Source organism: Flavonifractor sp. An82, assembly GCF_002159265.1.
GTDB lineage: Bacteria > Bacillota > Clostridia > Oscillospirales > Oscillospiraceae > Flavonifractor.
This window is the reverse complement of the sequence record NZ_NFHG01000016.1, coordinates 1-56,733: the sequence shown is the minus strand read 5'-3', so window position 1 is coordinate 56,733 and position 56,733 is coordinate 1. Positions and strand designations below refer to the sequence as shown.

Below are 56,733 nucleotides of genomic sequence, written 5' to 3'. Positions count from 1 at the left end.
GGCCAAGCTCCGCTGCCCCCACTGCAAAAAGCTGCTCCTTCAGGAGGCCCTGAAGGTGCGGCTGGAGGGCGAAGTGACCTGCCCCAAGTGCGAGCGCACCGTCACCATTTGCTGAACCGCCCCTTTCATCCCCGATCTTAGGAGGTAACCTTATGTCCTTTGTCCACCTGCACGTCCATACTGAGTTTTCCCTGCTGGACGGCGCCTGCCGTATTCCCCTGCTGGTCAAGCGGGTGAAAGAGCTGGGCCAGCCCGCCGTGGCCATCACCGACCACGGCGTCATGTACGGCGTGGTGGACTTCTACAAGGCCTGCAAGGCGGAGGGCATCAAGCCCATCATCGGCTGCGAGGTCTACGTGGCCCCCCGGAGCCGCACCGACCGGGTCCACGAGCTGGACGCCGCCATGTACCACCTGATCCTGCTGTGCCGCAACGAGGAGGGCTACCGCAACCTGTGCTATCTGGACTCCTGCGCCTTCACCGAGGGCTTCTACATCCGCCCCCGGATCGACAAGGAGCTGCTGCGCCAGCACTGCGGCGGGCTCATCGCCCTGTCGGCCTGCCAGTCCGGCGAGGTGCCCCGGCGCATCCTGGCCGGGGACTACGAGGGGGCCAAGGCCATCGCCCTGGAGATGCGGGAGCTGTTCGGGGAGGACGGCTACTACCTGGAGCTCCAGGACCACAACCTGCCCGGCGACCCCGCCATCAACCAGGGACTCATCCGCATCCACCAGGAGACCGGCATTCCCCTGGTGGTGACCAACGACGCCCACTACCTCCGCCGGGAGGACGCCCAGATGCAGGACACCCTCATGTGCATCCAGATGGGCAAGACGGTGGACGACCCCAACCGCCTGAAGATGGAGACCAGCGAGCTGTACGTCAAGTCCACCGAGGAGATGGCCGCCCTCTTCCCCGAGTATCCGGAGGCGGTGGAGAACACCCTGAAAATTGCCGAGCTGTGCAACATGGACTTCCAGTTCGGCACCTATCACCTGCCGGAATTCAAGCTGCCGGAGGGGTATACCAACGGGGACGCCTACTTTGAGAAGCTGTGCCGGGAGGGATACCAGCGCCGCTACCCCGACGACCCGGAGGGCTACCGGGACCGGCTGGCCTACGAGATGGGGGTCATCCGGCAGATGGGGTTTGTGGACTACTTCCTCATCGTTTCCGACTTTATCGGGTATGCTAAGAGCCAGGGCATCCCGGTGGGGCCCGGCCGTGGTTCGGCGGCAGGCTCCATGGTGGCCTACTGCATGAACATTACCGACGTGGACCCCATGAAGTACTCCCTCTACTTCGAGCGCTTCCTCAACCCGGAGCGTGTCACCATGCCCGATATCGACATCGACTTCTGCATCCGCCGGCGGCAGGAGGTCATTGAGTACGTCCAGCGCAAGTACGGCGAGGACCACGTGGCCCAGATCGTCACCTTCGGCACCATGGCCGCCCGGGGGGCCATCCGGGACGTGGGCCGGGCCCTCAATATCCCCTACGCCGATGTGGACGCGGTGGCCAAGCAGGTGCCCAGCGGCCCCGGCGCCCTCCACATCACCCTGGATGAGGCTCTCAAGCTGTCCAAGCCCCTCAAAGACCTCTACGAGGGAGACGACCGGGTGAAGGAGCTCATCGACACCGCCAAGGCCATCGAGGGCATGCCCCGCCACGCCTCCACCCACGCCGCCGGCGTGGTCATCACCCGCCGCCCGGTGATGGACTATGTGCCCCTGGCCAAGAACGACGAGTCGGTGGTCACCCAGTACGTCATGACCACGCTGGAGGAGCTGGGCCTCTTAAAAATGGACTTTTTGGGCCTGCGCAACCTGACCATTCTGGACGACACGGTGAAGCTGGTGGCCCAGAAGAATCCCGGCTTCTCCCTGGCTGACATTCCGGACAACGACCCGGCGGTGTTCCAAATGCTGTCCGACGGCAAGACCTCCGGCGTGTTCCAGATGGAGTCGGCGGGCATGACCGGGGTGTGCGTGGGTCTCAAGCCCCACGACATCGAGGACATCACCGCTATCATCGCCCTCTACCGCCCCGGCCCCATGGATTCCATCCCCCGCTTCATCGCCTGCAAGCACAACCCGGACAAGGTGAAGTACAAGCACCCCGCCCTGGAGCCCATTCTGTCGGTGACCTACGGCTGCATCGTGTATCAGGAGCAGGTCATTGAGATCTTCCGCCGGCTGGCGGGGTACACCATGGGCCAGGCCGACATGGTGCGCCGGGCCATCTCCAAGAAGAAGAAGGCCCAGATCGAAAAGGAGCGCCACACCTTCGTCCACGGCGATCCCGAGCGGAACATCGCCGGGTGTATGGCCAACGGCATCCCCCAGCAGACCGCCGAGGACATTTACGACGAGATCGAGGCCTTCGCCCAGTACGCATTCAACAAGGCCCACGCGGTAAGCTACGCCATCGTGGCCTACCACACCGCCTGGTTCAAGTGCCACTACACCAAGGAGTACATGGCCGCCCTCCTCACCTCGGTGCTGGACTCCAGCGAGAAGGTGGCGGAGTACATTGCCGAGTGCAAGGACTGCGGCATCCCCCTCCTCCCTCCCGACATCAACGAGTCGGGGGCCGACTTCACCGTGTCCGGCGACCACATCCGCTTCGGCCTGGTGGCCGTCAAGGGGGTGGGCCGGGGCTTTATCAATGACGTACTGACAGAACGGAAGAAGGGCGCCTTCACCTCCTTCCCCGACTTCTGCCAGCGGATGTTTGACCACGATCTCAACAAGCGGGTGCTGGAGAGCCTCATCAAATGCGGCGCCTTTGACAGCATGGGTCTCTTCCGATCCCGGCTGCTGGACGCCTACGAGTCCCTGGTGGACTCCATCGCCCAGAACAAACGCAAGAATCTGGAGGGGCAGTTCGACCTCTTCGGCGGCGGTGGGGACGAGCCCCAGTACGCCCCCCCACTCAATCTGAAAAACATCCCCGAGTTCTCCCGCCGGGAGCTGATGACCATGGAGAAGGAGACCACCGGCCTCTACCTGTCCGGCCACCCCATGGACGAGTACCGGGACCTGGTCAAGAAGCGGAAGGCGGCCTCCATCGGCGCCATCCTCTCCGACTTTGCCCAGGAGGGCGGCCCCACCACCTTCCGGGACGAGCAGCGGGTGACCATCGCCGGTGTGGTGTCCGCCTCCCGCACCCGCACCACCCGCAACAATACCCTGATGGCCTACGTCACCCTGGAGGACGACACCGGCTCCATGGAGATGCTGGTATTTGCCCGGGCCCTGGGGGAATGCGGCCCCTATCTGAAAGAGAACGTGCCCCTGCTGGCCGAAGGCCGCATCTCCGTCCGGGATGAGAAGGCCCCCCAGCTTATGTGCGACCGGGTGGTGCCTCTGGACCACCTGCGGGAGGGCGGCGAGGACCAGCCCCAGCCGGCGGCGAAAGCCAAAAAGCTCTACATCCGTATTCCCGGTCTGGAGGACTCCCGATGGAAGAAGATCCGTCTGGTGCTCACCATGTTCCCCGGCACCGAGCAGCTGGTGGTGCGGTGCGCCGACACCGGCAAGCTGCTGTCCACCCCCTGCCTCATCCATCCCGCCCTGGTGGAGGAATTGAAGGAGCTGCTGGGAACAGACAATGTGGTGGTAAAGTAATTGATACGGTTTCGCGGCAAGGAGTAACCCTGTGAACATCAAAAAGCTATCTTCCTTTCTCTTTCAGCGCTCGGTGATCGTGGCCCTGCTGATCCTTTTGCAGGCCATCGTGCTGCTGGTGCCCATGGTGTGGGCCTCCAGCTACTACGTCTATGTGTACTGGGCCTGCGTGGTGCTGTCCCTGCTGGCAGTACTGGTCATCATCCGGCGGCAGACCGACCCGGGATACAAAATTGGCTGGATCATCCCCATCCTCCTCTTCCCCATGTTCGGCTGGCTGGTCTACCTGCTGTGCGGCGGCAACAAGCTGTCCGCCCGGATGCGCCGCAAGATGCAGGGCATGGACCGCACCATGCTGGAGCAGCTGGAGGGGGACTACAAATCCCACAAGCTGGCCGCCATGGGGGCGGATGCGGTGAACCAGGCCCGCTACCTGGAGCGGTACGCCCGCTGCCCGGTATATACCAATACCTGGACCCGGTATTTCCCCCTGGGGGACGACGTCTTTCCCGTCATGCTGGAGGAGCTGAAAAAGGCTCAGCGGTATATTTTCCTGGAGTACTTCATTCTGGCCCCCGGTGTGTTCTGGGACAGCGTCGTTGAAATTTTGAAGGAAAAGCACGCCGCTGGGGTGGACGTGCGGGTGATCTACGACGACGTAGGCTCCCTGGGCACCCTGCCCGCTGACTACGCCGCCAAATTCGAGCGGGAGACCGGCATCCCCTGCTGCGTGTTCAACCGGTTCAAGCCGGTGATCTCCATCCGCATGAACAACCGGGACCACCGGAAGCTGTGCATCATCGACGGCCACACCGCCTTCACCGGCGGCATCAATCTGGCCGACGAGTATATCAACCAAAAATCCCGGTTCGGCCACTGGAAGGACAGCGCCATTCTGGTGAAGGGAGAGGCGGCCTGGAGCATGACGGTGATGTTCCTCACCATGTGGGAGTATATCCGGGAGGTGGCCGTGGACTATGCCGCCCTGCGGCCCACCTCCCTGCCCCCGGAGGCCGCCCTGGGGAATGACTGCTTCGTGCAGCCCTACGCCGACAATCCCCTGGACAATGAGCCGGTGGGCGAGACGGTGTACCTCAACCTGATCTCCAAGGCCAAGCGGTACGTCTATATCATGACCCCCTATCTCATCGTCAGCGACAGCGTCAACACCGCTCTGCGCAACGCCGCCAAATCGGGGGTGGACGTGCGCATCATCACCCCCCACATCCCCGACAAGAAGCTGGTGTTTGAGCTGACCCGCTCCCACTACCAGTCCCTGCTGGAGGCGGGCGTGCAGATCTTCGAGTACACCCCCGGCTTCGTCCACGCCAAAAACGTGGTGTCCGACGACGTGGTGGGGGTGGTTGGCACCATCAACATGGATTACCGCAGCATGTTCCTCCACTTTGAGGATGCGGTGCTCCTCTATCAGGACCTTACCATTCTGGACATCAAGGCCGACTTCTGGTCCACCCAGCTGCAATGTCAGCGGATCACTCTGGAGCAGTGCCTGGAGCGCTCCTGGCTCCGGCGGCTGTTCCGGTCCATCCTCCGGGTGCTGGCCCCTCTGGTGTAAACAAAAAGAGCCCCTGCGGCACCTCGCCGCAGGGGCTGTGTTTATACCTGCTCCACCACGCCTACAAAGAGGGTGACGCCTCCGGCCCGGATGAGAAAGAGGAAGGGCCGGTCCAGGTCCATGATACAGTATTCCAGGCCCTCGGGAGGCGCAGATCCCCCATTTGCCTCCAGCAATGTGACGGCGGCGGCCTCCACCCCGTTCTCATCCACCTTCACCCGGGCGATCTGCTTGGCCTGATCCAGCCACACCGGCTCCAGGTCGGTGAGGGGGGAGAAATCGGAGACCGTCGGGTCGAATACGTCGGTAATGCCCAGGCCTGTCAGGGTGGGTTTCAGGTCCAGGTCGGAGCTGACGTCGAACTTGGGTACCGACCATTGGACCTCCCCAAAGATGCCGTTTTCAAAATCGGTGACCTCGGTCAGAAAATCCGGGTTTGCCAGCAGGTCGGCGGGGGTGATCCCCTCGTCGGGGAGCACGAAGATCATCTCTCCAAAATTGGTACCCAGAGCGGCCGCCTGATAGCCGTCCTGCCGCAGGAAGGTACCGTTCTGGTTCTTATGCATGAACTCCACCCTGGTCTCTGTGCCGTCGGCGGCGGTAAACAGGTCCTCCCCGGTGCTGCCGGGGTTAAATTCATCGATCCAGCCCGCCTTATAATAGAGGGTGGAGGCCAGCACCGCCAGGGTCAGCTCATCGGTCTCCAGCACCTTACCCTCGGAGCCGATGAGCCCCTTTGTCTGCTCCGACACCCAATCGCTGATAGCCTTGTCCGCCTCGTCGGTGCCCATCGGCACCTGGAAGGATCCGGTGTAGTAGTGCCCCGCCAGCGCATCCAGGGTATCCTGATGAAAGCTTACATCCTCATCCAGCCAGATGGAGGTACCCAGCAAAGACGCGGCGGTGCCGTCATCCCGGTAGATGGTGCGCCACAGGGTATCCGCCCAACTCCGCAGCTGCTCCACGTCGGAGGCCCCCAGAGCGTCCAGTACCTGCTGCCTGGTCTGGCCCTCGGTAGTCTCCGCCAGCATAGCCAGGGCAAACCACAGGGACACGGGGGAATAGATCCGGTTGCCCTCCCCCGCCAGAGCCAGGATGGTACTCCTGCCGGTGTAATCCGCCAGGGCGGCAGTCAGTTCCGGGGTATCGTACAGTCTGTCCGTCTCGTTCTGGTAGTTCCACCAAGCATCCCGATAGGCGCTGTAGTCCTGGCTGAACTGCTCCCATGCCGCCTCGCTGTTCCCTGTGGGCTCGGTGGGACACTGGGGCAGGTCGGGGTACTCCGGCAGAGCAATGGCATAGGCGGCCAGCGTGCCGCCGGTCAGACCCGGGATACCGGTCACCAGCAGAACCGCCGCCACCACTGCCGCCACCCCGGCAGGCACCAGGGCTTTCAGGGGCTTTCTCTTCCGCCTGGGAGGCTTCCCCTGTACCGCCCGCTCCGCCGCCGACGGGGTGGGATGGAGGGTGTCATTGGCCTTTCGGTAGCGATCCATCATGGTCCGTCCACTCCTTTCAGTTCCGCCGCCAGCTTCTCCCGCCCCCGGGACAGCCAGCTCTTCACCGTACCCGCTCTGGCCCCGGTGAGGGCGGCGATCTCCTCCACCGAGTAACCCTCATAGTAGTGCAGGTGGAGGGCGGTGCGGTATTTTTTCGGCAGGGCCAGCACCGCCTGGTAGACCGTCCGGTCCTCAGGCTCCATGGCCCGGGTCACTGCCTCTTCCAGGGGCAGATGGGTCCGCCAGCGGGCGGACAGCAGGGTATTGGTGCAGTTGAGGGTGCAGCGGATGAGCCAGGCCTTCCGGTGCTCGTCGCTGTCCAGCTCCCCCTCATGGCGGAAGAAACGGGCGAACACCTCCTGAAACACGTCCTCACTGTCCTGGATGTGGCGGGTGCGGGCCAGAGCAAGCCGCCACACCATATCCCCCCAGCGCTCCACCTGGGCCCGGGCGTTCCTCTCGTCTGTCATGGGGCTTCACCTCTCTTTTTCAGGCATCCGGATCACGTCGATTTCTCACTGACACTATAATACCACAGCATGGCGCAAATGGTTGCGCCGCCCGGCCGTTTTTCTTACCAACATCTTAAAGATTGATAAATTTTCATGGGGCCCCTTTACAGCGGCCGCTTTTTCCGCTACAATGAATATTAGATTTTAACCGGGAGGTGTGACAGGTATGGAGCCGGATTATACCCGTAAATTCAGCATCCGCTATGAAAAGGACCCTGAGATCAAAGAGGTGCTGACCTCCGTATACAGCTCCCTTCAGGAGAAAGGATACAACCCCATCAATCAGATCGTGGGGTACATCCTCTCGGAGGACCCGACCTATATCACCAACTACAACAACGCCCGCGCCCTGATCCGCAAGCTGGATCGGGACGAGCTGCTGCAGGAGTTGGTCAAGCAGTACCTCAGGGACTGATGTTCACAGATGGACTGGATACGCCCGCGCCATGACGGCGCGGGTGTATTTTTTCAGTTCTTGTTGCTCCTGCAACAGAAAGGGCAGCTCTTCTCTGATATGCTTGTCACACACAACACAAGGAGGCGTTTACAATGAAGCGCAGAATCATAAAGATCGACGAGGCCCTGTGCAACGGCTGCGGCCTGTGCGCCGCTGCCTGCCACGAGGGGGCCATTGAGATGGTGGACGGCAAGGCCAGGCTGACCCGGGAGGACTACTGCGACGGTCTGGGAGACTGTCTCCCCGCCTGCCCCACCGGCGCCATTACCTTTGAGGAGCGGGAGGCGCCCGCCTACGACCACGCCGCCGTTATGGCCGCCAAGGCTGCTAAGGCAACGCCCCTGGCCTGCGGCTGTCCCGGCAGCATGAGCCGGACCATCTGCCGGGAGGAGGCTCCCTCCCCTGCTGCCGGTGCCGTGCCCAGCCAGCTGCGCCAGTGGCCGGTGCAGATCAAGCTGGCCCCGGTAAATGCCCCCTACTTTGACGGCTGCCACCTGCTCATTGCCGCCGACTGCACCGCCTACGCCTACGGCAACTTCCATCAGGACTTCATCCGGGGCCGTGTGACCCTCATCGGCTGCCCCAAGCTGGACGAGGGAGACTATACCGAGAAGCTCACCGCCATTCTGGCGGGCAACGACGTGAAGAGCGTCACCGTGGTCCGCATGACGGTACCCTGCTGCGGAGGCATCCAGCGGGCGGTTCAGACCGCTGTAGCTGCCAGCGGAAAGGACATTCCTCTCCATGTGGTGGTGATTTCCCCCGACGGTACCCTGCAATAACATACCAGACAGCAAAATCCCCTGTGGATACCCTGAAAAACAGGTTTCCACAGGGGATTTTTATACTGATACGCTTACCCCACCAGATAGGGGGCAACCCACTGGAAGCAGCCCACCAGGATACAGGCCAGCACCAGCATCAGCAGCGCCCACTTCAGCACGGCGGCCAGCACCTTGCTGTCCTGACCCACCAGGCCCACTGCCGCCACGGCGGTGGCGATGCACTGGGGCGAAAGGATCTTACCGATACCCGCGCCCACCGAATTGGCCGCCGCCAGCCAGTAGGGCGAGGCCCCAATGGCCACCGCCGCCTCCGACTGAAGCCGGCCCAGCAGTACTTCGGTATTGGTACCGCTGCCGGTGACAAAGGCGCCGATGGCAGCAATGATGGGAGAGACAAAGGGATAGAACACACCGGTGATGGAGACAAACAGGCCGGCCATATCAGAGATCATGCCGGAGTAGGTCATGATCTTGGCCACCGCCAGCACCGCCATGATGGTGATGATGGTGCGGCTCATCTGCTTCAGGGTATCCAGGAAGGTCTGCCACATGAGCTTGGCACTGGCCTTCTGGACAATCCCTCCGATGATGGCCGCCACAAAGATCATTACACCGGGGGTATTCACCCAGCTGAAGGAGGTCAAACCCGCCGCCGCCGAGGTACTGATCTGGAAGGAAGAGGAGAACTGGGCCAAAAAGCTGTTGACCGGCGGCACCAGCTTGGAGGTCACCAGCAGCAGGATGAAAATCAGCAGGAAAGGCAGGAAGGCAACCAACGGAGACATGGCGCTCCCCTTTGCCTCCTGGGCAGTCTGGCCTCCTGTCATCTGATACTCCTGGGGAATGGCCTTGCCCTTGCGGGTCTGGGCCATCAACAAAGTACAGACCAGGGAAACCACGCTACCCACTACCACAGTCAGCTCAGGCCCCAGGAAGTAGGACACCAGCAGCTCAGGCAGAAGGAAGGACAGCCCAGCCACCAGCGTAATGCCCACCACGCCCTTCAGAGCCTTGATTCCGCCGCCTCCGGCGATGACCATTAGGAAGGGCATAAGGATCATAAAGGGCGCCATCTCCACCACGGTGGTGAAGGCCAGCGGAATGGCATCCAGGCCGGTGACGCTGACCAGCGTAGTGGTAGGGATACCAACAGAGCCGAAGGCTGTGGGGAAGGCGTTTGCCAACATACACACCAGACAGGACAGAACCGGGTCCATACCCATACCGGCCAGCATACCGGCAGGAATCGCCACTGCGGTACCAAAGCCGGCCATACCCTCCAGAAAGCCGCCGAAGCACCAGCCGATGAGCAGGATGATGACCCGCTTATCCCCCGACACATTGGACAGCATTCGCTTGATGACGTCCATAGCGCCGGTACGAAGAGAAAGATTATAGGTGAAGATCGCGGCGATAATGACCAGGATGATGGGCCACAATGCCGCCGCAAAGCCCTCCAGCGCCGAGGTCACACAGTCCACCGGCGGCATCTTCCACAGGGTAAGGGCCAGTACAGCGGCAATCACCAGGGCGATCAGGCAGGCCCGGTGGCCCGGCATTTTGAGCACCGCCAGGGCGATCACCAGCCAGACAATGGGCAGCAATGTGAGGACAGACATCAGTAACGGCATAGAAAACGGGACCTCCTTCATCTCTTCCCGTCCTCCAATGAGGGCGGCAGTTACTTTTCTTTCTATTGGTTCTACCACTATGGGGTAAAAAAAGAAGCCTTTGGCGCTCCAATCCCTCCTTTTTCCATCTGGCCCGCTGGAACAAAATGGACCCCGCGATAAACTGTGTGGTTTTAGTATAGGCTCAACTGTATAAAATGTCCACTCCTTTTCGTTCATTTATGCTAAAATTATCACTTTGCATAAATTCAGATGTCATTTTTGGGGATATGTGAGAAAATGAAAACCAGGGATTGCATTTTTCTAAAAATGTGGTAAAGTGTTGTCAGCAACAAAGTGGTCGAACCAATTTAACCACCATGATCTGATACGCTAAGGAGGTAACTGCAATGGCACTTACGATCCCCTTCGGAACAGCCGGCATGACCCTTCACGCCGATCTGTCCGGGGCAGAGGTCCTCACCTCCCACATTGGGGAGCTGACCGCCTCTGACACCGAAGACGGTCTGGTTCTGACCGCCATGGCCTCCCCCATTCAATCCAAACCCCTGTATGTGTTGGCCGCCGGAAAGCAGACCTGTACCATTATCATCAGCGACCATACTCGTCCCGTTCCCAGCAAGCATATCCTGCCCCACATGCTGGCGGAGCTGCGCCGGGGCAATCCCAACATCCAGATCACCCTGCTGGTGGCCACCGGTTTCCACCGACCCACCACAAAGGAAGAGCTGGTGGGCAAGCTGGGCGAGGACATTGTGGAGCATGAGAAGATTGTGATCCATGACAGCCGGGACCCCGCCTCCAATGTGAAAATCGGCGTGCTCCCTTCCGGCGCCGACTGTGTGATTGACCGGCTGGCGGTGGAAACCGACCTGCTGGTGGCCGAGGGCTTCATTGAGCCCCACTTCTTCGCCGGCTTCTCCGGCGGCCGCAAGAGTGTGCTCCCCGGCGTGTGCGATCAGGTCACCGTACTGGGCAATCACTGCTCCAAGTTCATCGCCTCCCCCTACGCCCGCACCGGCGTACTGGATGGCAATCCCCTTCACACCGATATGCTGGCCGCCGCCAAGATGGCCAAGCTGGCTTATATCGTAAATGTCATTATCGATGAGGACAAAAAGGTAGTGGCCGCCTTTGCCGGCGACCCGGAGACCGCCCACCGCAAAGGCTGCGACTTCCTGCTGGGCTACTGTCAGGTCAAGCCGGAGCGCCGGGGCGATATCGTCATCTCCAGCAACGGCGGCTACCCCCTGGATCAGAATATCTACCAGAGCGTCAAGGGCCTCACTGCGGCGGAGGCCGCCGCAGCCGAGGGCGGGGTGCTCATCATGGTCAGCTCCTGCATGGACGGGGCCGGCGGGGACAGTTTCTATCATGCCCTGCGGGACGCCTCCTCCCCCCAGGCCCTGACCAAGGAGATTCTGGCCACGCCTCAGGACCACACCAAGCCCGACCAGTGGGAGTTCCAGATCCTGGCCCGGGTGCTGTGTAAGCACCGCGTGATCTACGTCACCGTGCCCGAGCAGCGCCAGACCATTGAGGACATGAAGATGGAGTGGGCCCCCGATGTGGACACCGCTCTGGAGCGGGCCCGTCAGGCCAAGGGACCGGATGCCCATCTGGTGGTCATTCCCAACGGTATTTCGGTGATGGTGCGGGAGTAAGTTTTTTCTCGCATATTAGTCTTTCATTTTGAAGTAACAGCAATATGGAGGAGGTTTTACTTATGGCAACGTACAATTCCGTCACGCCTGAAATCATTGCCCAGCTGGAGCAAGTCGTCCCCGGCCGTGTGGTGGTCGGTCAGGATGTGAACCCCGACTATGCCCGGGACGAGATGCCCATCTACGGCGTCAAAATGCCCGAGGTAGCCATCGATGTGCTCACCACCGAAGAGGTGGCCGGTATTGTCAAGATCTGCTATGATAACAACATCCCCGTTACCACCCGGGGCGCCGGTACCGGTCTGGTGGGCGGCTGCACCCCCGTGTGCGGCGGCGTGGTGCTGTGTACCATGCGGATGAATAAGATCCTCAATTATGACCTGGAGAACTTCGCCGTCACCGTTCAGCCCGGTGTCCTCCTCCAGCAGCTGGCCGACGACGCCCTTACCCACGGCTGCCTCTATCCCCCCGATCCCGGCGAGAAGATGGCTACCTTGGGCGGCAACGTGGCCACCAACGCCGGTGGTATGCGGGCCGTAAAGTACGGCGCCACCCGTGACTATGTCCGGGCCATGACCGTGGTCCTCCCCACCGGCGAGATCACCCACTTCGGCAGCACCGTCTCCAAGACCAGCTCCGGCTACAGCCTGACCAACCTGATGGTTGGCTCCGAGGGTACCCTGGGTATCATCACCGAGATGACCCTGAAGCTCATCCCCGCCCCCAAGGCCACCGTCAGCCTTATCGTGCCCTTTGAGGACCTGGACGCCTGTATCTCCACCGTACCCAAGGTGTTCATGCACCACTTCAAGCCCCAGGCTGTGGAGTTCTTTGAGAAGGAGATTCTGGTCTCCTCCGAGGAATATCTGGGCAAGCAGGTCTTCCCCCGCCAGATCGAGGGCGTGGAGGCCGGTGCTTATCTGCTGCTCACCTTCGACGGCGAGTCCATGGACGAGCTGGACCCCATCGTGGAGAGCGCCGCCGAGATGCTGGTGGAAGAGGGCGCGCTGGACGTGCTCATTGCCGACACCCCGCCCAAGCTGAAGGATGCCTGGGCTGCCCGTTCCTCCTTCCTGGAGGGCATTGAGGAGCAGACCAAGCTGCTGGACGAATGTGACGTGGTGGTGCCCGTTAACAAGATTGCCCCCTATGTGGCCTTTGTCAATGAGATCAAGGGCAAGTATGACTTTGAGGTCAAGTATTTCGGTCACGCCGGCGACGGTAACCTGCACATCTATGAGTGTTCCAACACCATGGATGAGGGCGAGTTCCGCAAGCAGGTGGATGAATTCCTCAGCGCCATTTATCAGAAGGCCATGGAGCTGGGCGGCCAGATCTCCGGTGAGCACGGCATCGGCTACGGCAAGGTCAAGTACCTGGCTGAGGCGGTGGGACCGGTGAATATGGCCCTGATGCAGGGCATCAAGAAGGTCTTTGACCCCAAGATGATCCTCAACCCCGGCAAGGTCTGCTGCACCCTGTAAGCGCTGAGAAAGGAGCTTTGCTATGAATATTCTGGTATGCATCAAGCAGGTCCCGGACACGACGGAGATCAAGATCGACCCCGTCACCAACACCCTGGTCCGGGACGGCGTCCCCAGCATCATCAATCCCTTTGACGGCTACGCCCTGGAGGCCGCCGCCCGCATCAAGGACCAGGACCCCGACACCCGTATCGTGGTGCTGTCCATGGGTCCCAAGCAGGCGGAGGCCGCTCTGCGGGAGGCTCTGGCCATCGCCGCCGACAAGGCCTATCTGGTCACCGACCGGATGTTTGGCGGGTCGGATACCCTGGCCACCAGCTACATCCTGTACAACGCCATCTCCAAGGTGGAAGAGCTGGAAGGGCTCAAGTTTGACGCTATCTTCTGCGGCAAGCAGGCCATTGACGGCGATACCGCTCAGGTTGGCCCCGAGCTGGCCGAGCTGCTCAACTATCCCCAGGTTACCTATGCCCTGGAGGCCACCAATGCCGACGGTACCCTGCACATCCTGAAGGAGGGCGAGGATGGCAACTACCTCATTGGTGTCAAGACTCCCTGCCTCATCACCTTCACCAAGCCCTCCTTTGACCCCCGCTTCCCCACCATCAAGCGGAAAATGGCCGCCCGCAAGGCTGTCATTGAGAACCTGACCTCCGCCGAGCTGCCCAACATCGACCCCGCCCGGGCCGGTCTGAAGGGCTCCCCCACCAAGGTCAAGAAGACCTTTGTGCCTCCCCGCAAGGAGGCCGGTGTGGTCATCAAGGAAGAGACCGGCGAAGAGTCCGCTCAGAAGCTGTTCACGCTGCTGAGCGAGGCCCATGTGATTTAAGGGAGGCGTTACAATATGGAAGCGAAAACCAAGGACCTTTGGGTATTTGTTGAGACCAAAGAGGACGGCTCCGCCAAGAACGTGGGCATTGAGCTGCTGAATCCCGGCCGGGAGCTGGCCGACAAGCAGGGCGGCAAGCTGGTGGCTGTGGTCATCGGCTGCGGTGTGAAGGCCGCGGTGGAAGAGGCCGCCTGCCACGGTGCGGACCAGGTCCTCTATGTGGATGGCGAGGAGTTCCGTCAGTACTCCACCGACGCCTATGTGGCCGCCCTGGATCATCTGGTGGAGACCTATGGCCCCACCACCATGCTCATCGGCGCCACCCCCAACGGTCGGGACATGGGTCCCCGGCTGTCCAGCCGCCTGCAAACCGGCCTGACCGCCGACTGCACCGGCCTTGCCATTGACGAGGAGACCGGCTGTGTGGCCTGGACCCGTCCCGCCTTCGGCGGCAACCTGATGGCCACCATCCTGTGCACCGATCACCGGCCCCAGCTGGGCACCGTCCGTCCCGGCGTGTTCAAAAAGCCCGCCGCCGGTGAGGCCAAGGCCGAGATCACCAAGGTGGACTTCTCCTTCCCCGCTGAGGGCATCCGCACCGAGATCCTGGAGGTCATCAAGGAGACCGCCGGCGAGCTGGTGGATCTGGAGGGCGCCGACATCATCGTGGCCGGCGGCCGTGGCGTAGGCAGCGCCGAGGGCTTTGCCCCCGTCCGTGAGCTGGCCGAGGCCCTGGGCGCCACCGTGGGCGCTTCCCGTGCCGCCGTGGACGCGGGCTGGATCTCTCACTCCCATCAGGTGGGCCAGACCGGCAAGACCGTAGGCCCCAAGCTGTACATTGCCTGCGGCATCTCCGGCGCCATCCAGCACCTGGCCGGTATGAGCGCCTCCGATGTGATCGTGGCCATCAACAAGGACGCCGACGCCCCCATCTTCGGCGTGGCCGACTATGGCATCGTAGGCAACCTCTTTGAGGTCCTGCCCGCCCTCACCGCCGAGATCAAGAAGCGCAAGGGCTGATCCAGATTTTCCAAATCACCTATGCGGACCTGGGGCCCAGCGTTCGGGCGGCACCTTCTCTTCCCTTCTCCCCCATCCCCTTCCCGCCGGAATCATCCGGGCCGGGCCCGCGCCATTCATAAGGAGTGCTGCGTTATGGATTTTAAGTTTAACGAAGAAGAGCAGGAAATCATTGATATGCTCCATGACTTTGCCGTCAAGGAGGTGGCTCCCCTGGCCGCCGAGATCGACGAGCAGGAGCGTTTCCCCGAGGAGACCTGGCACAAGCTGGCCGACATGGGCATGATGGGCATCGCCTATCCTGAGGAGTACGGCGGCGCTGGCCTGAGCTATCTGACCTATATCGCCTGCTGTGAGGAGCTGGCCAAGCACTGCGCCACCACCTCCGTCATGGTGTCTGCCCACTCCTCCCTGTGCTGCTGGCCCATTGAGCACTTCGGCACTGAGGAGCAGAAGCAGAAGTATCTGCCCGCTCTGTGCTCCGGCGAGAAGCTGGGCGCTTTCGGTCTGACTGAGCCCGGCGCCGGTACCGACGCCGCCATGCAGAAGACCACTGCCGAGGACAAGGGCGATCACTGGCTCATCAACGGCTCCAAAATCTTCATCACCAACGCCGGCTATGCCTCCGTGTTTGTGATTTTCGCTATGACCGACAAGTCCCTGGGCACCAAGGGCATCTCCGCCTTTATCGTGGACCGGGACACCCCGGGCTTCAGCGTAGGCGCCCACGAGAAGAAGATGGGCATCCGGGGCTCTTCCACCTGCGAGCTGATCTTTGACAACTGCAAGGTGCCCAAGGAGAACCTGCTGGGTGAGATTGGCAAGGGCTTCAAGATCGCCATGATGACCCTGGACGGCGGCCGCATCGGCATCGGCGCCCAGGCGCTAGGCATCGCTCAGGGTTGTATCGACCAGACCGTCAAGTACACCCAGGAGCGCATCCAGTTCGGTAAGCGGATCAGCCAGTTCCAGAATACCCAGTTCCAGCTGGCCGATATGCAGACCAAGGTGGACGCCGCCCGGCTGCTCATCTACCGCGCCGCCCAGGCCAAGCAGGACGGCGAGCCTTACAGCCATCTGGCTGCCATGGGTAAGCTCTTTGCCTCTGAGACTGCCAGCGATGTAACCCGCCGCTGCGTACAGCTGGTAGGCGGCTACGGCTATACCCGTGAGTATCCCTTTGAGCGCATGATGCGCGACGCCAAGATCACCGAGATCTACGAGGGCACCAGCGAGGTCCAGCGTATGGTCATCTCCGGCTGGATGGGCGTCAAATAATTTCCTTTTGTGAATAAACCGCTTGCCCGGTTTATTCTCGCGGACCTGCTCCGCGTATCGTCTTCCTCCATATGAACGCAGAGACACCGACAAGGCTGATCCACCTTGCCGGTGTCTCTGTCTTTCCCCCTCCCCTGCTCCCACGGGTTTTGGTTGTATCCTTTCCATTTTTGTGATATAATAAGTTAGTTATAGAAAACGACCATTTGGAGGCTCCATGAACGAAAGATCGGAACGCACCTATAAAAAAGTGGTAAATTATATCCAGAGCGAAATCTGGAAAGGCAATCTCAAACGGGGCGAACGTCTGCCGCCGGAGCGGGACCTGGCCGAACTGCTGGGTGTCAGCCGCAATTCCGTCCGGGAGGCCCTGCGCACCATGAGTCTGATGGGCTTTATCTCCAGCGTCCACGGGGCGGGCAACTTCCTCACCTGCGACCTGGAGCAGAACCTGAGCGCCAGCTTCCGCATGATGCTGCTGCTGGGCGAGACCAACTATCTGCAGGTCAGCCAGCTGCGCCGCGGCCTGGAAAGCGAGACCGCCCGTCTGGCTGCCAACCGGGTCCTCCCCGGCCAGGCCGCCCGCCTGATGGAACTGGCCGTCAAGATGCGGGAGGAGCCTGACGCAGCCAAAGCCTCCCTTTATGACCAGGAATTTCACAACCTGCTGTGCGAGGCCTCCGGCAATAAGCTGATCCGCTCGGTGTTTGGCGCGATCCGGGCCACTGTCAACGATTTCATCGGCACGGTCTATGTCCGTATCATGGACGACAAAGAACAGGCTGTTCTGCTCCACGACGCCCACATCCAGCTGGCCACCGCTTTGACAAATCACGATGAAATGGGCGCCATCCGGGCTACTTTTACCCATTTTGAAATCGTCAACGCCTCCATTCAAAAATATGAACTGGCAGGCCGCAAGATTCTGTAGCTCTGTCACAACCAGATATTCCATAAAAATGAGGCCCTGCCGCAACATCGCGACAGGGCCTCATTTTTATGGATGTAAGTTACTTCCCGCTACATGCGGTGCAACCGGCACAGCCGGGATGGGACTCTGCCCACAGCTTGTCGGCGGTGGGCTTCCAGTTGTCGGCGTAGGGATGGGTCTTTGCGGTCAGGTGCTCCACCGTCTCAGGAGACTGGGGATCGGTGGAGTGAGCGCCGGTCTTGTTGACGATCTCCTCAATGCGCTCGGGGTTCTCCAGCATGGGGCAGGGCCGCAGCATGTTATCGTTGAAGGGCTGGTTGTCATGGTAGGCCATGAACAGCGGGGACTGCAGACACTCCAGCAGAGTCTTCTCATGGATGTTGGAGTCGGAGTAGTGGATAAACACGCAGGGGTCCACGTCGCCGTTGGCGTTGATGTGCAGATAGCGGCGGCCGCCGGCAATGCAGCCGCCCACATACTCGCCGTCGTTCTGGAAGTCCATGGCGAAGATGCCCTTGGTCTGGCGCATGGCACGGATGCGGTGGTAGATCTCCTCCCGCTGCTCGGGGGTGGGCATCAGCTCGGGGGCGGCGTCGTTGCCCACGGGCATATAGTGGAAGAACCACACAAAGTAGGCGCCCAGATCGATGATCTTGTCGTAGAACTCCTCGCTGGTGATGTCCTTGTAGTTGACGCTGGTGTAGCAGGTGGAGATACCGAAGGGCAGGTGGTGGCTCTTCAGCAGGGCCATGGCATTGGTGACCTTCTCATACACACCCTGGCCCCGGCGGCTGTCGTTGGCCTCCTCAAAGCCCTCCAGGCTGATGGCGGGGATGAAGTTCTTCACCCGCAGCAGATCCTGGCAGAACTCCTCGTCAATAAGGGTGGCGTTGGTGAAGGACAGGAAGGCCACGTCGTTGTGCTTCTCACACAGGGCGATCAGGTCCTTCTTGCGCACCAGGGGCTCGCCGCCGGTGTAGATGTACATATAGATGCCCAGTTCCTTGCCCTGGGTGATGATGGAGTCGATATCGTCAAAGGTCAGATTCAGCTTGTTGCCGTACTCCGCCGCCCAGCAGCCGGTGCAGTGCAGGTTGCAGGCAGAGGTGGGGTCCAGCAGAATGGCCCAGGGGATGTTGCAGCCGTACTTCTCCCGCATCTTCTCCTGCTTGGGCCAGCCCACCAGGTTGGCGTTGACGAAGAAGTTGTTGAACACGGTCTTCAGCACGTCGGGATCGGTCTGAGTCCACACCTTCTCAATGAGCTGATGCCAGCAGGAATCCTTGTCGTTGATGACGTTGTCAAAGGCTTCCCGCTGCTTGGACAGGGTGTCGCCGGCAAATTTATTGACCAGATCCATGACCTTGCTCATGTTGTTCATGGGATCCTTGTCCAGATAATCAAAGACCTTACCCAGGCCGTAACGTGTCAGACTGTCAGGAATTTTCATCTTTCTGTTCCCCTTTCACGGCATAACTATACCTAACATTGTGGTTATGATACCGTTTTTGCCGAAAAATGAAAATAGACAAAAGGCCCATCCTGTCCAAACTCTATACAAAAACGGCAGTTTGCTTAAATTTGTGTCAAAATCTTCCTCACGTTTTATATAGTTTTTCTCATGTCGTGATATGATATAACACATTATATCAGTCGGTGGGCGGCAGCCGCTGGTCCTCCCTCTCCCCCTCCGGATGGACGGCGGAGGCCAGGGAGATGGCCCCCCGGCCGTATTTGTCCCGGATGGAGTCCATAGCCTTCTCCAGCTTTTCCAGCTTGTCGCGGCGGGGGATGGCGTCGGCGGCGAACAGGTCCACCTGCTCCCCCGCGTCCCCCTCCTCCACCAGGTTCTGGGCGGTGATGGTGAGGGCCCGCACCGGCTGCCGCTCGTTCCAGCAGGACCGCAGCAGCTCCATGGCGCTGTCGGTCAGATCCCTGGACACATAGGTGGGGGCGGCCAGCCGCTTCTGGCGGCAGATATCCTTGAAGGCCGGGTCCCGGACAGTGATCTGCACGGTAGTACATTTCAGTCCGTGCTTGCGCAGCCGGGCCGCCACCTCGTCGGCCAGCTCGGACAGGGCGGTACGCAGCTCCTCCCACCCCATCAGATTCCGGGGAAAGGTGAGGCCGTTGCCCACCGACTTGGGCCCCGGCATATCCCGGGCGGCGATCACCGGGGCATGCTCCCGGCCGGTGGCGTAGTCGTGGAGGGTATAGCCCCCCTTCCCCAGGATCTCCCCCAGGCTGTCCCGGTCAAAGGCGGCCAGGTCCCCGATGGTACGCACCCCGTAGCCCCCCAGAATCCGGGCCGCCGCCCGGCCCACAAAGAGCAGGTCGGTCACCGGCAGGGGCCACAGCAGCTGCTGAAAATTCTCCCGGGTGATAACGGTGGTGGCGTCCGGCTTTTTGTAGTCGCTGCCCATCTTGGCAAATACCTTATTAAAGGACACCCCCACCGACACGGTGAGGCCCAGCTCCTGCCGGATCACCCGGCGGATCTCATCGGCCAGGGCTTTCCCATCTCCCCCAAAGAGGTGAAGGGTCCCCGTCACGTCCAGCCAGCTCTCGTCAATGGAGAAGGGCTCCACCAGGTCGGTGTACCGCTCGTAGATGGCGTTGACCTTTTTGGAGTACTCCCGGTACTTCCAGTGGTGGGCGGGCAGCAGCACCAGATCGGGGCACTTCCGCCTGGCCTGCCAGATGGTCTCGGCGGTCTGGACCTTATACTGCTTGGCGGGCTCGTTTTTGGCCAGGATGATGCCGTGGCGGCTCTCCGGGTCGCCGCACACCGCCACCGGCTTGTCCTTCAGCTCCGGATGGTCCAGCAGCTCCACCGAGGCGTAAAAGCTGTTCAGATCACAGTGGAAAATCACCCGGTCCACTCCGGCCCCTCCCCTCTCGGCAATCATATGATCTTTGATTCTATTATATGCTTTCTTTTTGCAGAAGTCAAACATCTGTTCTAATTTATTTTTGCGGCATGGTGTGACAAAACCACCTCCGGCGTGGTACTGTAGGGTGAAAGGGGGTTGGAGGCATGGAGCGGACCATACCGGCGGAGGACCGGGAGGCAAATCGGATCTACAACACTTATCATGTCCTGGTGCGGACGGTGGTGAGCCGCATCCTGGACCGGGCGGGCACCCCGGAGGACGTGGAGGAGTGTACCCAGGATGTGCTGTGGGAGTTCCTCCAGGGCCCGGACAAGTGGGACCCGGCCAGGGGCAGTGAAAAGACCTATCTGTGCATGCTGGCCCGCAGCCGGGCCAAGAACCGCCGGAAGCAGCTGCTGGCCGGGGCGGCGGAACCGCTGGAGGAACATACCCTGGCCTTCACCGTGCCCGACGGCACCGAGCGTACGGCGGTGCGGGACGGGCTGCGCAGGGCCCTGGAGGGGCTGACGGCGGAGGAGCGGAAGCTCTTCACCCTGCGGTTCGTGTATGAGTGGGACGGCGGAGAAATCGGCCGGGCCCTGGGACTGCGCCAGAGTGCCGTCACCACCCGGGTGAATCGGCTGCGGAAGAAGCTGAAAAAGCTGCTGGCCATTCAGGGCATCGTGATGGACGGAAAGGAGTGACCCAAATGCGGTATGAATTGGACCAACTGCTGGAGGCGGAGGATCTGGCCCGCCTCACCGACGAGGCCATGGCCTCCCCTGCCGAAAAAAGGCACACCTTCAACCCCAGGCGGCTGGGAGCCCTGGCGGCCTGTCTGGCTCTCATCCTGTGCCTGGCCAACTACCAGGCTCTGGCGGCGGGGGTCAAACGGATCGTGGATTACTTCTCCGGGGTGGGCGCGGTGGATCAGGGCACCCCGGTGCTGGTGCTGGAGGAGCCCCTCACCTGGACCGACGGCACCTGGACCTACCATCTGGACGCCTATCAGTCCGGCGGGCATCTCTTTGTGGAGATGGAATACCTGTCCACCCGCCTGGAGCCGGGGGCGGATGTGAACACCGGCGTACCCGACTACAGCTTTGAGATGGAGCTGCTGCCCCCCGCAGACGGGGATGGTCCCTGGCTGTCCCAGGAAGAGGCGGTGGACAAGTCTGCGGCCAGCTACGAGGATCTCAACGACTGGGGCAGTCCGGAAGGGGCGGCCCTGCGGGAGGCAGGGTACCGCACCTACGGCTCCCACTCCTCCCTGTTTCAGGTGGGGGACTTTGCGGGAGAGAACTACCGGCTCCGGATCACCTTTATCGACGACTCGGTAATCGAAGGGTACCAGACTTTTACCTACGAAAAGGAGCTGAACCTGATCCAGGCAGAGGCCAAGGCGGCAGTAACAGACAGCCGTACCTTCCCGGAGGGTACGGTGACTGTACTGGTCAGCGAGGACGGCTCCGGCGTCACCAATTTCGTGGAGTGGTCGGAGTTATCAGAGTATGACCCGCTTGGCCACTCTCTGGAACTTCAGTTCATCGGCGCCTCCGGCAAGCGCTATCCGGCCTACTTCCACAACACCTACCTGGTGGGGTTTGAGCATGTGGAGTACTATCCCCGGGTGGAGGTAAATGAGCCCATCACCGCGGTGGAGATCAGTAAAATTTTCTTCTCGACAAGATCCAGTGATCAGGAGCGTTGCTACGAAAATCTGAACTGGGTCATCCAGCTGCCCCAGGAATAACAAATACCCGCCTCCGGTCAAGCCGGAGGCGGGACTTTTTTGCATTTGAAGCAGAAAATTGGTACACTGGCGTCAGGATTGAGTCCGTCCCGTCGTACTGTAGAGTGAAAGGGGGGAAACGCATGGACATGACACTGGACCGGGACAGCGCCGCCCAGCGGATCTGGGAGCTGTACGGCAAACTGCTCCACACCGTGGCCGCTTCCCTGCTGCCCGGCCATCCGGAGGACGCGGAGGAGTGCGTACAGGATGCGGTGTGGGCCTATGTGGACGCCCCGGAGAAGTGGGACCCGGCCAAGGGCAGCGAAAGGACCTACCTGTGCGTGCTGGTGCGCAGCCGGGCCCTGGACCGCCGGCGGAGGCTGGCGGCCCGGCGGGAGGAGCCCCTGGAGGACCATGCAGGAGCCCTCCGGGCGGAGGACCACACCGAGGAGGCCGCCCTGCGGGACGGCCTGCGCCGGGCTCTGGCGGAGCTGAGTCAAGCGGAACGGCAGCTGTTCACCCTGCGCTTTCTCTATCAGTGGCCCTCGGCGGAGATCGGGCACACCCTGGGCCTGTCGGCCAACGGAGTGGACGCCCGGGTGGTCCGCCTGCGCAGGAAGCTGAAAAATTTGCTGGCCCGGCAGGGGCTGGGCTGGAGCGGAAAGGAGGACGGACCATGAAATGCTATAACTGGGACCAACTGCTGGATACGGAGGACATGCTGGCCCTGACGGAGGAGGCCCTCGCCCGCAAACCGGCCCGCCCCCTCTCCTGGCGGCGGCTGGGGGCCCTGGCGGCCTGTCTGGCCCTCATTCTGTGCCTGACCAACTACCGGGTTCTGGCTACAGGGGTGCAGACCCTCATCCGCTATTTCTCCGGGGTGGGAGCGGCGGAATCGGGGGATGATCTCCGCATCCAGGAAGGCGAGCTGGAATTTGAGCTCAGCGGCCGCACCTATCTCATCTCCGGGGCCTATGCCCGGGACGGCTTTCTCTTCGTCCCCCTGGAGGTGGTCTCCAGGTCGGAGGAGCGGCGCAGCGGCGGCGCTTATCAAACCCTGTACGTCAAGATCGAGGCCAGCCAGGACGGGCAAAACCTGGCGGGCAGCAATCCCTTCCTGGATCTGCAGGACAACGGCTCCTACTCTACGGGGCAGTACACCGCGCTGGAGCGCAAGCGCATCTCCTTCTCTCCCCTGGGGGAGGAGCAATATCTGGGCCGGCGCTACCTGCCGGAAGGCTATCAGACCTATGCCCAGGCCGTCTTTACCTACGAGGCGGCAAATCCGGCTGAAAGCTATACCCTTCGGGTGGAGGACTATCTGACCGATCAGGCCACGGAAGTGACGCTGACCCTGGCTCCGCCGGAGGAGATCGCGGCAGTCTGTGAGCAGCGCACCATGGGCGAGGTCCAGGTCACCGCTCTGGTCTCGGCGGACGGCCGCCGCCTGTCCCTCTACGGCGCCATGAGCAACCAAGAGGAGTGGTGGAAGTCCCTGGTGGAGCTGCAGGCGGAACCCATCTATGGGGTCCAGTTTATGGAGGAAGACGGGACCTGTTACCAGGGGGTTCCCCGCCGTCCCGGCGGCACAAATGGGGCGGGATACCCTCAGGAGATCCTGCTCACCCAGGACACCGGCCCCATCACCGCCGTGCGCATTGCGTCTGTTTGCTACGCATACGATGACATGGACGAAGGTTTGGTGCACCGGTGTGTGGACCTGGATTGGGTCATTCCCCTGCCCTAGCCCAACTGCTTAAAAAACCCGCCCCGGATCACCGGGGCGGGTTGCCTTTCATTTGATTGTTCAGGCCAGCTGTTTCCACAGGCAGTACACTACATCGGACCTGGGACAGCTGTCCTTGGCTGTAAAGTCCAGACCGTTGGTGAGGCCATTTTCCGCCGCCCAGCTCACTGCCGCCGCCGACCAGTCGCCGCCGGAGGTGGCTTCGCCCGCGGCACGCTGCAGCATGGTCAGGATCTGATCGTAGGACAGCGCAGCACTCAGTCCGAACTGACCATTGCCCACGCCGCCGGTGATCCCCTGCTCCGCTGCCCACAGAACGGCAGAATAGTAGTAGGCGCCGGAGTCTGTCACATCGGCAAAGGGCGACACCGCCGAGGCAGGCTGAGGCGATCCCGCGGCCCGCCACAGGAAGGTCACCGCTTCGGCGCGGGTCACGGTATGATCGGGGGAAAAGGTGGTGGCGGAGGTCCCGCCGGTGACTCCCTTCTCCTTGGCCCAGGACACGGCATCGGCGTAGTAATCGGTTTCGTACACATCGGAGAACCCGGCCACCGTGGGTACCGAGGGGGTGGGGGCCGCCCCGGAAACGGCGATGCCGTCCCTCACTTTGACGGGAGTCCTTTGCTCCTGCCAAGCCTGCACCTGCGTCAGGGCCAGCTGGCCCTCCTCATTGTAGCCCCACCCCCACAGGGTGTTGTCGTCCCGCACCGCCATATAATGGCCGTGCCCGTTGGTGCTGTAGCTCACCCCCGCCACATGGTCCAAGACCTTGACCGGTGTCGTCTGGCCCACAGGGAATCCCCACATCCACAGGGTGCCGTCCTCTGTCAGGTAGGACAGGTTTCCAAAGGAAGCAATGTTCCGCATGGTGGTCTTTACCGGAACATTGGTCCCCTCACGCAGAATGTCATTGAACGGGCTGTCATACTCCTGCCCGCAGCACCAGATGGTCCCGTCCAGCCTTTGGATGACCATAAAATCATCCATGCACCACACATCGGCCACACGATCCATGATCTTGACAGGCAGGGTCTGCTGCTTGGAGGGGGGCAGGGGGTAAGGCTGTTTTATCTCCTGATTGTAGATCCCGCCGTTTCCTAATTGCCCGGAATCATTTTTACCCCAGGTCCACAGAGAGCCGTCGGTTTTGATGGCTGCCATATGGGTGCTGCCGCATCGGATGAGGGCCACGTCCTCCATGATCTTGACAGGAACGGTCTGGCATGCTGCCGACCCCCGGTTGTCATTCCAGGTAAATCCGTTTCCCAGCACACCTCCGGAGATATTTCCCCAGGTCCACAGAGAGCCATCGGTCTTCAATGCGGCGGTATAGCTGAGCCCGCAGTCCACCATGGCCACATCCTCCATGATTTTGACAGGGACGGTCTGATAATTGGCGGGCGCCTTGCCGGCATTGCCGGCTCCGTCGTTGCCCAGCTGACCGAACCGGTTGTTCCCCCAGACCCAGAGGGAGCCGTCGCTCCGGATGGCCGCTACGTGTTCATACCCGCAGACCACAGATACCACATTGTCCATGACGCGCACCGGGGTGGCCGTATTGGCGATCTCACTGCCTGTGCCCAGCATACCGTATTCATTGCTCCCCCAGGTCCACAAGACGCCTTCGGTATCAATGGCAGCTGTAAATCGCCAGCTGCAGGAAACGGTGGAATATTCTCCGGCAGTCAGGGTATCATTGGCTGCCGCCGGCGGAGTCAATGCCATGCAAAGCATCAACGCCAGTGCGAAGGACAGAAACTTTTTCATGGGGCTCCCTCCTGACAAATTTATACTGTTTCTATTTTAGCACGGCATTTCCAAACACACAATGATATCCTGCGGAAGGTTGAATGGCTGGCGGCCACAAAAAAATGACCGCCTTCCGGCGGTCATTTTTTCATCTCTTACTTTTTTCCGTGGATCAGGGGGGACAGAGGTTTGTAGATCAGGAAGCAGAGTACCGCATCCAGCAAGCCCTTCAACAGAGTGAAGGGGGCGTTGAAGACCATAAGGCACTCCAGCAGGCCGTCCACGGAGGGACGGATGGCCTGATACATGCTGATGATGGTGTCGATGGGCATAAAGTTGGCATACACAGGGTAAGTGATGTAGTAGTTCAGGGGGATGGACAGCAGAGCCATGATCACCGCGCCCACCAGAGCGCCCAGGATGGCGGTCTTGCGGGACTTATGGAGCTGGTAGATCAGGCCCGCCGGGAACACGAAGCAGGCGCCCAGCAGGAAGTTGCCCAGCTCACCGGCGCCGCCGGTGGTGGTAATGAGCAGGTGGAGCAGGTTCTTCACCAGGCAGACCACCACGCCGTACACCGGGCCCAGGCCGAAGGCGGCCAACAGGGCGGGCAGCTCCGACACGTCCATCTTCACAAAGCTGGGGATGATGGGCAGGGAGAACTCCAGGAACATGAGCACAAAGGCCACCGCAGAAAACATGGCGGTCACCGTAATGGGCCGGGCCCCCACTCTCCGCCGGGCGGAAACAGAACTGGTCATAAAAAACACTCCTCTTGATTAAGATAACATCTGAAAGAGCTTGTCTTCCAGGTGTTAAAATCAAAGGAGCGTGCGCAATTTCAACACATCTTCTTCCATCCAGACTTCGCGCCGTGCGCGTCACTGTCGGTCCCGGAGTTCCACCGGGTCGGCCATAGCTGGCTCGCGGACTTTACCGCCGATCGGGATTTTCACCCTGCCCTGAAGACAGTCATTCAGTTGTCTGACCCTATTATACACCTTCTGTTGCGATTTGCAACCGCTTTTTTAAGAAACAAATGTTCTATCTTTTATTGACTTGTTCCTGCGAATCGCATACAATATGTAAAAGAGCAAACAAGGAGGCGCACCATGGGACGGGACGTCAGCTGCTGCTTCACCGGGCACCGGCCGGAGAAGCTGCCCTGGGGGGAGGACGAGCAGGACCCCCGCTGCCTGGAGATCAAGGACAAGCTGGCAGCAGCGGTGGAGGCGGCCTATGAGGCCGGGTGCCGCCATTTTTTATGCGGCATGGCACGGGGGGCGGACTTCTACTTCTGCGAGGCGGTGCTGGAGCTGCGGGAGCGCCGGCCCGGAGTCACCCTGGAGGCGGTCATCCCCTGTGAGGAACAGGCCGCCCGATGGAGCGAGAAGGACCGGGACCGGTACTATGGCCTGGTGGCCGCCTGCGACGGAGAGACTATGGTGCAGCGCCATTATGACAAGGGCTGCATGCTCCGGCGCAACCGCTACCTGGTGGACCACGCCGACCGGCTCATCGCCATCTATGACGGTATGCTGGGGGGCACCATGTACACCATCAGCTACGCCATGAAGCAGGGGCTGAAGCTGGACATCATCTACCTGTAACGAAAAATCGGACGGAAAGGGGTCTCCCCTCTCCGTCCGCTTATGTTTTACAGTTCTTCCCCCGCCCGGTAGGCCAGGACTACGTACTCCCAGTGCTCCTCCGCCTCAGGCCGGGGAGCGCCATGCTCCTCCAGATAGCGCTCCACCAGCTCCATCAGCTCCTTTCGCTGGGCGGTGTCCAGGTGGAGTGCGCCGAACCGGAGGATGCCGTAGTCGGGCAGCTCCTGCTCGTCATAGCGGTACACATTTTCCAGCATGGTCCGGAAGGTGCTGTCCACCAGGTTGGCGGCCAGGGCCTCCCGCTCCCCCTGGAAGGCGTCCTTCCGTCCCAGGCAGAGCCGCAGCTTTACATCCCGCATCTGGTAATAGGTGGTCTTGATGCCGTCGGGCCGGGTCCCCTCCTGGGCGGATACCAGTCCCATCTTTACCAGCTTGTTTAAATGGGAATGGGCCGCGCTGGGAGACAGCTGCATCAGCTCCGCCACCCGGTTGGCCGACAGCGGCCTGGCCACCAGCCGCAGCAGATGGATCATCTCCTGCCGTACCGGATTGAGCATGACCCGGAACTGCTTCTTTTCTGTGAGGTCGATCGTATAATCCACCAACGTGGTCCCCCTTTACCGTCAAGCCGCCCATATTTGCTCCCTATATGGCCCGGCCTTTGTTATCATTCCAACAATTATGATAACACTTACCATCTGGTAATGGCAAGAGGTTTTCCCTCATCAGGTACATTTTTCCCGGTTTATGCCGGTTTCCCATTGTCGGCCTCACTGACCACCAGGGTGTCCCCCTGGCGGAGCACCGTGCCCCCCTTTGGCACGGCGGTGGTACCGTCCGCCCGGCGTACCAGCACGATGAGCACCTCCGCCGGCAGGTCCAGCTCACGGATGGTGCGGCCGATCCAGTCCCGGTGGTCCTCCACCGGCAGCTCCCGCAGGCTGACGCCGCCGTCGTCCTGGTAGACCGGGGTGCTCACCACCAGCAGGTCCCCCGCCCGGATCACCGTGCCGCCGTTGGGGATGAGGCTCTCCTCCCCCCGGCGGATGGTGACTACCAGGGCGTCGGCGGGCAGGTGGCACTCCCCTACCGGCTTTCCCTCCCAGGGGTGGCCGGGGCCAATACGGAACCGGGTCAGGTGGAGCTGGCGCTGGTCCTGGTAATCGTTGAAGGTGCGGCTGACGCTGTCCTCCGTGTCCACCATGTCCAGCCGTCGGGCCACCACGGGCAGCAGGGAGCCCTGTACCGCCACCGACAGCAGGGAGATACAGAACACGATATGGAACAGATCATGTCCGATCTCCGCCCCGCCTGCCAGGGCCATGATGGCGAACACGATGGAGGCCGCGCCCCGCAGCCCGGCCCAGGATACCAGCAGGCACTGCCGCATGGAGCACCGGAAGGGCCTGAGCAGCAGGAAGACCGCCGCCGGCCGGGCCACGAAGGTCAGGAAAAGGGCGATGGCCACCGCCGGCAGCAGCACCCCGGGCAGCTGCCGCGGGAAGGCCAGCAGGCCCAGCAGGAAGAAGATCAGGATCTGGGCCAGTCCGGTGAGCCCATCAAAGAAGTGGACCAGGGCGGCCTTGTGGGGGATTTTTGCGTTGCCCAGCAGGATGCCCGCCAGATAAGCCCCCAGGTAGCCGTTGCCCCCCACCGCCGCAGGCAGGGCATAGGCCAGCAGGGCGGCGGAGAACACAAAAATGGAGTCCAGGCCGTCGGACAGAGTGAGCCGCCGCAGCACCAGAATGGACAGCCAGGCCACCGCCAGCCCAAGAGCCGCGCCGAAGACCGCCTGGGCAAAGATCATCCAGGCCAGATTGCTGCTGCCCCCTACCCCCATCAGAGAGAGGGCGATCATGGTCAGCATGTAGGACACCGGGTCGTTGCTTCCGCTCTCCAATTCCAGCAGCGAGGCGGTATGGTCCCGCAGGCTCAGCTTCTTGGAGCGCAGGATGGAGAACACCGACGCCGCGTCGGTGGAGCTGATGACCGCACCGGTGAGAAAGCTGGCCAGGGGCGTGAAGCCCAGCACAAAGCGGCAGAACAGGGCGGTGAGCAGCGCGGTTACCACCACGCCCAGAGTGGAGAGCACTACCGCCCGGGCCGCCGCCGGTCTGGCCGCCTCCCACCGGGTACCGAAGCCGCCGTAGAACATGATGAAGATAAGGGCCACCGAGCAGATCTGCTCCGCCGCCCTGAAGTCGTCAAAGGGGATGCGCAGCAGCCCGTCGGAGCCGAAGAGCATGCCCAGGGCCATGAAAAGCAGCAGGGCGGGCACCCCTGCCCGCCGGGAAAAGCGGCTGGCCAGGATGCAGGCCACCAGCACCGCTCCGCATAACAGCAGCATATTTACCATCTATTACCTCCTCTGGTTGAGAAAAAGGTTCCGGTCCTGTCCGGGCCGGAGCTTTATCCTTTCCTGTGGTCGAACCGGGGGTCCAGGGCGTCCCGCAGGCCGTCCCCGATGCCCGCCAGACAGAGCACCGTCAGGATGATACACAGTCCCGGCGGCACCCACACCCAGGGCCGGGCGGTGAGCACCGTCAGATTGCTGGCATACTGGATCATATTGCCCCAGGAGGCCTGGGGAGTGCGGATGCCGAAGCCCAGAAAGCTGAGACTGGACTCGGACAAAATGGCCCGCCCCGCCCGCAAGGGGATGGAGCACCATACCGGGGATACCACGTTAGGCAGCACGTTCCGCCGCAGGATGGTGCCCGTCCGGGCCCCCAGGGCACGGGCTGCCAGCACATACTCCCGCTCCCGGGCCGCCAAGGTGTTGCCGTACACCAGTCGGGCGATGCCGGTCCAGCCCAGCAGGCCCAGCACCAGCACGATGTTGGTAGCCGACGGACCCGCCACCGTCACCAGGCAGAGCACCAGCACGATGGAGGGGAAGGTCTGGAAAATATCGGCCAGCCGCATGATCCAGAACTCCCAGGCCCCCCGGCGGTAGCCCGCCAGCAGGCCCAGAGGCACCCCCACCAGACCGCTGATGGCGGCGGAGGTCAGGCCGATAAACAAAGACACCCTTCCCCCGCTGAGCAGCCGGGCCAGCAGATCCCGGCCCACGTCGTCGGTGCCCAGGGGGTGCTCCGCTGACGGAGGGGCCCAGAAGCCGGCCTCCAAATCGCTGACGTTGGGCTCCAGGCCCAGCAGAGGGGGCAGCAGCAGCACCGCCAGCACCTCCAGACAGAGGACGATCAGGCAGGCCATGGCCCGCCGGTCCGCCCGGAACCGTGTCCAGGGGCTCCGGTTCAGTCGCGTTTCTTCCATGGCCTACTCCTTTCCGTAACGCACCCTGGGGTCCGCCAGTCCGTAGACCAGGTCCAGGAGCAGGTTGGTCAGGAGTACCGCCAGGGCGATCACCACAGTGACTCCCATCACCACGGTGTAGTCCCGGCCCGAGATGCCGGAAAAGAGCAGGCTGCCCATGCCGGGCCAGCCAAAGATCTGCTCCACCACCACGGAGCCGCCCAGGATGTGGGGGATGTGGCTGAGGATGGTGGTGAGCACCGGGATGAGGGCACCCCGGAAAGCGTGGCGCACCATGACGGCCCCGTCGGTGAGTCCCTTGGCCCGGGCGGTGCGGATATAGTCCTCCCCCAGGGCCTCCAGACAGGCGGCCCGGGTCTGCTTCACCAGCTCCCCCACGCTGCTCAGGCACACCACCCCGGCGGGGAGGATCAGGTGGCGGAGCAGATCGGCCAGACCGGAAAACCGCCCGGCGGCATACATACCGTTGGCAGGCAGCCAGCCCAGAGTAATGGAAAAGAGAAAGATGCCCGCCAGACAGAGAAAAAAGCCGGGCACGCCGAAGCTGATGAGGCTGAGGGCGGAGGCAACCCGGTCCCAGCCCGACCGGGGCTTCCAGGCCGCCAGCACCCCCAGGGGCAGAGCGATGGCCACCGCCAGCACCACGCCGGTGCCGGTGAGCAGCAGGGAGGGTCCCACCCGCTGGGCGATGAGGCCGGCCACCGGCTTGCCGTTGGCGTAGGAGACCCCCAGGTCCCCCCGGAGCAGGTCTCCCAGCCAGGTCAGATAGCGCTGGGGCAGGGGCAGGTCCAGTCCCAGGGAGGCCGCCAGGGCCGCCCGGTCGGCGTCGGTGGCGCCGCTCCCCTCCCCCATCAGGTCCAGGATGGAGCCCTGGGCCAGGTTGAGCATACAAAATACCAGAATGGTGATCCCGAAGAACACCGGAATGGCCGTCAGCAGACGGCGGCGGAGATATCGTCCCATACTGTTCGCTTCCTCCTGCACTTCCGGCCCCGGATGGGGCACGGGCCGCTATGGGCGGCGGCCCTACGGAGGTTTTTTCTGTTGGTTTGGTCAGGGGCCGGTCAGGCTTCCTTCATCCGCCACGCCCAGATGTTCTCGTTGGAGAAGCTGGAAGAGGGGTAGTCGATGTTGTCCACCGTGGGGGACTGCACATGGAGGGTGCGTCCGAACCACAGGGGGATGAAGGGCCGCTGATCGGCCAGCAGCTCCTGGAGCTTATCCAGCAGCACCTGGCGGGTCTCCCAGCCGGAGGCGGCGCCGATCTGCTCGATATAATAGGTATAGGGCTCCAGGTCGGCGATGTGGAAGATGTTGTTGCCCTGGCTCAGGCGGCTCTCAGTGAACCACAGGGGCAGGGCGCCGGGGGTGTGGCTGGCGATGGCCATGTCGTACTTTCCGTCGGCCATGCCGGAAAAGAGGGCGGCGGAGTCCACCGTCTCGATGGTCACATTCATGTCCACCTCAGCCAGCTCCTGCTGCATGAGGGAGGCCAGACCGGCCCGGTTGGAGGTACAGGCCAGGGTGTAGGTCCGCCCGTCATAGCCCCCCTGCTCCAGCAGGGTGCGGGCCTGATCCACGTCCCGCTCCCAGGTGAGAGAGCAGGTGTACTCGGTACCGGGGGTCACATCGGTGGCGGTAGGCTCACCCAGGCCCTGGGTGGACTGGAGGCACAGAGCCTCCTTGTCCAGGGCCAGGTCGATGGCCCGGCGGACCTCTGCACTGGGGATGGTCTCGCAGTTGAGCATCAGCTCATAGAAGGTGTTGGGCACCTCACCCTCCACCACCTCCAGGCCGGAGGAGCGGGCAGTCTCGGCGTCCTCCACCGACACGTTGCCGCCGAAGGCATAGTAGTCCAGGTCCCCCGAGATGACAGAGGGCAGCAGGTTGGACTTATCCATCACCGTAATGACAAGCCGGTCAAAGTCGGGACAGCCCAGCTGATAGTCCTGGTTGATCTCCAGCACCAGCTGACTGCCGGGGATCTCCTCCACAAACTTGCAGGGACCGGAGCCCACAGGGGCGTCCCACAGGTCCAGCTCCATGATCTGGACGGGGTCCACCCCCTCCATCAGGTGGGTGGGCAGCACATAGAACTCCCGGTTCTTGTCCAGCAGGAAATCCTCGGGGGTGGTGGGACTCTTGAAGGTGAGCTTCAGGGTGTGGTCGTCCACCGCCTCCGCCCCCAGTGTCTCCCCATCCAGGGCCGCGCCGTTGTCATCGGTGCCGGCCAGCACGGAGAATACCGACCGGCCCAGGGCGGGGCAGTTGGGATCGGTCATCAGGGCGATGGTGTCCGCCCAGTGCTGAGCGGTCACCGGGGTGCCGTCATGGAAGGCGGCCTTCTCATCCAGGTGGAAGAGCACCGCCATGCCGTCGTCGGCGCTCTCCCAGCTGACAGCCCCTCTGGGGTCCAGCGTGCCGTCGGCATGGACATAGGCCAGCCGGTCATAGATCTTGTCGCAGATGATGCGGGTGTAGTTGCTGCCCGAAGGGCTGTTGTAGGGCATCAGGGAATCCCAGGCATTGGACAGGCCGTAGCGCACCGTCACCTGCTCTGCGGTAGGCTCTTCCCCGCCGCAGGCGGTCAGGCCAAGGGCCAGGGCCGCGGCCAGCAGCAATGCGATCAGTCGTTTCATGTCGTTCCTCCGTCCTTCTCTTCCTTTTTATTCCACAGTCACCGATTTTGCAAGGTTCCTCGGCTTATCAATGTCACACCCCCGCTGCAGCGCCGTGTAGTAGGCGAACAGCTGCATGGGGACCACCTCCAGGGAGGGCAGCAGCACAGGATGGGTCTCGGGGATGGCGATCACGTGGTCCGCCGTCCGGCCCAGCTGGGCCGCCTTGTCCCGGGTGGTGAGGCCAAGCAGGTCGGCCCCCCGGCTCTTGACCTCCACCGCGTTGCTCACCGTCTTTTCAAACAGCGGCCCGCACCCCGCCAGGGCCACCACCAGGGTACCCGGCTCGATGAGGGAGATGGTGCCGTGCTTGAGCTCGCCGGCGGCGTAGGCCTCCGAGTGGATATAGGAGATCTCCTTCAACTTCAGGGAGCCCTCCAGGCCCACGGCGTAGTCCAGGTTGCGGCCAATGAAGAACATGGAGTGGCGGTTGAAGTACAGGGTGGCAAAGTACTGGATGTCCTCCCGGTCCTGCAGGATCTCCTCCAGCTTGTCCGGAATACGCTGAAGCTCGGTCAAAATGGTGTCGTACTCCGCCCGGCTGATGGTGCCCAGCAGATCGGCGCAGTACAGGCCGATGAGGTAGATCACCGCCAGCTGGGTGGAATAGGCCTTGGTGGTGGCCACGGCGATCTCCGGTCCCGCCCAGGTGTAGAGCACGGTGTCGCTCTCCCGGGCGATGGTGGAGCCCACCACGTTGACGATGGACACCACCTTGGCCCCCAGCCGTCTGGCCTCCCGCATGGCGGCCAGGGTGTCGATGGTCTCGCCGGACTGGCTGATGACCAGGGCCAGGGTGTGCTCGGTCACAATGGGGTCGCAGTAGCGGAACTCAGAGGCCAGGGTCACCTCCACCGGCTTGCGCAGCAGCTTTTCCAGGATATACTTGGCCGCCACGCCCACATGGTAGGAGGAGCCGCAGGCGATGACATACAGCCGGTCCATCTCCTCCAGCTCCCGGGCGGTGAGCCCCCAGTCGTCCAGCACCACCCGGCCGTCTTTGATCCGGGGAGAGATGGTCTTGCGGACGGCCTCGGGCTGCTCCATGATCTCCTTGATCATGAAGTGCTCATAGCCGCCCTTCTCCGCCGCCGAGATCTCCCAGTCCACATGGCGGCGCTCCTTCTCCACCGGGCGCAGGTAGGAGTCGTACACCCACAGGTGGTCGGCGGTAAGCTCGGCGATCTCCCCGTCCTCCAGCCAGCACACCTCCCGGGTGTACTTGATGAGGGCGGTGACGTCGCTGGCCAGATAGTGGGCCCCGTCTCCGAAGCCCAGGATCAAAGGACTGTCCTTCCGGGCGGCGATGAGCCGGTCGGGGCAGTCGGCGCACAGGATGCCCAGGGCGTAGGCGCCCCGGATGGTATGGAGGGTGCGCACCACTGCCTCCAGCAGGTTTCCCTGATAATAATATTCCAGCAGCTGGGCGGCCACCTCGGTATCGGTGTCCGAGACGAACTGCACGCCCTCCGACTGGAGAAATTCCCGTAGCTCGGCGTAATTTTCAATGATGCCGTTGTGGACCACCGCAAACCGGCCGTTCTCGCTGACCTGGGGGTGGGAATTCACATCCGACGGGGCCCCGTGGGTGGCCCAGCGGGTGTGACCCACGCCGATGGTGCCGTGGAGGGTGGAACCCCCCTTGACCAGGTCGTGGAGCACCTGGAGCCGGCCCTTGGCCTTGGCCACCTGCATGCCTTCCTCCGCTCCGTATACCGCGACTCCGGCGGAGTCATACCCCCGGTACTCCAGTCTGGAAAGACCATCCAGCAAAATGGGCGCGGCCTCATCCCTTCCTACAAATCCAACGATCCCGCACATAGCGCTCCTCCTGATGGGTTTGACGTGGTTGATCTATGGTACTTAAATTAGGATTATAGCACGAAAACGTTGGTAAAACAATGGCAGAACGGCCGAATTTAGGTCCGCTCCCGCCGGTCCCTCTGTCTGACCTGCGCCCCCTCCACCAGAATGGTGTCCGCCCCGAAGCGGCGCACCGCCGACCAGGGAAAGATCACGTCGGGCTCCCGGCCCAGCAGACCGAAGAGCCGCAGCCGTCCCGGCACCACCAGGGCGGTCACCTTTCCCTCCTCCAGATCCACCACCACGTCCCCCACATAGCCCACCCGGCTGCCGTCGGTCATGTTGATGATCTCCTTGCACCGCAGCTCGTATCCCCGGCATTCCATCGGGCATCCCCCCTTCTTCCCATCTCTATGCCCGCCACAGGTTGACCCAGTATACTTACCTGCCGGTAATCTTGCGCCAGGGAACTCCAGCGCCTATAATAAATAGGATGTTATGTGTGTGGAGGAGAGCGTCATGCTGGACAATCTGATCTACTGTCTCAACGGTACCATTCCTATTTTTCTGCTCATGCTGCTGGGCGTGGCCTTCCGGAAAATGGGCTTTTTCAGCCAGGCGTTTGCCGACAAGCTCAACAGCTACGTCTTTAAGGTGGGTCTGCCCGTCATGCTCTTCAAGGATCTGACGGGCTCTGACTTCTTCGAGGTGTGGGACACCGCCTTTGTGGTGTTCTGCCTGCTGGCCACCCTGGCCTCCATCCTGCTCACCGCCCTGCTCAGCCGCCTGCTGAAGGAGCCCCCTCTGCGGGGAGAGTTCATCCAGGTGGGCTACCGCAGCAGCGTGGCCCTGCTTGGGGCCGCTTTTTTGGAAAACCTCTACGGCAGCGCCGGGGCCGCCAGCCTCATCATCATCGGCGCGGTGCCCCTGTACAACGCGGCGGCGGTGGCCGTGCTCTCCCTCACCAGTCCCAGCCAGAAGGGGCTGTCCAAAGGAGCCATGAAGAAGGTGGTCAAGGGGATCATCACCAACCCCATCATTCTGGGCATCGTGGTGGGTCTGGTGTGGACCCTGCTGCGCATCCCCCAGCCCGCCATCCTCACCAAGACGGTGAACAGCGTGGCGGCCACCGGCACCCCTCTGGGGCTGATGGCTCTGGGCGCCTCCTTCGACTGGAAGAAGGCCATCGGCCGCATCAAGCCCGCCCTCTCCGCCACCGCTCTCAAGCTGGTGGTCTTTGTGGCCATTTTCCTGCCCATCGCCGTGGCCATGGGCTTCCGGGACGACAAGCTGGTGGCCGCCCTCACCATGCTGGGCAGCCCCACCACCGTCAGCTGCTTTGTCATGGCCCGCAATATGGGCCACGAGGGAACCCTCACCTCCAGCACCGTCATGCTCACCACCGCTTTCAGCGCCTTTACCCTCACCCTGTGGCTCTACCTGCTCCGGTCCCTGGCCCTGATCTGACCCCTTCCGCCAAAATCAACAGACATGCCGGCCGCAGGGCCGGAAAAGACAGCGCTTTTCCCTCTTGTAATTTGGGCCAAAGTTACTATACTAGTACGGTGCTCTGATTTCAATTTGGAAAGGTTGCCGTCCCATGGAACAACAAGCCCCACTCCGCCGGCGCGAGCCGGGCATTCTCTCCCTCACCTGGCCTATCTTTATCGAGCTGCTGCTCCAGATGCTGGTGGGCAACGCCGACCAGGTCATGGTGGGCCACTTCGACCCCAACGGCGTGGGCGCCATCGGCAACGCCAACCAGATCACCAACCTGGTGCTGCTGGTCTTCTCGGTGATCTCCACCGCCTCCACCATCCTGCTCTCCCGCTACCTGGGGGCGGAGGACAAACGGCGGGTCAACGAGACCTACACCCTCTCCCTGGTGGTCAACGCCCTCTTCGGTCTGGCGGTGGGGGCCATTCTCATTGGCCTGTGCGGCCCCATCTTCACCCTGATGCAAATGCCGGCGGAAATCATGGACCGCAGCTGCCTGTACCTGCGCATCATCGGCGGCGGCATGGTGTTCCAGGCGGTCTACCTCACCTTTACCGCTTTTTTCCGCTCCAACCAGATGATGAAGGAGAGCATGATCGTGGCGGTGACCATGAACCTGCTCAACATCGGAGGTAACGCAGTGCTCATCGGCGGAGCCTTCGGCCTGCCCGCCCTGGGTGTGGCAGGTGCCGCCCTGTCCAGCGACATCTCCCGTGTGGTGGGAGTCATCCTCATCGCCGTGCTCTTCCGCCGGAAGTTCGGCCCCGTGCTCTCCCTGAAGCTGCTGCGCCCCTTCCCCGCCGACCAGCTGCGGCGGCTGCTGCGCATCGGCATCCCCGCCGGCGGCGAGTCCATCTCCTACAACCTGTCCCAGGTGGCCATCCAGTCCATCTGCAACCTGTTTGCCATCTTCGTCATCAACACCCGGGTGTACGCCAACATGTTCGCCATGCTGACCTACATGTTCGGCTCCGCCATCTCCCAGGCCGCTCAGGTCATGGCCGCCCATCTCATGGGGGCCGGACGGACCGGGGATGTGGACCGGCTGGTCAAGCGCACTCTGCTGGCCTCTCTTGCCATCTCGGGGCTGATGGCGGTGGTGCTGCTGGTATTCTGCCAGCCTCTGCTGGGCCTGTTCACCAAGGACCCCCAGGTGCTGGAGCTCTTCCGTATCATCATGATCATCGAGATCCCCCTGGAACTGGGCCGGGCGGTGAACATGGTCATGTGCCGGGTCCTCCAGGCCTGCGGCGACATCCGCTTTCCCATCACCATCTGCATCTTCAGCGCCTGGCTCACCGCCGTGGTGGGCGGCTTTGTGCTGGCGGTGCCCATGGGCCTGGGTCTGGCGGGGCTGTGGATCGCCATGGCCTGCGACGAATGCCTGCGGGCGGTGCTCTTCCTGCTGCGGTGGCGCAGCGGGACCTGGTGCCGCAAAAACCTGCTGTCCATGTAAGAAAGGATGTGTTGTCCATGAAGACCGGGATCGTGCTGGAGGGAGGCGCTATCCGCACCATCTTCTCCTCCGGTGTGTGCGACGCCCTGCTCACCGGCAATGTCATGCCGGATTATGTCATCGGCGTCTCCGCCGGTATCGCCTACGGCGTCAGCTATGTGTCCAGACAGATCGGCCGCAACCTGGATATTATGGTAAACTACGCCAACGACAAGCGGTACATGGGCATGGGCAACCTGCTCCGCCGGAACAACCGGGCTTATTTTGGACTGGAATTTGTGTTTGACACCATTCCAAACCAGCTCATTCCCTTTGATTACGACACCTTCAACGCCTTCCCCGGCGAGGTGGAGGCGGCGGTGACCAACCTGGACACCGGCAAAGCGGAATATCTGCCGGTGGACCGGAGCGACAAAACCTTTACCATCCTCCAGGCCACCTGCGCCATGCCCCTCCTCTTCCCCATCTTTCACATCGATGGAAAGCCCTTTCTGGACGGCGGAGCCGCCGACGCCATTCCCTTTGACCGGGCCTTTGACAAGGGCTGTGACCGGGTCATCGTGGTGCTCACCCGGGAGCGGTCCTTCCGGAGGCAGCCCGAAAAGCTCCAGCCCATCATCGACCGGTTTTACCGGAAGTATCCTAAGTTCTGTGACACCATGCGCCGCCGGGCCGACACCTACAACGAGGCCCGGGAAAAGCTCTTTCAGCTGGAGAAGGAGGGCAGGGTGCTCCTCTTCGCTCCCCACAACACCCAGGGCTTCAGCCGCACCGAGCGGGACGTGGCCAAAATCCGGGCCCTGTGGCAGGACGGCTACGACGAGGGTACGGAACGGCTGGATGAAGTCAGAGCCTTTCTGGCCGGACAATAAAGCAGGACCCGGGCGGCAGCTGCCGCCCGGGTCCTTTTTATATCTCACTCCTCTTCACCTGTCTCGGTGACCATGACCATACCGGCATCTGCTCCGGTACCGTCAGGCAGAGCCACGTTGGTCACAGCCACGGGCTTTCCCTCCTCATCCAGGGTGACCTGAACGGAGACCTTGGCTCCCTCGTCCTCCCGGGTCCAGAGGTAGCTGCCCTCCTGCTCCATGGCGTCGGTGATGTCAGTCTCCTCCCCGTCCACGGTGAGGATGATGCGGCCGTCCTTCTCCTCCACCTCCGTCTCGGGCAGGCACAGGGCGGTGACCGTCTCACCAGTGTCATCCATCACGATCTCTTCCCGATAATCGCCCAGCGATGTAGATGTGCGAATGGTGGCCAGCAGGCCTTCCAGCGCCTCGGGGTTTGCGGCGCTTACGGTCACCATCAGGGCCGCGGTCACCGCGGCGGCGATCAGGCCCACCCGCAGCGGGCGGCGGACCGGCTTTTTCTGCTTCTGTTCTGCCATTTCAATGACCTCCTGTAGGGCTTCTTCGGAGACGTGAAGCTCCGAGCATCGTTCACGGTACGCGTTGTGGTCGAACATCATCGTTCTCCTCCTCTTCTTCCGAAAGCGTCCGGCGCAGCCGGGCCCGGGCCCGCTGGAGCCAGGTCTGTACTGTGGAGGGCTTGACCCCCATAGCCGCCGCCGTTTCCTTGACGGAGCAGCCCTCGAAATAATAGAGATAGATGGTCAGGCGGTACTTCCCATCCAGCGCCATCACCGCCTGAAACACCTCCTCCCTGCGGTCCTCCGCAGGAAACGGGGCCTCGTCCCGCTCCTCCAGCGGCACCGCCCGGCGGCGCCAGAAGGAACGCAGTACCTTCCGGCTCTCGTTGACCGCCACCCGCAGCAGCCAGTGCTTCAGATGGTCCTCACTCTCAAAGCCCTCCTGCTGGTAGAGCTTGAGGAGCACGGTCTGCACCACATCCTCCGCGTCCGCCCGGGTGCGCAGGGCGTGGTAGGCCACCCGGTAGAGCATATCCCCATAGGTCCGGGCCGCCTGTTCAAATGTCTCGTCGGTCATGACTACTCCCTTTCTGTGGGTTGGTTTGAAAGGCCTTTCACCAGGAATACCCCTCAGCGCCCCATAAAATCTCACCGCGGGCTAAAAAATTTGGGGCGTCCCATGGACACCCCAAATGTTACTCCCGACCCAGGCGCCGGTAGACCGTGAAATACATGGTGAGGATACAGGCCAGACCGCCCAGCACGTTGGAGATGGGCTCGGCCAGGAACACGCCGTCCGCCCCAAAGCCCACCAGCGGCAGAATGAGAGTCAGGGGAGCCACAATAAAAGCCTTGCGGAGCAGAGAGAAGAATACCGCGCTCCTGGACCGGCCCAGACCTACGAAGGTGGACTGACCGATGAACTGGAAGGCCATGAAGAAGAAGGTGGCAAAGTAGATGCGGAAGGCGGGAATGCCGGCGGCGATGAGATCGGCCTCATCGTTGAAGATCCGGATGAGGGGCCCGGGCAGGAGCATCACAACCGCCCAGGCGGCCATGGAATAGCCCACCGTCAGCACGGTGGTAAACCGGATGCCCTGACGCACCCGCTCATACTGACCGGCGCCGTAGTTGTAGCCCAGCACCGGCTGGCAGCCGTTGGTGATGCCCTGGACCGGCATGGTGATGATCTCCCGGATGGAGTTGATCACCGTCATGACGCCCACATACAAATCTCCGCCGTAGGTCTCCAAAGAGGCATTGCACAGCACCTGAGCCAGGCTGTTGGTCATGGACATGACAAAGCCGGAGGTACCAAGACTCAAGATCCGCTTTACCCGGCCCGCCCGCAGCCGGAGGGCGGACAGCCGCAGCTTCAGCAAGGCCCGCCTGCCGGTGAGGAATTTCAGCACCCACACCGCCGAGCAGGCCTGGGAGATGACGGTGGCCAGAGCGGCCCCCCGCACCCCCATGCCCAGCAGGAAGATAAAGATGGGGTCCAGCACAATATTGACGGCGGCGCCCACCGCCACCGTGATCATGCCCATGCGGCTGAAACCCTGGGCGTTGATAAAGGGATTCATGCCCAGGCTGATCATGACGAAGAGGGTGCCCAGGATGTAGATGGTCAGATAGTCGTTGGCGTAGGGAAAGGTAACATCGCTGGCCCCAAACAGATAGAGGATGGGCCGGCGGAAGATGAGGCACAGCACCGTGAGGGACGCGCCCAGGAGAAGGAGCAGGGCGAAGGAGTTGCCCATGATCTGCTCGGCCTCCTCATCCTCCCCCCTTCCCCGGCAGATGGAACACAGCGGAGCGCCGCCCATGCCGCACAGATTGGCAAAGCCCATGACAATGGAGATGATGGGCAGGCACAGACCCAGCCCCGTCAGGGCCAGGTGGCCGGGCAGGCGGCCCAGGTACATCCGGTCCACCACGTTGTACAGGATATTGATGAGCTGGGCCACCGTCATGGGCACCGCCATGTTGACGATGTTGCGTGCCACACTGCCCTTGGAAAAATCGTTCTGGTTCTTGTCCTGCGTGGCCCCTCACCTCTTCTCTTGCAATTTGGATGTTTTTGGGGTATACCTATAGGGAACCCACAGCTCCGCCCCACCCAAGGGGCGGATGCATAATAAATAATTATACTACAGTCTGAAAACACAGGCAATGGAAAGGGTATGATTTCTTTGACACTGTTGGAGCAGGCCAAGGCCCTGGAGCCCCAGCTGCGGGCCATGAAGGACGATCTGCACCGCCACCCCGAGCTGAGCTTTCAGGAGGTGCGCACCACCGGGATTTTAAAGGAAAAGCTGACCGCCCTGGGTCTGGAGCTTATTGACCTGGGCATGGACACCGGCGTGGTAGCCCTGCTGCGGGGGGCCCGCCCCGGCAAAACCGTGGCCCTCCGGGCGGACATTGACGCCATCGCCCAGCAGGAGGCCGCCCATGACGGGGCGGTGTCCCAGTGTGACGGGCTGATGCACGGCTGCGGCCACGACTTCCACACCGTGGGGCTGTACGGCGCCGCCTGCCTGCTGGCCGGCCGGCGGGAGGCGCTGGCGGGCAACGTGGTCTTCCTCTTCCAGCCCGCCGAGGAGGTCACCCAGGGAGCCCAGGCCATGATCAACCATGGCCTGTGGGACAAGCTGCCCGCCAAGCCGGACTGCCTCTTCGGCCTGCACAACCGGCCCGAGCTGCCCGCCGGGCAGATCGCCGTCATGGAGGGGCCGGTGATGTCGGGCAAGAGCCACTTTGTCATTACCCTCCACGGCATCTCCGGCCACGGCGGCTCCCCCCACAAGTGTACCGACGTCATTGTGACCGGGGCGGCGGTGGTGAACGCCCTCCAGACCGTGGTGAGCCGCAACACCGATCCCCTGGACAGCCTGGTGTGCTCCGTGCTGTCCATCCACGCCGGTACTCCCGATAACTTCGTCCCCGACGTGCTCACCATGACAGGGAGCATCCGGGCCCATTCCGCTGCCGCCCACCGAAAGGCGGAGGAGCGGCTGCGCGAACTGACCCTGGGGGTATCCGCCGCCTATGGCTGCACGGCGGAGGTGGAGTTCCACCCCGGCGTGCCCGCCACCGTCAACTCCCCCGAAATGACCGCCCTGGCCCGGAAGGCCGCTCTGGCCCTGGTGGACCCGGAACAGGTGGTCTCCCCCGCCCCCGACATGGGCTCCGAGGACTTCGCCGTCTTTGGCCAGGAGGTGCCCTCCTTCTTCTACTGGCTGGGCTCCGGCTTCCCCGGTCAGTTCAATCCCTGCTGGCACAACGAGCACTTCCGCACCGACGACTCCGCCCTCCCTCTGGCCGCCGCTCTGCTGGCCCAGTCCGCCCTGGTGGGCCTGGATGCTTAACCCCATCCATATAAAAATGTCCCCCGGATCTCCGATCCGGGGGACGTTCTGTTTTCAGCGCAGGACAGGGAGCCGTACGCCCAGCTGGCGGGTCAGGTAGAGCCGGGCACAGGTCTGGATACGGCTGAGCAGCTCCGCCACGCTGGTGAGGCTGTTCCGGGTGAGCAGCAGGCTCTTGGCGGTGGCATAGTAAAGCTGCACGGCGTGGTGCCGGGCCACCGGGTCGCTGATAATCTTGAACTCGGCCACATCGGAGCCGTGAATGGCCAGAGTCAGGGAAATCAGGGCGGCATAGCCCACCGCATCGGCCAGCAGGCCGTCCAGGAAGCGTTCCCGGAAGCCCTGCTGCGGGCGGTATTCCGCCTTGGCATAGCCCTCCCACAGGGCCCCAAAGGTCTGGCGATAGGACCGGAAGAGCTGCTCTATGGTGTCCAGCAGGTAGCGGCGGAACCGCTCCTCCTCATCGGCACCGGAGAGGGGGTGGAAGAAGGAGGCGGCATAGACGCTGAGGGTGTTGCCCAAAAAGTAGCCCAGATCGTAGGCGCAGGGACCGGCAAAGGTGTACTCCATGTCGATGACCTTCATCCGGTCGCCGTCGATGAAGATATTGCCCGGGTGGAGATCGGAGTGAATGAGGGCCTCCCCGTGGCTCATATACCGGTGGCGCAGCAGGTAGGTCTCCGTCTGCACCACCGGCTCCTCCAGCCCAGCCCGCAGGTGCATGGTCTCAGGGGCGGGCGCAAAGGGTGAGCGGTGGAGCATGCTCCACTCCTCCATGACCCGGCGCATGCCGCTGTTGGTAAAGGCTTGAGCCAGCTGACGGAACTTCTCCCGGGGCAGGTAAAATTCCGAGGTGAAAAAGGCAATGGAGGCCATGAACGCGCCGCAGTTGGGTCCCAGCTCCGGAAAGATCTCCCCCCGGGCCAGTCCACTGCGGCAGGGGTGGAGGTAGGACACGTCCTCCATTGCGAACACGTTGTTTTCCCGGTCCACCCAGTAGACCTCCGGTACATACTGGGGCACGATGGCCCGGCGCAGCCGCAGGCTGGCTGCCTCCAGCTGATTGCGGGAGGGCGGGAGACGGTAGCTGGACTCCCGGGCGGAGCGGATGTTCTCCTGTCCCTGCTTGACGATGATGGACCGTTTGGGGCTGCTGACCTGGAAGATATCGTTGATCAGTCCCGCCGAATCCTCCCCCTGTTCACCGATGACCCGGATCTCCAGGGGGCCCTCCTCCGCAAAGGACGGATCATGGGCGCGCAGATAGTCCGGCAGATTTTCTCTGGTCAGGATCAGCATGGCGGCAGTCCTCCCCTTCCCCACAGGGACAGCATTCGCAGGATACCAAAAGTATACCCCGCCCCGCCTCAAATGGAAAGCGACATCCTTGCCCCCACCCTGTCATTTTTTGCCCATCCGTCAGAGCGCGTGGTAGCAGGGGGTGCGGCGGCGGTAGGTACACACCCACCGGAAGCCGCAGGCCTCCAGCAGTTCCAGGGCCCGGGGGAAGCCCGCCCCGACGTAGCGGGCCTGGTGGGCGTCGGAGCCCAGGGTGATGATCTGGCCCCCCAGGTCCCGGTAGAGCTTGAGCAGCCACTGCCAGCCCTCCACCGTGGTACCCTGGGTGGTGTTGAGCTCCATGCCCCGGCCCGAGTCAATGACCTGCCGCAGCAGAGCGGCCAGCCGGTCCTCCCAGGGCTCCAGGGTCAGCTGGTACTCCGCCGGCAGATAGCGCAGGGGGTAGATGATATGGCCCAGCACGTCGTAGCTGTTTGTGACGGCCAGCTCCTCCAGCTGGCGGATATAGTCCTCCAGAATGGCCTCCGCCCCCTGGCGGCTGGTGCAGGCCTTGGCCGCCGTATAGATGCCGATGCCCCCATAGGACAGGCTGGTGGAGTGGAGGGAGCCGATGACAAAATCCAGCTGGGGCAGGTCCAGGCATTTGTCCACCGCCTGGGTGTCCACCGTGCTGTTGCCCACCTCGATGCCCACCCGCAGCTCCACCTGACCGGCCAGCCGGTTGCGCAGCCGCCGCCACTGCATGAGCACCGGTTCAAAGTCATAGCTGGTGGGCAGGCGGTTGCCCTGCTGGTCCAGCAGGTTCCAGTGCTCGGTCATACACAGCTCCGCCACGCCGGCCGCCCGAGCCGCCCGGGCATTCTCCATCAGCGTGGATTTGCTGTCCCCCGAGATATAGGTATGGGTATGATAGTCCGAAACATAACGCAGCATAAGGATCCCTTTCTCTTCGGTAGATTCTCTCGCAATATTATAACCTGCCGCCGGAAAAAAGCAAGGCGGCGGGATCTCCTTCCCGCCGCCGAACCGTCACCGGACCGCGCCCATGGCGCCCAACTGGCGGACCACCGCTCCGCACAGCTCGTTATAGTACTTCAGATAATCTTTCTTGGCCTGCCGTTCCCGGCTCTTCTGCCGCTGGAACTCCGCCCAGCGCAGGCAGCTTTTGTGGCAGCCCTCACAATAACTGGAACAGCTCTGCTGACATGGAAGCATGGCGGAAACCCCTTTCTCCCTGCCTGGATGTATCCTGTGGCGGCCCGGCTTGTCTGGCCCGGACCACTGTCCCTATTGTACCGAACCGTCCGCGCGCTTTCCATCAGCTTTTGGTAAAGGACTGTAAAGTTTCTCCGGACAGCAAAAAAGCTCCCGGCATGGCCGGGAGTTTTTTGTCTTACAGCCAGACCTCGCCCTGGCTGTTCTTCTCATAGTCGTGGGTCACCGAGGCCTCCATGATCTCATGGTAGGCCCAGTGGGTACGAGGTACATCAATAAATGGAAGCTGGGTCTCCCGCTCCCCTGCCCGTCGGTCCATGGCCCGGTTGAGGATCTTCACCGCCTCGGCCCGGGTCACATTGCGCCCCGGCTGGAAGGTGCCGTCAGAGCCGCCGGAGATCCACCCCTGGCTGGCCGCGAAGGCGATCTCCCGGGCCGCCCAGTAGCTGGCGGGCACATCGGGAAAGCCGTGGCTGCCGCCGGTGACGGAGAAGAAGGCGCACACCATCTTCACCAGCTCCGCCCGGCGCACCGGCTGAGTGGGACGGAAGGTACCGTCGGCGTAGCCCTGGACAATGCCGTGCTTCTGGGCAAAGTGGACGTAGGAGCTGTACCAGTCTCCGGGACTCACGTCGGAAAAGCCCCCGTTGCCCTCCTCATAGCTGTAAAGTGGTTTTCCATTACGATCTACCGTCAGCCGGGTGAGCATAGTCACCGCCTCTCCCCGGGTCAGGGAGCTGTCCGGATGGAACCGTCCGCCGCTGCCCTGGATGTAGGCGGTGTGGTCCGCCGTGTTCAGGGCTACTTCCGGCTCCTTTGCATAAAATTCTCGATAAAGGGCCTGCAACTCCTGGTTTTGTGCCAAAAACTGATACCGGAAGTGGACCTCGCCATCCACCTGGGGGATAGTCTCGTTGAGCTCCAGCTGCTGCCGGACGGCCTCCACCCCATACCAGGGGCTGGAGGGATCGCTGTTTCCCGCCTGATAGTCGGCCATACCAATGTAAAGGGAAACTCCTGTACCCTTTACTACGTCGGCCCACCACTTGACAATGGTCTCATAGTCCATGGAGGGGTGGCCGATGTACCAGTAGACCTGGGGACAGATGTAGTCGATCCACTCCTCCTTCACCCACTTGCGGCTGTCGGCGTAGGAGGCGTAATAGCTCTCATACCCGCCGGTGGTGTTGGAGCCCTGGGACTGGCTGCTCCTGTCGGCCCACACGCCGGAGGGGCTGATGCCGTAGGACAGGTCGGGGTCAATGGCGTGGACCCGCTCTCCCAGCTCCTTCACCAGCTGGTTCACATTGTCCCGCCGCCAGTCCCCGATGTCGGAAAAACTGCCGCCGTATTGGGCATAGGTGTCAGCGTCGTCAAAGTTCGTGCCGGGATAGAAGTAGTCGTCCAGATGGATCCCGTCGATATCGTAGTTGCGGGCCAGTTCCTCGGCGCTCTGGATGATGTACTCCCGCACCTCGGGCAGGCCGGGGTCGAAGTAGAACTTGCCGTCGTACTCCACCACCCAGTCCGGATGGACCTTGGCCGGGTGGTCGGCGGTGAGGCTGTCGTACTCGCTCTGCCCACCCTTGGTCACCCGGAAGGGGTTGATCCAGGCGTGGAGCTCCAGCCCCAGCTTGTGGGCCCCCTCCACCCAGTAGGCCAGGGGGTCAAAGCCGTCCGCCGGGGCCTGCCCCTGCCGGCCGGTGAGGTCGGCGCTCCAGGGATAGTAGCTGGAGGGATAGAGGGCGTCGGCAGAGGGCCGCACCTGTACGATCACGGCGGTCATGCCCATGTCGGCGCAGGTCTGCAGGGTCCTGTCCGCGTCGGCCTTGAGCACCGCCGGGTCGGTGGTGGCTTTGCTGGGGTAGTCCAGCCGGTATACCGTGCTCACCCACACCGCCCGGAACTGGTTGGGGTCCTTCACCTCATCCTTCCCGGCGCTGGTCTGGGTGCGGATGGTCATGCCCGCCAGGGCCAGGCCGCACACCAGCACCATGGCCACCACGATTTTCCATACTTTTGTCATTGGATTCTCCTTGCTTTGGTCTTGCCGGACGGCGGATCACTTCTCCTGCGCGGCGATCTGCTCGGCCAGGTCGTTAAGGTAGACCCAGCGGTCCATCTTCTCCTCCAGGGCGGCCTCCAGCTCCGTCTGCTTTTCCTGCAGCTCCTGAAGGGCCACATAGTCGGTGGCCTTGGCCGCCTGCTCCGCCTGGACCTGGGCGATCTGCTCCTCCAGGGCGGCGATGTCGTCGTCGATGGTCTCAAATTCCCGCTGCTCCTTGTAGCTGAACTTCAGCTTTTTGGGGGCGGCGGGGCGCTCCTTCCCCTTGTCGGGAGCGGGGGTTTTGGGGGGTTTGGCCTTCTCCTCCGCCCTCTGGGCGGCCAGATACTCGGTGTAGCCCCCGGGATAGGCCCGCACGGTACCGTCCCCCTCCACGGCAAACACCCGCCGCACCACCCGGTCCAGGAAGTACCGGTCGTGGGACACGGCGATCACCGCCCCGGGGAAGGTGTCCAGGTAGTCCTCCAGAATGGACAGGGTCTGGATGTCCAGGTCGTTGGTGGGCTCATCCAGCAGCAGCACGTTGGGAGCGGCGGCCAGCACCGAGAGCAGATAGAGCCGCCGCTTCTCCCCGCCGGACAGCTTGCAGATGGGGGACCACTGGGCCTCCGCCGGGAAAAGGAACTGCTCCAGCAGCTGGGAGGCCGTGAGCATGCCCTCGGCGGTCTCAATGTTGTTGCCGATGTCCTTCACATAGTCGATGACCCGCCGGTCCCCGTCCATGTGGGGCACCTCCTGGCGGAAGTAGCCGAAACGGACGGTCTCCCCCACCTCCACGGTGCCGGAGTCGGGGGTGAGATCCCCCGCCATCAGGTTGAGCAGGGTGGATTTGCCGCTGCCGTTGGAGCCCACAATGCCGATGCGGTCGTCCCGCAGCAGCATGCAGTCAAAGTCCCTCACCACCGTCCGGTCCCCGAAGGTCTTGGTAACCCCCGCAAGCTCCACCGTCTTCTTCCCTAGACGGCTGGCACGGGCGGACAGTTCCAAGGTACTTTTTTCCGCCGCGCCGGTCTGGGCCTTCAGGGCCTCATACCGCTCCAGCCGCTCCCGGCTCTTGGTGCCCCGGGCGGTGGGTCCCTGCATCACCCACTGATACTCCCGGCGGAGGATAGCCTGGCGCTTGCGCTCACTGGCTTTCTCGCTCTCCAGCCGGGCCGCCTTCCGCTCCAGATATTTGTCATAATTGCCCTGGTAGGTGTAGAGCTTGCCCCCCTCCACCTCCACCATTTTGGTGACGATGCGCTCCAGAAAGTACCGGTCGTGGGTGACCATCACCAGGGCGCCCTTCCACCCCTTCAGAAAGTCCTCCAGCCAGTTCACCATCCGGTCGTCCAGGTGGTTGGTGGGCTCGTCCAGCAGCAGCACGTCGCAGGGCCGGGCCAGCACCGCCGCCAGGGCCACCCGGCGGCGCTCTCCGCCGGACAGCTGGCCCACCGGCTGGTCAAACCGGGGCACCCCCAGCTGATTCAGAATGGTCTTGGCCTCGTACTCCGCCAGGGTGCGCTCCTCCCCGTCCAGACCCAGCAGCACCTGCTCCAGCACGGTGTGTTCCCCGGGAAATACCGGGTTCTGGGGCAGGTAGGCCAGGCGCACGTTGGGGTCGGGCCGGACGGTGCCCCCGTCTGGCTCCTCCGCCCCGGCCAGCACCCGCAGCAGAGTGGACTTGCCGCAGCCGTTGACCCCGATGATACCCACCTTGTCCCCCGGCTCCACATAAAAGGACACCCCGTCCAGCAGGACGCGGGTCCCGTAGGTTTTGGTCAGTTGTTCCGCCGATAACAGCATATGGTTCCCTCGCTTTGTTGGTGTCCCGTATAGTATAGCGGAAAGCGGCCAAAAAGAAAAGGCCCCTCCGCCTCTTGACAGAGCAACCGTATTAGTCCTATAATACAGTTGAAAACCGTATTAGTTGACTAATACACTTTGAAGGAGGTGAGCGGCTATGCTCTCCTTTGACGCTTTTCTGCCGGAGGAGGGTCTGCCCATCTATTTGCAGATCGTCCGGCATGTAAAACGTGGGATCGCCGCCGGAACGGTACAGGCGGGGGACGAGCTGCCCTCCCGCCGGGTACTGTCCGCCCGGCTGGGGGTGAATCCCAACACAGTACAGAAGGCCTACCGCCAGCTGGAGGAGGAGGGGCTCATCACCTCCCGCTCGGGGGCCAAGAGCGAGGTGGCCCTGACGCCCAGCACCGTGGAGCAGGTACGCAGCCAGCTGCTGGAACAGGAGGCGGGCCTGCTGCTCCGCTCCCTTCGGCAGGCGGGACTGGACAAGGGAGCTGTATTCACCCTGCTGGAACGACTTTGGGAGGAAACAAAGGAGGAAACACCATGAAGGCATATCTGTCCGCTCTGTCCCCGGCCGCCCGGCTGACGGTCTGGAAGACCCTGCTCATATCCCTGGGGGCCGCCGTCGTCCAGGCCGCGCTCTTTTTCCTGGTCCTGTCCCGCTGGAGCGAGGCGTCTCCCCCCATCCTGGAGACCCTGATCCGCAACGGCCGCCTGTCCCTGGTCTTTGCCGCCGGTCTGCTGCTGGTGTGCGGGGCGCTGGTCCTGCCCGGCTGGGACCGGGGGTCCAAAACCGGCTATACCCTCCGCCGCCTGTCGGTCAACGAGGGAAAATTCTCCCTGCTGCTGGGGGTGCAGAACGCCCTGCTGCTGCTGGTTTACTGGGCCATCCAGCTAATCGCCCTGCTGCTCCTCAGCGAGTACTTCCTGTCCACCGCCGACCCGGCCACGGTGAGCCACCAGTCCCTCTTCCTGGCCTGCTACCGCAGCCCCTACCTCCACGGCCTGCTGCCCCTGGCCGACTGGGCGGTACTGCTGCGCAATCTGAGCGGGTGTCTGGTACTGGGTCTGGCCTGCTCCGCCTTCTGCCACCATCGGCGGCATGGCCGCAAGTCCGGCCTTCTCCTGCCTCTGGCGGTGGTGGCCGCTGTGGGCTTTCCTGTCTATGCGGGCAATCCCTTCCTCTCCCTGAGCTCCACAATCATTTTCCTGCTGATCTGCCTCTATTTCTGGAAGAGCCTGACGGGGGTGCATGAGGATGAGGACTAAGCTGGCCCGGCTCTTCCCCGCCGGCTGGCCCTGGCAGCGAACTCTGACCTGCGGGGGCGGCGCGCTGCTGGTATCCTGGTGCGTTGCCGTATTCCACTTCCTGTTCTTTTGCAATCAGGTCAGGGAGAACCTGCGTTACTTCTCCGGCGGCTACGTCCCTCCCTTTGCCCAGCTCTTCGGCCGCGGCCTGTTCTGCTTCTGGATCACGGCCCTTTGTGTGGTGCTCCTTCCCCTCTTTCTCTATCTCTGGCACTGGCAGGGGAGCAAAAGCATCTACCTGATGCGCCGGCTCCCCCGGCGGAGCGAGCTGTGGCGGCGCTGTCTGGCAGGTCCGGCAATGCTGCTGGTACTCACCTTGCTGGCCGCCGCCCTGAGTGTGCTCTTTTGTATGATGCTGTATCAGGCCCTCCTCCCGGCAGACTGCCTGCCGGAGGACCCGTGGGCCGGAATTGGAGGTATTCTATGCTGGTTCTGAGCGACGTGAAAAAGACCTACCGCCAGGGGACCCAGGCTTTGGCCGGGGTGAACCTGTCCCTGGGCCCCGGGGAGATCGTAGGCCTGTTCGGGGAGAACGGCGCGGGCAAAACCACCCTGATGAAGTGCATTCTGGGCTTGCTGCGGTACGAAGGGGAGATCACCCTGGACGGGGCCCCCATTACCCCCAAAAACATCGCCCGGCTGTCCTTCGCCACCTGTGAGCACTCCTTCTTCCCCGCCCTCACCGCCGCCGGTCACCGGGACTTCTACCGGGAACACTTCCCCACCTTCCGGAACAAGCGGTTTGCCGCCCTGATGGACTTTTTCCAGCTGCCCCTAAACAAGACCATCCGGAGCTTTTCCGCCGGTCAGAAGAACCAGTTTGAGGTGATTCTGGCCCTGAGCCAGGGGGCGGACTACATTCTGATGGATGAGCCCTTCGCAGGCAACGATATCTTCAACCGGGAGGATTTTTACAAGGTGCTGCTGGGCATTCTGGAGCCCAACGAGACCATTCTGCTGTCCACCCACCTGTTGGAGGAGGTCCAGCACTTCATCGGCCGGGCGGTGCTCCTCCACCAGGGAGTGGTCGCCGGGGATATGACCACCTCCCAGCTGGAGGACGAGGGCCGCAGTCTGATGGATTATGTGAAGGAGATCTACCACTACCAGTCCGACCGGGTCAGCCGGGCACTGGACCAGCTGACCGACCAGAAGGAGTGAGGATATGAAACGCATGTCTGTGCTGGTCCTGGTGCTGGCCCTGCTGTCCGCCGGGGTGCTGACGGGGGCCTCCGTGGCCGTGCAGCGGCAGGGCAGCCACGTCACCGTGGAAGCCGAGACCCTGGCTGGGGACCCCTCGGCGGCGGAGGGGCTGGAGCTCTCCCTGCCCGTCTACTGCCAGAACGCCATGCTGTGGGACATGACCGTGCCCGCCGCCCGGCCGGAGGACACCGCCGCCCGCTTTGCCTGCTCCTCCTTCGGGCTGCGCAACGCCGATTTCAACATCTTCAATCTGTTCATCCCCTATCCCATGCTCCGTTCCGTCTCCGTGGAGCCGGACCCGCTGAAGATCGAGATCCCCAGTTCCTCCTTCTCCGTCCCCTCCGTGAACAGCAGCTACCATTGGATGGAGGCCGTCCAGCTGGTGGCCGACGAGACCCCTGTCGGGGAGACCCTCACCCGGCAGGTCAAGCTGGCGGAGGTCTACGACTGCTGGCCCATGGAGGTCTACCTGGACGGCAACGGCATGTGGTTCGACCCGGTGGGCCAGGCCTTTGCCGACTACTTCCCCATCCTCATTCCCCAGGACTATCAGGTGGAGATCACCATTCAAAAAAATGAAAGAGGCAGGGCGACCAGCGTCGACATGGAGGCCGACCCCCGGTACGCTCCGGACTGTACCTGCGACTTTGTGCAGTCCGGGGACGCCATTCTCTTCATCCTCAACGTGCAGTATGTGGATGAGAATACCGGCGCATACCGGCAGGCCGACGGCAGCGTCATCCCCGGCGGCTGGGGAATATACCGGCTGACCACCAGCGAGGACAAAACCGAGGGCAGCCTGGAGACCCTCTTCTCCCTGCCCGAGGGGAGCATGGCCCGGCGGTTCTGGGCCAGCGCCGACGGCTCCAACCTCTTCCTGCTGACCGAAGAGAAAGATGTCCTCCGCCTGCGGGTCTTTGATGAGGATATGAGCCTGCTGGACACTGTGGATCTGCTGCCCCTGGGGCCGGAAGCGGCGTTCTACAGTCTGGTGCAGGGGGAGGACTACTTTGTGGCCATCGTCGCCGATGAGGACCGCTTCCGCTTTGCCGTGGTGGCCCGGGAGGACGGCGCGTGGACCCCCGCCTTCTCCGCCCATACCCTGGCACAGGAGCAGTCGGGCTATTCCTTCTACTCCATGTCCAGTTCTGAAGCGAATGTGCTGGGGGTGGATTACGTCCAGGGCAAGCTGGCGGTGTGCGCCACCAACTATGATCTGGAACCCAGCTTCTACCTGTCAGTGTACGACCGGGACGGACTGGCCTATCTGGGGCGCTATACCTCCTCCCTCTCCCCCGCCGGCGCGGAAATATTCAGCGGCAGCCTGGGCATGGAGTTCGGGTCGCCCGTCTTTGACACCCTCTCCCCCGCCATCCGCTGGCTGAGCCACTCTGAGGAAGGAGGAGCCCTATGAGACGAAGCGTCAGTCTGATCCTTCTCCTGGCCCTGCTGTCCGCCGGGGTGCTGGCGGGAAGCACCCTGGCCCTGTATGGGAAAGGCGAGGCGGTGACTGTCACCACCCGCACCCTGGCGGGGGACCCCTCGGCGGCGGAGGGGCTGACGGTCAATCTCCCCCTGGTGCTGGAGGACTGCCTGTTCTGGGACATCTCCTTCCCCGCCGGCCACCCGGAACAGGCCGTCACTCAGTTTCGCTACGACCCTGAGGGAGAGCCGCCGGTCTACACCAAGGGGAACCCCTCTGTAAGTCTCCTAATGGACCATAGCATAGTCGACGATCGGGACCCGCTGGGAGGGGGGAATGACCCGCGCTGGATCGCCATGCTGGAAGAGCTGGCTACGGGCATGCGGCCGGACAGCCAGCGCCACTGCACCGCAAAGCTGACGGACTACATGGAATGCTGGCCGATGGATGCCTACCTGCCCAGAGTTGCCACCCTCCCCCTGGTGGCCTGGCTGGAAACTGCCTCTTGACAAAACCGGGCGGTTCGGCTAGAATGATTAACAATCGAATCCCAGAACAGGCAATGATGGGAAGAAGGCACGTCCCGTCCTTCTCAGAGAACCGGTGGTTGGTGCGAACCGGTGAAGGAAAGCGTGCGGATACTGATCCCGGAGCCGCCTGCCTGAAGCGCTGTTGTAGGGCAGGCCGTCACGGCCACGTTACCGGCCGGGGCCTTGTTGGAGGCCATGAGCGTCCGCCGGTGACGGCGGGCGGAAGCAGGGTGGTACCGCGTATCTTACGCCCCTGACCATAATCTGGTCAGGGGCTTTTCTTATTCCCTGACCCCAAGGAGGAATTTTAGTCATGAAACCCGCACAGGAAAAGTACATCCCCTTCGTCCCCCTCAAAATGGAAAAGCGCGCCTGGCCCGACAAGGAGCTGAAGGCGCCCCCCATCTGGTGCTCCGTGGATCTGCGGGACGGCAACCAGGCCCTCATTGACCCCATGAACGTGGAGGAAAAGCTGGAGCTCTTCCATACCCTGGTGGACATCGGCGTGAAGGAGATCGAGGTGGGCTTCCCCTCCGCCTCCGAGACCGAGTATGAGTTCATCCGCACCCTCATTGAGGGCGGCCACATCCCCGACGACGTAACCATCCAGGTGCTGGTCCAGGCCAGAGAGCATTTGATCCGCAAGACCTTTGAGGCCATTGACGGGGCCAAGCACGTCATTTTCCACTTCTACAACTCCACCTCCACCCTCCAGCGCAAGGTGGTCTTCCACACCGACGTGGCGGGCGTCACCCAGATCGCCGTGGACGCCGCTCAGCTCATCCGGGAGCTGAGCCAGCCCGCCATCGACAAGGGCATGGACCTGCGCTACCAGTACTCCCCCGAGTCCTTCATGGGCACTGAGATGGATGCCGCCGTGGAGATCTGCCAGGCGGTTATCGAGGCCATCGGCGCCACCCCGGACAAGAAGATCATCCTCAATCTGCCCACCACCGTGGAGAACTGCATGCCCAACTACTTCGCCGATGAGATCGAGTACTTCATCGACAAGCTGCCCAGCCGTGAGTGCGCCATCATCTCCCTCCACCCCCACAACGACCGGGGCGAGGGCGTTGCCACCGCCGAGATGGGTCTGCTGGCGGGCGCCGAGCGTGTGGAGGCCACCCTCTTCGGCAACGGCGAGCGCACCGGCAACGTGGACATGGTCACCCTGGCCCTCAACCTGTACACCCAGGGCGTGGACCCCAAGCTGGACTTCTCCGACATCAACAAGATCCGGGACGTGTATGAGAAGGTCACCAAAATGAAGATCGGCGAGCGGCAGCCCTACGTGGGCGAGCTGGTATTTACCGCCTTCTCCGGCTCCCACCAGGACGCCATCAACAAGGGCACCCGCTACATGGAGGAGAGCGGCACCGAGTACTGGGAGGTACCCTACCTGCCCATCGACCCCGCCGACGTGGGCCGCCAGTACGAGCCCATCATCCGCATCAACTCCCAGTCCGGCAAGGGCGGCGCCGCCTTCGTCATGCAGCACTCCTTCGGTTTCGATCTGCCCAAGGCCATGCATCCCGAGTTCGGCCACATCGTCCAGGTGGAGACCGACCGGGTGGGCAAGGAGCTCAAGGCGGACGCCATCTACGATCTGTTCAAGACCCACTACATCGACGCCGTCAAGCCCTATGAGATGGTGCGCCACTCCTTCGCCGAGTTCACCGACGAGGAGGGCCACTCCCACGTCACCTTCGCCGGTACCCTCCGGCACACCGACACCGTGTTCCAGGTCCAGGGCTCGGGCAACGGCCCCATCGACGCCTTCTTCAACGCCATTCACGGCCAGAAGATGGACCGCTTCACCTTCGTGGACTACAAGGAGCACGCCATCAAGCAGGGCTCCGACTCCCAGGCTGTGGCCTACATCCACCTCCAGGACGAGGAGGGCAAGGACTGGTTCGGCGTGGGCATGAGCCACAACATCAACCTGGCTCCCCTGAAGGGCATCCTGTCCGCCATCAACCGGGCGGTCAACCACGACGGGCTGTGATACTCCCCTCAGAATTTGACAGGATATTTGGCTTTACACCTATTGTAATTCTTTGCGTTTTATCTATCTAGTCTGTGATGTGTTTTTACTTTACAGTTTTTTCTTCCAAACGCAAAAAAGGAGCCCCGCCGGCGCTGTGCCGGCGGGGCTCCCTTTCTTTTACAGGACGTTCTTATTCGTGATGGCCGCCGCAGTGGTGGTCGTGGCCATGCTCATGCTCGTGGTCGTGGTGGTGACAGACAGCGTCGGTGGACTTCAGCTCCCCCTTCATGTACTGGTCCACAGCGGTGCGGGCATCCCCCTGCACCCCCATCATGATCTGGATGTTCCGCTGCTGGAACAGGGACACGGCGTGGGCACCCATGCCGCCGGCGATGACCACCTCAACCCCCATGTCACCCAGGAAGTTGGGCAGGAAGCCGGGCTTGTGCTCCGGGTTGGGCACCAGCTCCTCCCCCATCACCTGGCCGTTCTCCACGGTATAAATCCGGAAATGCTCACAGTGACCGAAGTGGCCTCCCACTTCCGTCCCCACGCTGGCTACCGCGATCTTCATATTCGGTCTCTCCTTTTCTGCATCTGCCGTTTTCGGCATATGCCATTTATTATGATGCTATCATACCCCTCTTCCCGCCGTATGTCAATGTTTCTTCCCACAAAAAAGGGGCGCCGCATGAACGCGGCGCCCCAGGCTGTTCCCATGGTGAAGTGCTATTATCTGTGGGTCTTCAGCTTGCTCAGACAGATGTTCAGGTCCACCCGGCCGGAGATGCCGTTCACCGTCCCGCTGCTGGAGTACTGCCACATATCGTAGTAGTAGGGGAAGGTGGTGGGGGTCATGCCGCTGGTGTAGTGGGCCAGCCAGAAGGGGTAGTCCTGGAGCTGGGACAGGTCGAACCCCTTGTTGACCATGTTGGGGTTGCTGTAGACCATGCCCTGGTAGCCCGACCCCTCCACCAGCTGGTTGAAGGCCTTGGTGCAGTCGATGATCTCCTGGTAGGTCATGTTATAGGTACGGCTGCTGCTGTCGCTGACGTACTCCCAGTCGAATACCACGGGATATGTAACGTCATAATCCCGGATCCACTCCAGGGTCTGGAGGGCCTCCTCCATCGCCTCCTGCTCGTTGATGGCCTGGGAGAAGAAGTAGACGCCCACGTCGATGCCGGCAGCAGTGGCCTGCTCCATGTTGTAGTCAAAGTAGGGGTCCTTGACAATTCCGCCCACGGTATAGCCCCGGTAGCCCGCCCGGATAATGGCAAAGTCCACGCCGGAGGCGGCCACCTGCTCCCAGTCGATCTCACCCTGATGGGAGGACACGTCGATGCCGATATAGCTGGGGGCGTCCCCCTCATAGGTCAGAAAACCGTTCTCATTGACCACAAAGGCGCTGCTGTCATAGGGATTGGACGGAATGGGCAGGGGCGTGGGGGTGGGC

Annotated in this window: 51 protein-coding genes, 1 riboswitch and 1 other annotated feature (1 of these 53 only partly in view); of the genes, 27 read left to right on the top strand and 24 right to left on the bottom strand. The window is 62.3% G+C overall.

Features of this window, described 5'->3' with window-relative positions:
- The 3 genes in view from B5G34_RS14110 to cls are tightly spaced (at most 37 nt apart) and all read left to right on the top strand, a layout consistent with a single transcriptional unit that may run on beyond the window.
- Window positions 1-115: the 3' portion of a hypothetical protein gene (locus B5G34_RS14110; protein ID WP_087338844.1), read on the top strand. 149 nt of this gene lie to the left of the window's left edge; only the last 115 of its 264 coding nucleotides appear in the window; its start codon lies beyond the left edge, outside the window; its stop codon occupies window positions 113-115.
- A gap of 37 nt (window positions 116-152) precedes the next feature.
- Window positions 153-3,629: a DNA polymerase III subunit alpha gene (locus B5G34_RS14105; protein WP_087338841.1), complete on the top strand. Its 3,477-nt coding sequence runs from the start codon at window positions 153-155 to the stop codon at window positions 3,627-3,629.
- 31 nt (window positions 3,630-3,660) lie between these two features.
- Window positions 3,661-5,205, top strand: a complete 1,545-nt coding sequence (cls, locus tag B5G34_RS14100; protein ID WP_204245956.1) for a cardiolipin synthase — start codon at window positions 3,661-3,663, stop codon at window positions 5,203-5,205.
- A 41-nt stretch (window positions 5,206-5,246) separates the two neighbouring features.
- On the opposite strand, the gene B5G34_RS14095 is transcribed toward cls, so the two are convergent.
- Both B5G34_RS14095 and B5G34_RS14090 read right to left on the bottom strand, forming a co-directional pair.
- Complete coding sequence (locus B5G34_RS14095) at window positions 5,247-6,704, bottom strand: serpin family protein (RefSeq protein WP_087338838.1); 1,458 nt, start codon at window positions 6,702-6,704, stop codon at window positions 5,247-5,249.
- Window positions 6,701-7,174: an RNA polymerase sigma factor gene (locus tag B5G34_RS14090; protein ID WP_087338835.1), complete on the bottom strand. Its 474-nt coding sequence runs from the start codon at window positions 7,172-7,174 to the stop codon at window positions 6,701-6,703. Before B5G34_RS14090 ends, B5G34_RS14095 begins: the two co-directional genes overlap by 4 nt.
- Window positions 7,175-7,382: 208 nt before the next feature.
- Between B5G34_RS14090 and B5G34_RS14085 the strand changes: the two genes are divergently transcribed.
- The gene (locus tag B5G34_RS14085) at window positions 7,383-7,631 is read left to right on the top strand and encodes an IreB family regulatory phosphoprotein (RefSeq protein ID WP_087338832.1); all 249 of its coding nucleotides are present in this window, start codon (window positions 7,383-7,385) and stop codon (window positions 7,629-7,631) included.
- Between the two features lie 134 nt (window positions 7,632-7,765).
- Window positions 7,766-8,455, top strand: coding sequence for a 4Fe-4S binding protein (locus tag B5G34_RS14080; protein ID WP_087338829.1), 690 nt, complete (start codon window positions 7,766-7,768; stop codon window positions 8,453-8,455).
- Between the two features lie 74 nt (window positions 8,456-8,529).
- On the opposite strand, the gene B5G34_RS14075 is transcribed toward B5G34_RS14080, so the two are convergent.
- Window positions 8,530-10,089, bottom strand: a complete 1,560-nt coding sequence (locus tag B5G34_RS14075) for an L-lactate permease (protein WP_087338826.1) — start codon at window positions 10,087-10,089, stop codon at window positions 8,530-8,532.
- A 389-nt stretch (window positions 10,090-10,478) separates the two neighbouring features.
- On the opposite strand from B5G34_RS14075, the gene larA reads away from it, so the two are divergent.
- From larA to B5G34_RS14045, 6 genes are all read left to right on the top strand, one after another.
- Window positions 10,479-11,753: a nickel-dependent lactate racemase gene (larA, locus tag B5G34_RS14070; protein WP_087338823.1), complete on the top strand. Its 1,275-nt coding sequence runs from the start codon at window positions 10,479-10,481 to the stop codon at window positions 11,751-11,753.
- Window positions 11,754-11,815: 62 nt separating this feature from the next.
- The gene (locus B5G34_RS14065; RefSeq protein WP_087338820.1) at window positions 11,816-13,237 is read left to right on the top strand and encodes an FAD-binding oxidoreductase; all 1,422 of its coding nucleotides are present in this window, start codon (window positions 11,816-11,818) and stop codon (window positions 13,235-13,237) included.
- Window positions 13,238-13,259: 22 nt separating this feature from the next.
- Window positions 13,260-14,066, top strand: coding sequence for an electron transfer flavoprotein subunit beta/FixA family protein (locus tag B5G34_RS14060; RefSeq protein ID WP_087338817.1), 807 nt, complete (start codon window positions 13,260-13,262; stop codon window positions 14,064-14,066).
- Between the two features lie 15 nt (window positions 14,067-14,081).
- Window positions 14,082-15,086 carry an electron transfer flavoprotein subunit alpha/FixB family protein gene (locus B5G34_RS14055; RefSeq protein ID WP_087338814.1) on the top strand — a complete coding sequence of 335 codons (1,005 nt, stop codon included), beginning with the start codon at window positions 14,082-14,084 and terminating at the stop codon, window positions 15,084-15,086.
- 135 nt (window positions 15,087-15,221) lie between these two features.
- A complete protein-coding gene (locus B5G34_RS14050) occupies window positions 15,222-16,364 on the top strand; it encodes an acyl-CoA dehydrogenase (protein ID WP_087338811.1) in 1,143 nt (380 codons plus the stop codon).
- Between the two features lie 217 nt (window positions 16,365-16,581).
- Entirely contained in the window at window positions 16,582-17,295 is a 714-nt protein-coding gene (locus tag B5G34_RS14045; protein ID WP_087338808.1) for an FCD domain-containing protein, read from the top strand.
- A 79-nt stretch (window positions 17,296-17,374) separates the two neighbouring features.
- On the opposite strand, the gene B5G34_RS14040 is transcribed toward B5G34_RS14045, so the two are convergent.
- Complete coding sequence (locus tag B5G34_RS14040) at window positions 17,375-18,745, bottom strand: radical SAM protein (RefSeq protein WP_087338805.1); 1,371 nt, start codon at window positions 18,743-18,745, stop codon at window positions 17,375-17,377.
- 199 nt (window positions 18,746-18,944) lie between these two features.
- Window positions 18,945-20,177, bottom strand: a complete 1,233-nt coding sequence (gene dinB / locus B5G34_RS14035) for a DNA polymerase IV (RefSeq protein ID WP_087338802.1) — start codon at window positions 20,175-20,177, stop codon at window positions 18,945-18,947.
- Between the two features lie 155 nt (window positions 20,178-20,332).
- On the opposite strand from dinB, the gene B5G34_RS14030 reads away from it, so the two are divergent.
- From B5G34_RS14030 to B5G34_RS14015, 4 genes are all read left to right on the top strand, one after another.
- A complete protein-coding gene (locus B5G34_RS14030; RefSeq protein WP_087338798.1) occupies window positions 20,333-20,872 on the top strand; it encodes a sigma-70 family RNA polymerase sigma factor in 540 nt (179 codons plus the stop codon).
- Window positions 20,873-20,877: 5 nt separating this feature from the next.
- Window positions 20,878-21,921 (top strand): hypothetical protein, encoded by a 1,044-nt coding sequence (locus B5G34_RS14025; protein ID WP_087338795.1) that lies wholly within the window; start codon window positions 20,878-20,880, stop codon window positions 21,919-21,921.
- Window positions 21,922-22,043: 122 nt separating this feature from the next.
- The gene (locus tag B5G34_RS14020; protein ID WP_087338792.1) at window positions 22,044-22,583 is read left to right on the top strand and encodes a sigma-70 family RNA polymerase sigma factor; all 540 of its coding nucleotides are present in this window, start codon (window positions 22,044-22,046) and stop codon (window positions 22,581-22,583) included.
- Window positions 22,580-23,650 carry a hypothetical protein gene (locus B5G34_RS14015; protein WP_087338789.1) on the top strand — a complete coding sequence of 357 codons (1,071 nt, stop codon included), beginning with the start codon at window positions 22,580-22,582 and terminating at the stop codon, window positions 23,648-23,650. Before B5G34_RS14020 ends, B5G34_RS14015 begins: the two co-directional genes overlap by 4 nt.
- 60 nt (window positions 23,651-23,710) lie before the next feature.
- Here B5G34_RS14015 and B5G34_RS14010 read toward each other — a convergent pair whose 3' ends face one another.
- Both B5G34_RS14010 and B5G34_RS14005 read right to left on the bottom strand, forming a co-directional pair.
- Entirely contained in the window at window positions 23,711-25,417 is a 1,707-nt protein-coding gene (locus B5G34_RS14010; RefSeq protein WP_087338786.1) for an S-layer homology domain-containing protein, read from the bottom strand.
- Window positions 25,418-25,554: 137 nt separating this feature from the next.
- A complete protein-coding gene (locus tag B5G34_RS14005) occupies window positions 25,555-26,160 on the bottom strand; it encodes an ECF transporter S component (RefSeq protein ID WP_242957063.1) in 606 nt (201 codons plus the stop codon).
- Between the two features lie 83 nt (window positions 26,161-26,243).
- A riboswitch (FMN riboswitch) is annotated at window positions 26,244-26,373 on the bottom strand.
- Window positions 26,374-26,511: 138 nt separating this feature from the next.
- Here B5G34_RS14005 and B5G34_RS14000 point away from each other — a divergent pair.
- Entirely contained in the window at window positions 26,512-27,009 is a 498-nt protein-coding gene (locus tag B5G34_RS14000; RefSeq protein ID WP_087338784.1) for an SLOG family protein, read from the top strand.
- 47 nt (window positions 27,010-27,056) lie between these two features.
- Here the strand turns inward: B5G34_RS14000 and B5G34_RS13995 are convergent, their stop codons facing one another.
- The 7 genes from B5G34_RS13995 to B5G34_RS13965 form a co-directional block, all read right to left on the bottom strand.
- Window positions 27,057-27,611: a transcriptional regulator gene (locus B5G34_RS13995; protein ID WP_087338907.1), complete on the bottom strand. Its 555-nt coding sequence runs from the start codon at window positions 27,609-27,611 to the stop codon at window positions 27,057-27,059.
- Window positions 27,612-27,754: 143 nt separating this feature from the next.
- Window positions 27,755-29,365: a potassium/proton antiporter gene (locus B5G34_RS13990; protein ID WP_087338780.1), complete on the bottom strand. Its 1,611-nt coding sequence runs from the start codon at window positions 29,363-29,365 to the stop codon at window positions 27,755-27,757.
- A gap of 53 nt (window positions 29,366-29,418) precedes the next feature.
- Complete coding sequence (locus B5G34_RS13985; RefSeq protein ID WP_087338777.1) at window positions 29,419-30,285, bottom strand: ABC transporter permease; 867 nt, start codon at window positions 30,283-30,285, stop codon at window positions 29,419-29,421.
- A 3-nt stretch (window positions 30,286-30,288) separates the two neighbouring features.
- Window positions 30,289-31,248, bottom strand: coding sequence for an ABC transporter permease (locus tag B5G34_RS13980; RefSeq protein WP_087338774.1), 960 nt, complete (start codon window positions 31,246-31,248; stop codon window positions 30,289-30,291).
- A 101-nt stretch (window positions 31,249-31,349) separates the two neighbouring features.
- Complete coding sequence (locus tag B5G34_RS13975; RefSeq protein WP_087338771.1) at window positions 31,350-32,924, bottom strand: ABC transporter substrate-binding protein; 1,575 nt, start codon at window positions 32,922-32,924, stop codon at window positions 31,350-31,352.
- A 27-nt stretch (window positions 32,925-32,951) separates the two neighbouring features.
- Window positions 32,952-34,784, bottom strand: a complete 1,833-nt coding sequence (gene glmS, locus B5G34_RS13970) for a glutamine--fructose-6-phosphate transaminase (isomerizing) (protein WP_087338768.1) — start codon at window positions 34,782-34,784, stop codon at window positions 32,952-32,954.
- A 98-nt stretch (window positions 34,785-34,882) separates the two neighbouring features.
- Complete coding sequence (locus B5G34_RS13965) at window positions 34,883-35,152, bottom strand: YlmC/YmxH family sporulation protein (protein WP_087338765.1); 270 nt, start codon at window positions 35,150-35,152, stop codon at window positions 34,883-34,885.
- Between the two features lie 133 nt (window positions 35,153-35,285).
- On the opposite strand from B5G34_RS13965, the gene B5G34_RS13960 reads away from it, so the two are divergent.
- From B5G34_RS13960 to B5G34_RS13950, 3 genes are all read left to right on the top strand, one after another.
- Complete coding sequence (locus B5G34_RS13960; RefSeq protein WP_087338762.1) at window positions 35,286-36,233, top strand: AEC family transporter; 948 nt, start codon at window positions 35,286-35,288, stop codon at window positions 36,231-36,233.
- A gap of 133 nt (window positions 36,234-36,366) precedes the next feature.
- A complete protein-coding gene (locus B5G34_RS13955; RefSeq protein ID WP_087338759.1) occupies window positions 36,367-37,719 on the top strand; it encodes an MATE family efflux transporter in 1,353 nt (450 codons plus the stop codon).
- A 17-nt stretch (window positions 37,720-37,736) separates the two neighbouring features.
- A complete protein-coding gene (locus B5G34_RS13950; protein WP_087338757.1) occupies window positions 37,737-38,591 on the top strand; it encodes a patatin family protein in 855 nt (284 codons plus the stop codon).
- A 44-nt stretch (window positions 38,592-38,635) separates the two neighbouring features.
- Here the strand turns inward: B5G34_RS13950 and B5G34_RS13945 are convergent, their stop codons facing one another.
- The 3 genes from B5G34_RS13945 to B5G34_RS13935 all read right to left on the bottom strand — a co-directional run bounded on the left by B5G34_RS13945 (window position 38,636) and on the right by B5G34_RS13935 (window position 41,076).
- Window positions 38,636-39,109, bottom strand: coding sequence for a hypothetical protein (locus tag B5G34_RS13945; RefSeq protein WP_087338754.1), 474 nt, complete (start codon window positions 39,107-39,109; stop codon window positions 38,636-38,638).
- A gap of 52 nt (window positions 39,110-39,161) precedes the next feature.
- Window positions 39,162-39,668 (bottom strand): sigma-70 family RNA polymerase sigma factor, encoded by a 507-nt coding sequence (locus tag B5G34_RS13940; RefSeq protein ID WP_087338751.1) that lies wholly within the window; start codon window positions 39,666-39,668, stop codon window positions 39,162-39,164.
- 118 nt (window positions 39,669-39,786) lie between these two features.
- Window positions 39,787-41,076, bottom strand: coding sequence for an MATE family efflux transporter (locus tag B5G34_RS13935; RefSeq protein WP_087338904.1), 1,290 nt, complete (start codon window positions 41,074-41,076; stop codon window positions 39,787-39,789).
- Between the two features lie 198 nt (window positions 41,077-41,274).
- Here B5G34_RS13935 and B5G34_RS13930 point away from each other — a divergent pair, with 198 nt between their 5' ends.
- Entirely contained in the window at window positions 41,275-42,459 is a 1,185-nt protein-coding gene (locus B5G34_RS13930; RefSeq protein WP_087338748.1) for a M20 family metallopeptidase, read from the top strand.
- Window positions 42,460-42,513: 54 nt separating this feature from the next.
- Here B5G34_RS13930 and B5G34_RS13925 read toward each other — a convergent pair whose 3' ends face one another.
- The 5 genes from B5G34_RS13925 to B5G34_RS13905 form a co-directional block, all read right to left on the bottom strand.
- The gene (locus B5G34_RS13925) at window positions 42,514-43,758 is read right to left on the bottom strand and encodes a phosphotransferase (protein WP_087338745.1); all 1,245 of its coding nucleotides are present in this window, start codon (window positions 43,756-43,758) and stop codon (window positions 42,514-42,516) included.
- Between the two features lie 120 nt (window positions 43,759-43,878).
- Window positions 43,879-44,691 carry a histidinol-phosphatase HisJ family protein gene (locus tag B5G34_RS13920; protein WP_087338742.1) on the bottom strand — a complete coding sequence of 271 codons (813 nt, stop codon included), beginning with the start codon at window positions 44,689-44,691 and terminating at the stop codon, window positions 43,879-43,881.
- A 96-nt stretch (window positions 44,692-44,787) separates the two neighbouring features.
- The gene (locus B5G34_RS13915) at window positions 44,788-44,973 is read right to left on the bottom strand and encodes a hypothetical protein (protein ID WP_087338739.1); all 186 of its coding nucleotides are present in this window, start codon (window positions 44,971-44,973) and stop codon (window positions 44,788-44,790) included.
- 178 nt (window positions 44,974-45,151) lie between these two features.
- A complete protein-coding gene (locus tag B5G34_RS13910) occupies window positions 45,152-46,999 on the bottom strand; it encodes a family 10 glycosylhydrolase (RefSeq protein WP_087338737.1) in 1,848 nt (615 codons plus the stop codon).
- Between the two features lie 36 nt (window positions 47,000-47,035).
- On the bottom strand, window positions 47,036-48,823 hold the full coding sequence (locus tag B5G34_RS13905) for an ABC-F family ATP-binding cassette domain-containing protein (RefSeq protein ID WP_087338734.1): 1,788 nt from the start codon (window positions 48,821-48,823) through the stop codon (window positions 47,036-47,038).
- A 157-nt stretch (window positions 48,824-48,980) separates the two neighbouring features.
- On the opposite strand from B5G34_RS13905, the gene B5G34_RS13900 reads away from it, so the two are divergent.
- From B5G34_RS13900 to leuA, 7 genes are all read left to right on the top strand, one after another.
- Window positions 48,981-49,373, top strand: coding sequence for a GntR family transcriptional regulator (locus B5G34_RS13900; RefSeq protein ID WP_087338731.1), 393 nt, complete (start codon window positions 48,981-48,983; stop codon window positions 49,371-49,373).
- Window positions 49,370-50,095 (top strand): hypothetical protein, encoded by a 726-nt coding sequence (locus B5G34_RS13895; protein WP_087338727.1) that lies wholly within the window; start codon window positions 49,370-49,372, stop codon window positions 50,093-50,095. The genes B5G34_RS13900 and B5G34_RS13895 overlap by 4 nt, the downstream gene beginning before the upstream one ends.
- Entirely contained in the window at window positions 50,085-50,570 is a 486-nt protein-coding gene (locus B5G34_RS13890) for a hypothetical protein (protein ID WP_087338724.1), read from the top strand. The genes B5G34_RS13895 and B5G34_RS13890 overlap by 11 nt, the downstream gene beginning before the upstream one ends.
- The gene (locus B5G34_RS13885; protein WP_087338721.1) at window positions 50,558-51,295 is read left to right on the top strand and encodes an ABC transporter ATP-binding protein; all 738 of its coding nucleotides are present in this window, start codon (window positions 50,558-50,560) and stop codon (window positions 51,293-51,295) included. The genes B5G34_RS13890 and B5G34_RS13885 overlap by 13 nt, the downstream gene beginning before the upstream one ends.
- A 4-nt stretch (window positions 51,296-51,299) precedes the next feature.
- On the top strand, window positions 51,300-52,751 hold the full coding sequence (locus B5G34_RS13880) for a hypothetical protein (RefSeq protein ID WP_087338717.1): 1,452 nt from the start codon (window positions 51,300-51,302) through the stop codon (window positions 52,749-52,751).
- Window positions 52,748-53,269: a hypothetical protein gene (locus tag B5G34_RS13875; RefSeq protein WP_087338713.1), complete on the top strand. Its 522-nt coding sequence runs from the start codon at window positions 52,748-52,750 to the stop codon at window positions 53,267-53,269. Before B5G34_RS13880 ends, B5G34_RS13875 begins: the two co-directional genes overlap by 4 nt.
- A gap of 44 nt (window positions 53,270-53,313) precedes the next feature.
- Window positions 53,314-53,548, top strand: a binding site (T-box leader).
- 55 nt (window positions 53,549-53,603) lie between these two features.
- Window positions 53,604-55,295: a 2-isopropylmalate synthase gene (leuA, locus tag B5G34_RS13870; RefSeq protein ID WP_087338710.1), complete on the top strand. Its 1,692-nt coding sequence runs from the start codon at window positions 53,604-53,606 to the stop codon at window positions 55,293-55,295.
- 172 nt (window positions 55,296-55,467) lie between these two features.
- Here the strand turns inward: leuA and B5G34_RS13865 are convergent, their stop codons facing one another.
- Both B5G34_RS13865 and B5G34_RS13860 read right to left on the bottom strand, forming a co-directional pair.
- Window positions 55,468-55,851 (bottom strand): NifB/NifX family molybdenum-iron cluster-binding protein, encoded by a 384-nt coding sequence (locus B5G34_RS13865; protein ID WP_087338707.1) that lies wholly within the window; start codon window positions 55,849-55,851, stop codon window positions 55,468-55,470.
- Between the two features lie 158 nt (window positions 55,852-56,009).
- On the bottom strand, window positions 56,010-56,733 hold a 724-nt coding region (locus tag B5G34_RS13860; RefSeq protein WP_087338704.1), incomplete at its 5' end, for a glycoside hydrolase family 25 protein.

Bases quoted from the DNA above. Each gene is read 5' to 3' on its own strand.
- B5G34_RS14080 (WP_087338829.1), top strand. From the start codon at position 7,766: ATGAAGCGCAGAATCATAAAGATCGACGAGGCCCTGTGCAACGGCTGC.
- B5G34_RS14015 (WP_087338789.1), top strand. From the start codon at position 22,580: ATGAAATGCTATAACTGGGACCAACTGCTGGATACGGAGGACATGCTG.
- B5G34_RS13990 (WP_087338780.1), bottom strand. From the start codon at position 29,365: ATGGTAAATATGCTGCTGTTATGCGGAGCGGTGCTGGTGGCCTGCATC.
- B5G34_RS14040 (WP_087338805.1), bottom strand. From the start codon at position 18,745: ATGAAAATTCCTGACAGTCTGACACGTTACGGCCTGGGTAAGGTCTTT.
- B5G34_RS13920 (WP_087338742.1), bottom strand. From the start codon at position 44,691: ATGCTGCGTTATGTTTCGGACTATCATACCCATACCTATATCTCGGGG.
- B5G34_RS13975 (WP_087338771.1), bottom strand. From the start codon at position 32,924: ATGAAACGACTGATCGCATTGCTGCTGGCCGCGGCCCTGGCCCTTGGC.
- B5G34_RS14075 (WP_087338826.1), bottom strand. From the start codon at position 10,089: ATGCCGTTACTGATGTCTGTCCTCACATTGCTGCCCATTGTCTGGCTG.
- B5G34_RS13940 (WP_087338751.1), bottom strand. From the start codon at position 39,668: ATGACCGACGAGACATTTGAACAGGCGGCCCGGACCTATGGGGATATG.
- B5G34_RS13895 (WP_087338727.1), top strand. From the start codon at position 49,370: ATGAAGGCATATCTGTCCGCTCTGTCCCCGGCCGCCCGGCTGACGGTC.
- B5G34_RS13985 (WP_087338777.1), bottom strand. From the start codon at position 30,285: ATGGAAGAAACGCGACTGAACCGGAGCCCCTGGACACGGTTCCGGGCG.
- B5G34_RS14065 (WP_087338820.1), top strand. From the start codon at position 11,816: ATGGCAACGTACAATTCCGTCACGCCTGAAATCATTGCCCAGCTGGAG.
- B5G34_RS14020 (WP_087338792.1), top strand. From the start codon at position 22,044: ATGGACATGACACTGGACCGGGACAGCGCCGCCCAGCGGATCTGGGAG.
- B5G34_RS14085 (WP_087338832.1), top strand. From the start codon at position 7,383: ATGGAGCCGGATTATACCCGTAAATTCAGCATCCGCTATGAAAAGGAC.
- B5G34_RS13865 (WP_087338707.1), bottom strand. From the start codon at position 55,851: ATGAAGATCGCGGTAGCCAGCGTGGGGACGGAAGTGGGAGGCCACTTC.
- B5G34_RS13875 (WP_087338713.1), top strand. From the start codon at position 52,748: ATGAGACGAAGCGTCAGTCTGATCCTTCTCCTGGCCCTGCTGTCCGCC.
- B5G34_RS13935 (WP_087338904.1), bottom strand. From the start codon at position 41,076: ATGGCGGTGCCCATGACGGTGGCCCAGCTCATCAATATCCTGTACAAC.
- leuA (WP_087338710.1), top strand. From the start codon at position 53,604: ATGAAACCCGCACAGGAAAAGTACATCCCCTTCGTCCCCCTCAAAATG.
- B5G34_RS13885 (WP_087338721.1), top strand. From the start codon at position 50,558: ATGCTGGTTCTGAGCGACGTGAAAAAGACCTACCGCCAGGGGACCCAG.
- B5G34_RS14050 (WP_087338811.1), top strand. From the start codon at position 15,222: ATGGATTTTAAGTTTAACGAAGAAGAGCAGGAAATCATTGATATGCTC.
- B5G34_RS14060 (WP_087338817.1), top strand. From the start codon at position 13,260: ATGAATATTCTGGTATGCATCAAGCAGGTCCCGGACACGACGGAGATC.
- B5G34_RS13900 (WP_087338731.1), top strand. From the start codon at position 48,981: ATGCTCTCCTTTGACGCTTTTCTGCCGGAGGAGGGTCTGCCCATCTAT.
- B5G34_RS13945 (WP_087338754.1), bottom strand. From the start codon at position 39,109: ATGGCAGAACAGAAGCAGAAAAAGCCGGTCCGCCGCCCGCTGCGGGTG.
- B5G34_RS14030 (WP_087338798.1), top strand. From the start codon at position 20,333: ATGGAGCGGACCATACCGGCGGAGGACCGGGAGGCAAATCGGATCTAC.
- B5G34_RS13905 (WP_087338734.1), bottom strand. From the start codon at position 48,823: ATGCTGTTATCGGCGGAACAACTGACCAAAACCTACGGGACCCGCGTC.
- B5G34_RS14025 (WP_087338795.1), top strand. From the start codon at position 20,878: ATGCGGTATGAATTGGACCAACTGCTGGAGGCGGAGGATCTGGCCCGC.
- B5G34_RS13910 (WP_087338737.1), bottom strand. From the start codon at position 46,999: ATGACAAAAGTATGGAAAATCGTGGTGGCCATGGTGCTGGTGTGCGGC.
- B5G34_RS14005 (WP_242957063.1), bottom strand. From the start codon at position 26,160: ATGACCAGTTCTGTTTCCGCCCGGCGGAGAGTGGGGGCCCGGCCCATT.
- B5G34_RS14095 (WP_087338838.1), bottom strand. From the start codon at position 6,704: ATGATGGATCGCTACCGAAAGGCCAATGACACCCTCCATCCCACCCCG.
- glmS (WP_087338768.1), bottom strand. From the start codon at position 34,784: ATGTGCGGGATCGTTGGATTTGTAGGAAGGGATGAGGCCGCGCCCATT.
- B5G34_RS14090 (WP_087338835.1), bottom strand. From the start codon at position 7,174: ATGACAGACGAGAGGAACGCCCGGGCCCAGGTGGAGCGCTGGGGGGAT.
- B5G34_RS13930 (WP_087338748.1), top strand. From the start codon at position 41,275: ATGATTTCTTTGACACTGTTGGAGCAGGCCAAGGCCCTGGAGCCCCAG.
- B5G34_RS13915 (WP_087338739.1), bottom strand. From the start codon at position 44,973: ATGCTTCCATGTCAGCAGAGCTGTTCCAGTTATTGTGAGGGCTGCCAC.
- B5G34_RS13980 (WP_087338774.1), bottom strand. From the start codon at position 31,248: ATGGGACGATATCTCCGCCGCCGTCTGCTGACGGCCATTCCGGTGTTC.
- B5G34_RS13950 (WP_087338757.1), top strand. From the start codon at position 37,737: ATGAAGACCGGGATCGTGCTGGAGGGAGGCGCTATCCGCACCATCTTC.
- B5G34_RS14010 (WP_087338786.1), bottom strand. From the start codon at position 25,417: ATGAAAAAGTTTCTGTCCTTCGCACTGGCGTTGATGCTTTGCATGGCA.
- B5G34_RS14105 (WP_087338841.1), top strand. From the start codon at position 153: ATGTCCTTTGTCCACCTGCACGTCCATACTGAGTTTTCCCTGCTGGAC.
- B5G34_RS13955 (WP_087338759.1), top strand. From the start codon at position 36,367: ATGGAACAACAAGCCCCACTCCGCCGGCGCGAGCCGGGCATTCTCTCC.
- B5G34_RS13890 (WP_087338724.1), top strand. From the start codon at position 50,085: ATGAGGACTAAGCTGGCCCGGCTCTTCCCCGCCGGCTGGCCCTGGCAG.
- B5G34_RS13880 (WP_087338717.1), top strand. From the start codon at position 51,300: ATGAAACGCATGTCTGTGCTGGTCCTGGTGCTGGCCCTGCTGTCCGCC.
- B5G34_RS13960 (WP_087338762.1), top strand. From the start codon at position 35,286: ATGCTGGACAATCTGATCTACTGTCTCAACGGTACCATTCCTATTTTT.
- B5G34_RS13965 (WP_087338765.1), bottom strand. From the start codon at position 35,152: ATGGAATGCCGGGGATACGAGCTGCGGTGCAAGGAGATCATCAACATG.
- larA (WP_087338823.1), top strand. From the start codon at position 10,479: ATGGCACTTACGATCCCCTTCGGAACAGCCGGCATGACCCTTCACGCC.
- B5G34_RS14045 (WP_087338808.1), top strand. From the start codon at position 16,582: ATGAACGAAAGATCGGAACGCACCTATAAAAAAGTGGTAAATTATATC.
- B5G34_RS14055 (WP_087338814.1), top strand. From the start codon at position 14,082: ATGGAAGCGAAAACCAAGGACCTTTGGGTATTTGTTGAGACCAAAGAG.
- B5G34_RS13925 (WP_087338745.1), bottom strand. From the start codon at position 43,758: ATGCTGATCCTGACCAGAGAAAATCTGCCGGACTATCTGCGCGCCCAT.
- B5G34_RS14000 (WP_087338784.1), top strand. From the start codon at position 26,512: ATGGGACGGGACGTCAGCTGCTGCTTCACCGGGCACCGGCCGGAGAAG.